Origin of the sequence: Microbacterium sp. CH1, from assembly GCF_001595495.1 — a bacterium.
GTDB lineage: Bacteria > Actinomycetota > Actinomycetes > Actinomycetales > Microbacteriaceae > Microbacterium.
In genome coordinates this window covers 336,809-383,646 of the sequence record NZ_LOSO01000018.1, presented here as the reverse complement: position 1 = coordinate 383,646, position 46,838 = coordinate 336,809, and the positions used below count along the sequence as shown (strand labels likewise).

Annotated in this window: 45 protein-coding genes and 1 riboswitch (1 of these 46 cut by a window edge); of the genes, 7 read left to right on the top strand and 38 right to left on the bottom strand. The window is 71.3% G+C overall.

Annotated elements, in window-relative coordinates:
- Positions 1 to 424: 424 nt before the first annotated feature.
- Positions 425 to 1,759, top strand: a complete 1,335-nt coding sequence (locus AUV07_RS12985) for a CoA transferase (protein ID WP_082802952.1) — start codon at positions 425 to 427, stop codon at positions 1,757 to 1,759.
- A 33-nt stretch (positions 1,760 to 1,792) separates the two neighbouring features.
- Here the strand turns inward: AUV07_RS12985 and AUV07_RS12980 are convergent, their stop codons facing one another.
- The 4 genes from AUV07_RS12980 to AUV07_RS12965 are packed head-to-tail and all read right to left on the bottom strand — an operon-like array spanning position 1,793 to position 5,395.
- Positions 1,793 to 2,605: a DUF4184 family protein gene (locus AUV07_RS12980; RefSeq protein WP_062636695.1), complete on the bottom strand. Its 813-nt coding sequence runs from the start codon at positions 2,603 to 2,605 to the stop codon at positions 1,793 to 1,795.
- A gap of 12 nt (positions 2,606 to 2,617) precedes the next feature.
- Positions 2,618 to 3,919, bottom strand: coding sequence for a tyrosine--tRNA ligase (gene tyrS / locus AUV07_RS12975; protein WP_157524065.1), 1,302 nt, complete (start codon positions 3,917 to 3,919; stop codon positions 2,618 to 2,620).
- A 52-nt stretch (positions 3,920 to 3,971) separates the two neighbouring features.
- On the bottom strand, positions 3,972 to 4,754 hold the full coding sequence (locus AUV07_RS12970; RefSeq protein WP_062636694.1) for a hypothetical protein: 783 nt from the start codon (positions 4,752 to 4,754) through the stop codon (positions 3,972 to 3,974).
- Positions 4,751 to 5,395 (bottom strand): SatD family protein, encoded by a 645-nt coding sequence (locus tag AUV07_RS12965; protein WP_062636692.1) that lies wholly within the window; start codon positions 5,393 to 5,395, stop codon positions 4,751 to 4,753. The genes AUV07_RS12970 and AUV07_RS12965 overlap by 4 nt, the downstream gene beginning before the upstream one ends.
- Before the next feature lie 59 nt (positions 5,396 to 5,454).
- Here AUV07_RS12965 and AUV07_RS12960 point away from each other — a divergent pair, with 59 nt between their 5' ends.
- A complete protein-coding gene (locus AUV07_RS12960; protein ID WP_062636690.1) occupies positions 5,455 to 6,039 on the top strand; it encodes a DUF1349 domain-containing protein in 585 nt (194 codons plus the stop codon).
- A 22-nt stretch (positions 6,040 to 6,061) separates the two neighbouring features.
- On the opposite strand, the gene argH is transcribed toward AUV07_RS12960, so the two are convergent.
- From argH to infC, 22 genes are all read right to left on the bottom strand, one after another.
- Entirely contained in the window at positions 6,062 to 7,489 is a 1,428-nt protein-coding gene (gene argH, locus AUV07_RS12955) for an argininosuccinate lyase (RefSeq protein WP_062636688.1), read from the bottom strand.
- The gene (gene argF, locus AUV07_RS12950; RefSeq protein ID WP_025105260.1) at positions 7,489 to 8,418 is read right to left on the bottom strand and encodes an ornithine carbamoyltransferase; all 930 of its coding nucleotides are present in this window, start codon (positions 8,416 to 8,418) and stop codon (positions 7,489 to 7,491) included. Before argF ends, argH begins: the two co-directional genes overlap by 1 nt.
- A complete protein-coding gene (locus AUV07_RS12945; RefSeq protein ID WP_062636686.1) occupies positions 8,415 to 9,620 on the bottom strand; it encodes an acetylornithine transaminase in 1,206 nt (401 codons plus the stop codon). The genes argF and AUV07_RS12945 overlap by 4 nt, the downstream gene beginning before the upstream one ends.
- Positions 9,617 to 10,534, bottom strand: coding sequence for an acetylglutamate kinase (gene argB / locus AUV07_RS12940; RefSeq protein WP_062636684.1), 918 nt, complete (start codon positions 10,532 to 10,534; stop codon positions 9,617 to 9,619). The genes AUV07_RS12945 and argB overlap by 4 nt, the downstream gene beginning before the upstream one ends.
- Positions 10,531 to 11,688, bottom strand: a complete 1,158-nt coding sequence (argJ, locus tag AUV07_RS12935; protein WP_062636682.1) for a bifunctional glutamate N-acetyltransferase/amino-acid acetyltransferase ArgJ — start codon at positions 11,686 to 11,688, stop codon at positions 10,531 to 10,533. Before argJ ends, argB begins: the two co-directional genes overlap by 4 nt.
- Complete coding sequence (gene argC / locus AUV07_RS12930) at positions 11,685 to 12,779, bottom strand: N-acetyl-gamma-glutamyl-phosphate reductase (RefSeq protein ID WP_062636680.1); 1,095 nt, start codon at positions 12,777 to 12,779, stop codon at positions 11,685 to 11,687. The genes argJ and argC overlap by 4 nt, the downstream gene beginning before the upstream one ends.
- A 239-nt stretch (positions 12,780 to 13,018) precedes the next feature.
- A complete protein-coding gene (locus AUV07_RS12925) occupies positions 13,019 to 15,166 on the bottom strand; it encodes a bifunctional hydroxymethylpyrimidine kinase/phosphomethylpyrimidine kinase (protein ID WP_062636678.1) in 2,148 nt (715 codons plus the stop codon).
- On the bottom strand, positions 15,163 to 16,011 hold the full coding sequence (gene thiM, locus AUV07_RS12920) for a hydroxyethylthiazole kinase (protein WP_082802951.1): 849 nt from the start codon (positions 16,009 to 16,011) through the stop codon (positions 15,163 to 15,165). The genes AUV07_RS12925 and thiM overlap by 4 nt, the downstream gene beginning before the upstream one ends.
- Positions 16,002 to 16,095: riboswitch (TPP riboswitch) on the bottom strand. Its footprint overlaps the gene before it by 10 nt.
- Before the next feature lie 7 nt (positions 16,096 to 16,102).
- A complete protein-coding gene (locus AUV07_RS12915) occupies positions 16,103 to 17,074 on the bottom strand; it encodes an NAD-dependent epimerase/dehydratase family protein (RefSeq protein WP_062636676.1) in 972 nt (323 codons plus the stop codon).
- 289 nt (positions 17,075 to 17,363) lie between these two features.
- A complete protein-coding gene (gene pheT / locus AUV07_RS12910) occupies positions 17,364 to 19,883 on the bottom strand; it encodes a phenylalanine--tRNA ligase subunit beta (protein ID WP_062636674.1) in 2,520 nt (839 codons plus the stop codon).
- Positions 19,883 to 20,923: a phenylalanine--tRNA ligase subunit alpha gene (pheS, locus tag AUV07_RS12905; RefSeq protein WP_025105270.1), complete on the bottom strand. Its 1,041-nt coding sequence runs from the start codon at positions 20,921 to 20,923 to the stop codon at positions 19,883 to 19,885. Before pheS ends, pheT begins: the two co-directional genes overlap by 1 nt.
- Before the next feature lie 49 nt (positions 20,924 to 20,972).
- Positions 20,973 to 21,899 (bottom strand): amino acid ABC transporter permease, encoded by a 927-nt coding sequence (locus AUV07_RS12900; RefSeq protein ID WP_062636672.1) that lies wholly within the window; start codon positions 21,897 to 21,899, stop codon positions 20,973 to 20,975.
- On the bottom strand, positions 21,896 to 22,543 hold the full coding sequence (locus tag AUV07_RS12895) for an amino acid ABC transporter permease (RefSeq protein WP_062636670.1): 648 nt from the start codon (positions 22,541 to 22,543) through the stop codon (positions 21,896 to 21,898). The genes AUV07_RS12900 and AUV07_RS12895 overlap by 4 nt, the downstream gene beginning before the upstream one ends.
- An 85-nt stretch (positions 22,544 to 22,628) precedes the next feature.
- A complete protein-coding gene (locus AUV07_RS12890) occupies positions 22,629 to 23,543 on the bottom strand; it encodes a glutamate ABC transporter substrate-binding protein (protein WP_062636668.1) in 915 nt (304 codons plus the stop codon).
- A gap of 46 nt (positions 23,544 to 23,589) precedes the next feature.
- On the bottom strand, positions 23,590 to 24,336 hold the full coding sequence (locus AUV07_RS12885) for an amino acid ABC transporter ATP-binding protein (protein WP_025105274.1): 747 nt from the start codon (positions 24,334 to 24,336) through the stop codon (positions 23,590 to 23,592).
- A 262-nt stretch (positions 24,337 to 24,598) separates the two neighbouring features.
- A complete protein-coding gene (locus AUV07_RS12880; protein ID WP_062636666.1) occupies positions 24,599 to 25,561 on the bottom strand; it encodes a TAXI family TRAP transporter solute-binding subunit in 963 nt (320 codons plus the stop codon).
- Positions 25,558 to 26,931, bottom strand: a complete 1,374-nt coding sequence (locus AUV07_RS12875) for an ATP-binding protein (RefSeq protein WP_062636664.1) — start codon at positions 26,929 to 26,931, stop codon at positions 25,558 to 25,560. Before AUV07_RS12875 ends, AUV07_RS12880 begins: the two co-directional genes overlap by 4 nt.
- A gap of 3 nt (positions 26,932 to 26,934) precedes the next feature.
- Positions 26,935 to 27,606, bottom strand: a complete 672-nt coding sequence (locus tag AUV07_RS12870) for a response regulator transcription factor (protein WP_062636662.1) — start codon at positions 27,604 to 27,606, stop codon at positions 26,935 to 26,937.
- Positions 27,607 to 27,630: 24 nt separating this feature from the next.
- Positions 27,631 to 28,443 carry a TrmH family RNA methyltransferase gene (locus tag AUV07_RS12865; RefSeq protein ID WP_062636660.1) on the bottom strand — a complete coding sequence of 271 codons (813 nt, stop codon included), beginning with the start codon at positions 28,441 to 28,443 and terminating at the stop codon, positions 27,631 to 27,633.
- Between the two features lie 88 nt (positions 28,444 to 28,531).
- Positions 28,532 to 28,918 (bottom strand): 50S ribosomal protein L20, encoded by a 387-nt coding sequence (gene rplT / locus AUV07_RS12860; protein WP_025105279.1) that lies wholly within the window; start codon positions 28,916 to 28,918, stop codon positions 28,532 to 28,534.
- Between the two features lie 32 nt (positions 28,919 to 28,950).
- Entirely contained in the window at positions 28,951 to 29,145 is a 195-nt protein-coding gene (gene rpmI, locus AUV07_RS12855; protein WP_025105280.1) for a 50S ribosomal protein L35, read from the bottom strand.
- 72 nt (positions 29,146 to 29,217) lie between these two features.
- The gene (infC, locus tag AUV07_RS12850) at positions 29,218 to 29,832 is read right to left on the bottom strand and encodes a translation initiation factor IF-3 (protein WP_157524063.1); all 615 of its coding nucleotides are present in this window, start codon (positions 29,830 to 29,832) and stop codon (positions 29,218 to 29,220) included.
- Between the two features lie 257 nt (positions 29,833 to 30,089).
- Here infC and AUV07_RS12845 point away from each other — a divergent pair, with 257 nt between their 5' ends.
- On the top strand, positions 30,090 to 30,488 hold the full coding sequence (locus AUV07_RS12845) for a DUF1844 domain-containing protein (RefSeq protein ID WP_025105282.1): 399 nt from the start codon (positions 30,090 to 30,092) through the stop codon (positions 30,486 to 30,488).
- Positions 30,489 to 30,506: 18 nt separating this feature from the next.
- Here the strand turns inward: AUV07_RS12845 and AUV07_RS12840 are convergent, their stop codons facing one another.
- The 6 genes from AUV07_RS12840 to AUV07_RS12815 form a co-directional block, all read right to left on the bottom strand.
- The gene (locus AUV07_RS12840; RefSeq protein ID WP_062636656.1) at positions 30,507 to 31,304 is read right to left on the bottom strand and encodes an SseB family protein; all 798 of its coding nucleotides are present in this window, start codon (positions 31,302 to 31,304) and stop codon (positions 30,507 to 30,509) included.
- Entirely contained in the window at positions 31,288 to 32,034 is a 747-nt protein-coding gene (gene priA, locus AUV07_RS12835) for a bifunctional 1-(5-phosphoribosyl)-5-((5-phosphoribosylamino)methylideneamino)imidazole-4-carboxamide isomerase/phosphoribosylanthranilate isomerase PriA (protein ID WP_025105284.1), read from the bottom strand. Before priA ends, AUV07_RS12840 begins: the two co-directional genes overlap by 17 nt.
- 112 nt (positions 32,035 to 32,146) lie before the next feature.
- Positions 32,147 to 32,782 carry an imidazole glycerol phosphate synthase subunit HisH gene (gene hisH / locus AUV07_RS12830; RefSeq protein ID WP_062636654.1) on the bottom strand — a complete coding sequence of 212 codons (636 nt, stop codon included), beginning with the start codon at positions 32,780 to 32,782 and terminating at the stop codon, positions 32,147 to 32,149.
- Positions 32,779 to 33,396 carry an imidazoleglycerol-phosphate dehydratase HisB gene (gene hisB / locus AUV07_RS12825; RefSeq protein WP_025105286.1) on the bottom strand — a complete coding sequence of 206 codons (618 nt, stop codon included), beginning with the start codon at positions 33,394 to 33,396 and terminating at the stop codon, positions 32,779 to 32,781. The genes hisH and hisB overlap by 4 nt, the downstream gene beginning before the upstream one ends.
- Positions 33,393 to 34,487, bottom strand: coding sequence for a histidinol-phosphate transaminase (locus AUV07_RS12820; RefSeq protein WP_172400031.1), 1,095 nt, complete (start codon positions 34,485 to 34,487; stop codon positions 33,393 to 33,395). Before AUV07_RS12820 ends, hisB begins: the two co-directional genes overlap by 4 nt.
- A gap of 59 nt (positions 34,488 to 34,546) precedes the next feature.
- Positions 34,547 to 34,915: a LysM peptidoglycan-binding domain-containing protein gene (locus tag AUV07_RS12815; protein ID WP_025105288.1), complete on the bottom strand. Its 369-nt coding sequence runs from the start codon at positions 34,913 to 34,915 to the stop codon at positions 34,547 to 34,549.
- A 283-nt stretch (positions 34,916 to 35,198) separates the two neighbouring features.
- On the opposite strand from AUV07_RS12815, the gene lexA reads away from it, so the two are divergent.
- Complete coding sequence (gene lexA / locus AUV07_RS12810) at positions 35,199 to 35,885, top strand: transcriptional repressor LexA (RefSeq protein WP_025105289.1); 687 nt, start codon at positions 35,199 to 35,201, stop codon at positions 35,883 to 35,885.
- 82 nt (positions 35,886 to 35,967) lie between these two features.
- On the opposite strand, the gene metE is transcribed toward lexA, so the two are convergent.
- Complete coding sequence (metE, locus tag AUV07_RS12805) at positions 35,968 to 38,277, bottom strand: 5-methyltetrahydropteroyltriglutamate--homocysteine S-methyltransferase (RefSeq protein ID WP_062636650.1); 2,310 nt, start codon at positions 38,275 to 38,277, stop codon at positions 35,968 to 35,970.
- A gap of 21 nt (positions 38,278 to 38,298) precedes the next feature.
- Entirely contained in the window at positions 38,299 to 39,246 is a 948-nt protein-coding gene (locus AUV07_RS12800) for a methylenetetrahydrofolate reductase (RefSeq protein WP_062636648.1), read from the bottom strand.
- A 184-nt stretch (positions 39,247 to 39,430) separates the two neighbouring features.
- Between AUV07_RS12800 and AUV07_RS12795 the strand changes: the two genes are divergently transcribed.
- The gene (locus AUV07_RS12795; RefSeq protein ID WP_062636646.1) at positions 39,431 to 41,293 is read left to right on the top strand and encodes a S9 family peptidase; all 1,863 of its coding nucleotides are present in this window, start codon (positions 39,431 to 39,433) and stop codon (positions 41,291 to 41,293) included.
- A 10-nt stretch (positions 41,294 to 41,303) separates the two neighbouring features.
- Here the strand turns inward: AUV07_RS12795 and smpB are convergent, their stop codons facing one another.
- The 3 genes from smpB to ftsE all read right to left on the bottom strand — a co-directional run bounded on the left by smpB (position 41,304) and on the right by ftsE (position 43,869).
- Positions 41,304 to 41,780: an SsrA-binding protein SmpB gene (smpB, locus tag AUV07_RS12790; RefSeq protein ID WP_062636644.1), complete on the bottom strand. Its 477-nt coding sequence runs from the start codon at positions 41,778 to 41,780 to the stop codon at positions 41,304 to 41,306.
- A gap of 68 nt (positions 41,781 to 41,848) precedes the next feature.
- The gene (ftsX, locus tag AUV07_RS12785) at positions 41,849 to 42,763 is read right to left on the bottom strand and encodes a permease-like cell division protein FtsX (protein WP_062636642.1); all 915 of its coding nucleotides are present in this window, start codon (positions 42,761 to 42,763) and stop codon (positions 41,849 to 41,851) included.
- On the bottom strand, positions 42,760 to 43,869 hold the full coding sequence (gene ftsE / locus AUV07_RS12780) for a cell division ATP-binding protein FtsE (protein WP_062636640.1): 1,110 nt from the start codon (positions 43,867 to 43,869) through the stop codon (positions 42,760 to 42,762). Before ftsE ends, ftsX begins: the two co-directional genes overlap by 4 nt.
- A gap of 173 nt (positions 43,870 to 44,042) precedes the next feature.
- Between ftsE and AUV07_RS18140 the strand changes: the two genes are divergently transcribed.
- The gene (locus AUV07_RS18140) at positions 44,043 to 45,407 is read left to right on the top strand and encodes a DUF2510 domain-containing protein (RefSeq protein ID WP_062636639.1); all 1,365 of its coding nucleotides are present in this window, start codon (positions 44,043 to 44,045) and stop codon (positions 45,405 to 45,407) included.
- A gap of 58 nt (positions 45,408 to 45,465) precedes the next feature.
- On the opposite strand, the gene prfB is transcribed toward AUV07_RS18140, so the two are convergent.
- Positions 45,466 to 46,575: a peptide chain release factor 2 gene (gene prfB / locus AUV07_RS12770; RefSeq protein WP_062636637.1), complete on the bottom strand. Its 1,110-nt coding sequence runs from the start codon at positions 46,573 to 46,575 to the stop codon at positions 45,466 to 45,468.
- Between the two features lie 122 nt (positions 46,576 to 46,697).
- On the opposite strand from prfB, the gene AUV07_RS12765 reads away from it, so the two are divergent.
- Positions 46,698 to 46,838 carry the 5' end (the start) of an MFS transporter gene (locus AUV07_RS12765; protein WP_062636909.1) on the top strand. The gene runs 1,101 nt beyond the window's last position, so the window shows 141 of its 1,242 coding nt (coding positions 1-141); it begins with the start codon at positions 46,698 to 46,700; the stop codon falls past the right edge of the window.

The window sequence follows — 46,838 nt, the reverse complement described above, 5'->3', positions numbered from 1 at the left end:
AAGTGCACGCTGTTGAGTTCTCAAGGATCGGATGCTCCCACGACCCAGCCATCACAACCAGGCCCGCAGGGCAACTTCTCTATCCTAGCCATCCCGACCCGCTTGTCAAATCGGCGCGCCGCGCGGATCTCGGATCCGCTGCGCAGCCGGTGACAGCCGCAGAAGGGGTGGATCTCCCATCCTAGGCGCAAGCGCTGGATCTCTCAAGTGAGAGTGGATCGGGAGTGGTTCTCCGCTTGAGGGGGGTGAAGCTCTGGGCTTCTCCGCTTCCCTGTGGGGCGAACAAGTAATAAGTTACGTGGATTCCGGGGGTCTGGCAAATCGGGCGCACCACCCCGGGCGTGTCGCGGGCGCCCCGCGCCGGGGTTCGGCCGGGTCAGCGGCTGTTTCCAGCGGTATCCGGGGGCGGAGTAGCATCACGCCCATGCCCCCTCCCTTCTCCGACACCACTGCCGATCTGCTCGCCCGTGTGTGGCGGGACACGGGCGACGCGCCCCTCCCCGCGGACTCCGTCGCGTCACTCCGCACTCTCGATCCGGTGCCTCTCGCCTCGCGCACGGCGACCGCAGAGTTGGCTCTCGCCAGTGTGGCCGCGGTCACCGTCGCCGCCGGACTCGACCCCGGGTCCATCGATCCCCGACGCGTGGCCGCCGCCTACCGGAGCGACCGCCACCTACTCGTCGACGGAACTCCCCCGCCGGTGTGGGCGCCGCTCTCCGGGTTCTGGGAGAGCGGCGACGGGTGGGTCCGCACACATGGCAACTACCCGCACCACGCTCGCGCGCTTCTCCGCGCGCTCGGTCTGTCCGGCTCGGCGGGTGCCGAGGCTGTGACCCGCAGGATGGCGACCCTCTCGACCGACGAGGCCGTGGGCCTCATCTCCGCGGCGGGCGGACTCGCGGTGGCCGTGCGTCACGAGGACCCCGAGGCCGACCGGGCGCAGCGAGCTGCTCCGCTCCTCGATGTCGCGGTCGCCGGCCCCGCGGGCGGACGAACGAAGGACCGACGGGCCTCGTCTCCCGCCGCCTCGGCGCGCCTGCCCCTCGCCGGCCTCCGTGTCCTGGACCTCACCCGAGTGATCGCGGGGCCGGTGTGCACACGGACGCTCGCTCTCCTCGGCGCCGACGTGCTGCGTCTCGACCCGCCGCAGCTCCCCGAGCTCCCGTGGCAGCACCTCGACACCGGCCATGGCAAGCGCACCGCACGCCTCGACGCCCGGTCCCCCGAGCTGCACGCCCTCCTGAAGTCGGCGGATGCGGTCGTGCTCGGATATCGGCCCGCCTCGCTGGACCGGCTCGGCCTCTCCCCCGACGCTCTGGTCGAGCAGCACCCGGGTCTCCTCGTCGCGCAGCTCAGCGCCTGGGGACCCGATCATCCCGAGCGCGCCGGTTTCGACAGTCTCGTCCAGGCGGAGAGCGGCATCGCGATGATCGAGGGCGACGACGGACGGCCGGGGGCCCTCCCCGCCCAGGCGCTGGATCACAGCAGCGGATATCTTCTCGCCGCCGCACTCACCCGCCTGCTCCGTTCCCGCGACGGGCGCTCGCGCATCGTGCGCACCTCCCTGCGCCGGGTCGCCGCCGAACTGCTGGGGATGCCGCGCACGACCGCTGCCGTGCGCGCGCCGGAGATCGACGCCTCGGCGCATCTCGCGCGATTGGACGTGGACGGGACGCCGATCGTGACGGCGGCCCCCGCGCTCCCCGGGCTCAGGTTCGAGGCCCCGCACGCCTGGGGTACGGACGCACCACGCTGGTGACTCGGCTTCCCGGCGTGCCGGGTCCGCTGCGGGTCAGACGGCGGACCGCGGCCGCCGCACGGCGAGGACCACGCAGAGGACCAGGGTGAGCAGGCCCCACACCGCACAGGCCGGCGGCAGCACCCGATACGCGAGATGCTGCACCGTGAACTCGGCGGAGAGCGGGCCGAACGCCAGCAGTCCGCCGACCCAGGCGAGCACGAGGATCACCGGCAGCGAGAGCCACCACGCGACCCGCACGACCGTCGGAAGGATCCGGGGCGCATGCGTTCGCGGGGTCGCACGACGCAGCCACAGTGCCGCCCAGATCGCCAGACCCAGCAGGCCGAGCGCGCTCGAGGCGTACTGGAGCCACTTGTAGCCGTCGAACGGACCCCACGAGTCCGCGAGCGCGGGCAGCAGATCGACGCCCCACCGCGATTCATGCGTGAACGCGTCCCAGAGGATGTGCGAGAGCACCCCCAGCATCGCGGAGAGCACGAGCAGGACCGGATACAGCGACCGCGCACCCCGATACCGGGGACGGTCGTCGCGGGTCAACGCCTCGACTCCGGCCCGGAGTCCGCTCGCGCCCCACCCGGCGGGCAGCCGCGTGCTCACCCAGTCCGGCAACAGCTCCAGGGTCGCGGGGCGCAGCAGCACACGCCACAGCAGGAAGAGCACGAGCGCGAGCAGAGCCGTCCACACGACGTTGACCGGATCGTGCAGGAACCCGTAGTTGAGCCCGACGTTCCGCAGGAACAGCGAGATGTCCGGCGTCATCGCTCCGATCGCGATCGCCGCGGGAACCAGGGGCGTGCGCACGAACGGCAACGCCACGATCGCGTGACTCGGGGTGAACGGCATGCCTGACCGGGATCAGCCGAGGAAGACGCCGGCGAGAGTCTTCTTCCCGCGACGCAGCACCGAGACACCCCCGGGAAGCGTGCCCTGGACGGTCGCGGAGTCGTCCTCCACCCGCTCGCCGTCGAGGGACACCCCGCCCTGCGCGATGGCGCGACGGGCCTCCGACAGACTCGACACCAGCCCCGTCGCGACGAGTGCGTCGACCACCGGAGTACCGGCGGCGACCGTCGCGTGCGGGAGCTCGTCCAAGGCCGTGCGCAGTGTCGCCGCGTCGAGAGTGGTCAGGTCGCCCTGCCCGAACAGCGCCTCGGACGCCGCGATCACGGCCGCCGTCGCCTCTACACCGTGCACCGTCGCGACGACCTCGAGCGCGAGGCGCTTCTGGGCGGCGCGGCGGAACGGCTCCGTCGCCACGAGCTCGGCGTACTCCTCGATCTCGGCCCTGGTCAGGAACGTGAAGACCTTGAGGCGTTCGATCACGTCGGCATCGGCCGTGCTGAGCCAGAACTGGTAGAACGCGTAGGGGCTCGTGAGCTCCGCGTCGATCCAGATCGCGTTTCCCTCGCTCTTGCCGAACTTCGTGCCGTCGCTGTTGGTGATCAGCGGCGTGCCGATCGCGTGGACCGAGGCCCCCTCGACCCGGTGGATGAGGTCGGTGCCGCTGGTGAGGTTGCCCCACTGATCCGAGCCGCCCGTCTGCAGCACGCAGTCGTACTGGCGGTAGAGCTCGAGGAAGTCGAGCCCCTGGAGGATCTGGTAGCTGAACTCGGTGTAGCTGATGCCGGCGTCGGAGTTCAGGCGCGCGGCCACCGCGTCCTTCTTCAGCATCGTGCCGACGCGGTAGTGCTTGCCGATCTCCCGCAGGAAGTCGATGGCGGAGAGCGGCGCCGTCCAGTCGAGGTTGTTCACCATGCGGGCGGCGTTGTCGCCCTCGAAGCTGAGGTACCGCTCGACCTGGCCGCGCAGGCGGTCGACCCATTCCGCCACCGTCTCGCGGGTGTTGAGCGTGCGCTCCGCAGTCGGCCGGGGATCGCCGATCAGGCCGGTGGAGCCGCCCACGAGACCGAGCGGCTTGTGCCCGGCGAGCTGGAGGCGGCGGAGCAGGAGCAGCTGGACCAGGTGCCCGAGATGCAGACTCGGTGCCGTCGGGTCAAAGCCGCAGTAATACGTGACGGGGTCTCCCGCGAGCAGGGCGCGCAGCGCCTCCTGGTCGGTGGACACGTGGACGAGGCCACGCCACACGATCTCGTCCCACACGTTCTCGAACGTAGGGTCGATCGCCTGCGGCGCGGTCGTCAGAGCGGGAGTTGACACGCGCTCCAGGCTAGCAGCGCGCGACCGTCCCGCTGCGTCGCGGGCGGGGGTGTCAGCTGTGCGCCGCCCACCAGACGAGGAACGCGGCACCGAGGCCGATCACCCAGCTCACGAGGCTGCCGACGAGGAAGTACTCGGCACGCGCGCCGGTCTCCCCGTCGCGGGAGATCTCCGGGAAGCGGACGATGCCCTTGGCGGCGAGCATGGCCGCGAGCACCGGGTACGCCGCGGCGAGCGTGAGGATCATCACGAGCACGCGTTCCAGCGGCCCGATGAGCCGCCCGCCCTTGAAGCCATGGCGGGGATCGGCGGGGATCACGGCGGACACCGCCGGGGCGTCGGCCTCCGAGCGGTCTGAGGGCACGGGCTCGGGCGCGACGGTCCCCGAGACCTCGGCCGGGCGCCAGGTGTGCTCGCCGTCGAGAGCCGCACGGACGACGAGGTTCGCGGATTCGAGGAGGAAGACGCCGGCACCGAGCGCGAGCACGGCGAGATCGAACGGCACCTCGCCGAAGGGCGAGCGGAGCGTCCAGAGCTCGCCGATGAGTCCAGACGTGCTCCTCGACCCGCCCCAGACCACGGCGGCGATGCTGAGGGCGGCCAGCGCGACCGCCGGCCAGAACCCCGCCCGGGACGGCCCCTCGTCCGGCATGCTCCACGCCCACAGCGCCCCGGCACCGAGCCCCAGGAGCGCGGGCAGCAGCGCGTCGCCGCCGATACCGAGGAGGACGACCACGGCCGCGGCCACGACGAAGCCGATCCACCGCCGCGGCACGAACTGCCGGACGAGGTCGGTCGCGCCGACGGCGAGGAGGACGAAGCCGGCGAGGATCATGCGGACTCCCCCCGGAGCGCGGCCACGCCTTCGATGAGAGCGGCGGCTCCCGCACTCCGCAGCGACTTGGAGACGCTCGGCTGCGAGATGCCCTCCTGGGCGGCGAGCTCCTGCTGGGACCGGCCGACCAGGCGTCCGTAGGTGAGGTGGCGCTCGCGCGTGCTCATCGCCCCCACCAGCTCGTCGCGCGCGAGGACGTAAGCGTTGGACGCGGCGATCACGGTCTCCATGACCTCATCCTGACCCGGGGCGCCGACAATCCAGGTGCGCGTGCGCGGCACGGCGCGCTGTTCGCGTGCGTGGACGGTCTCGATCGCGGCGCGTGCCGCGTACCACCCGGGTCCGTCGGCGAGCTCGCCGTGCACCGAGGTGACCGGCCGGACCTCGCCGACCCCGATGCCGAAGCGGAAGGCGAGACCCTCCGGGAGGCGGAGCTGGACCATGAGGAGGGAGAGGAGCGCGTCGGGCAGTGCGCGGTAGACGCCCTGCTGCTCGTCCCCTACCGTGGGCGTGAGCGGGTGGATGGCCAGCGGGCGATCCTGTTCCACCTGTGCGATGGTCTCGTCCAGCGCACGCTGCGCAGCACCGCGGTCCCGGAGCTCCCGGGACCCGACGATGTCGGCGATCACAGCGATGACCATGACATAACCGTAACACGAATATTCGCTGTTTATGCCCTTATCAGCTATAGATGGGAAATATGCCTGAATCGCGCATCATCAACTGGACCGATGGCACCTGGACCCACGCCCCCGCCTGGACGCACGTCGACGGTCACCTCGACGCCACCGCGGCCGAGGGCAGCGACGCCTGGCGCCACACCGCCTACGGTTTCGTGCACGACACGGAGCACGCGCTGCTCGCGCCGCTCGCCGTCGGCGAAGCGATCGAGGTCGCGTTCCGTGCGCCGTGGGAGGGGCAGTTCGACCAGGCGGGGCTCTTCGTGCGCGCCGATGAGGAGCACTGGATCAAAGCGGGCGTCGAGTTCGCCGATGGCCACCTCGGTCTCGGTGCCGTCGTGACCGCCGGCCGATCCGACTGGTCGGTCGGCTACGTCGACGACTGGCGCGAGAGCGAGATCACGGTCCGGGTCAGCCGCTGGGCGGACGCGATGATCGTGCGCGCCCGGGCGGACGACGGCCCCTGGCGCCTGGTCAGGGTGGCTCCCTTCGCCAGCGATGCGACCGTCTCCGCGGGACCGTTCCTCGCCGCGCCCACCCGCGCGGGCCTGACCGTCCGGTTCACCCGGTGGGAACGCTCGGCCGCCGACGGCGACCTGCACTGAGGCGAGGCCGCCGCCGGAGCGATTACAGGCCGAGCGCGTGCGCAGCGGCCTGCGCGCGGGCGACGAGCTCCGCGCGCTGCTCGGCCACCCGCTCCGGAGCGGTGCCGCCGACGCCCGTGCGCGACGCGACGGAGCCCTCGATCGTGAGCACCTCGCGGACCTCGGGGACGAGGTGCGGCGACACCGACAGCAGCAGCTCGTCGGAGGCGTCCTCCAGCCCGATCCCCTGCTCCTCGCAGGCACGCACGAGCGCGCCGGAGATCTCGTGGGCGTCGCGGAACGGCACGCGCCGCTTCACCAGCCACTCGGCGACATCCGTCGCCAGGGAGAACCCCTGCGGGGCGAGCGCGGCCATCCGCTCCGTGTGGAAACGCAGCGTCGCGATCATCCCGGCGAACGCCGGCAGCACGACCTCGAGCGTCTGCACCGAGTCGAACACCGGCTCCTTGTCCTCCTGCAGATCGCGGTTGTACGCGAGGGGCAGGCCCTTGAGCGTCGCCAGCAGGCCGGACAGGTTACCGATGAGACGCCCCGACTTGCCGCGCGCGAGCTCGGCGATGTCCGGGTTCTTCTTCTGCGGCATGATGCTGGATCCCGTGGAGTAGCCGTCGTCGAGGGTGACGAAGCCGAACTCCCGCGTGTTCCAGAGGATGATCTCCTCGGACAGGCGGGAGAGGTCGACCCCCGTCATCGCCGCGATGAACGCGAACTCCGCCACGACGTCCCGCGCAGCGGTGCCGTCGAGGGAGTTCTCCGCCGGCCGGTCGAGGCCGAGCTCCGTCGCGACGAGCGCGGGATCCAGGCCCAGGGTCGACCCCGCGAGCGCTCCCCCGCCGTACGGCGAGACACCGGCGCGACGGCGCCAGTCGACGAGGCGTTCGAGCTCGCGCACCAGCGGCCAGGCGTGGGCCTGGAGGTGATGGGCGAGCAGCACCGGCTGTGCGTGCTGCAGGTGCGTGCGGCCGGGCAGGATCGCGTCGGGATGCGCCTCCGCCTGCGCCACGAGCGCATCGATCACGCGCAGCAGGTCGCGCGCGATCACCCGGGCGTGGTCGATCAGGTACATCCGCACGAGCGTGGCGATCTGGTCGTTCCGGCTGCGGCCGGCGCGGAGGCGTCCGCCCAGCTCGGGACCCAGCTCGGCGATCAGCGCCTGCTCGAGCGCACCGTGCACGTCCTCGTCGGTGGGCAACGGCCGCAGGGTGCCGTCGGCGACCTTGCGCGCGACGGCGTCGAGGCCCTCGTGCATCCGGGCGGCCTCATCCGGCTCCAGGTACCCCGCGGCGGCCAGCGCCGTGGCATGCGCGTGGGATCCCGCGATGTCGTACGGCGCCAGGATCCAGTCGAAGTGCGTCGACCGGCTCAGCTCGACGAGCTCCGGCGACGGACCGGTGGCGAACCGCGCGCCCCAGAGCGCGCCCTCGTTGGTGCCTTCGTGCGAACCGGCCATCACGCGTCCTTCTTCCCGAGAAGCCAGACCAGCAGGGCCTTCTGGGCGTGCAGGCGGTTCTCCGCCTCGTCCCAGACCACGCTCTGCGGACCGTCGATGACCGCGGAGTCCACCTCGTAGCCGCGGTCGGCGGGCAGGCAGTGGATGAAGATCGCGTCGTCGTGCGCGAGCTCCATCGTCTCCGGCGTGACCTTGTAGCCGCCGAGGTCGCGGATCCGCGCGAGCTTCTCCTCCTCCTTGCCCATCGACACCCAGGTGTCGGTGACGACCACGTCGGCACCGGCGGCCGCCTCGACCGGGTCGGTGAAGAGCGTGATCGATCCGCCGGTCTCCCCGGCGCGGCGGTCGGCCGCTTCGATCACGTCGGCGCGCGGCGCGTAGTCCTCCGGCGAGGCGATGCGCACGTGCATGCCGGCCGTGACGCCCGCGAGCGCGTAGGAGTGCGCCATGTTGCTCTGGCCGTCGCCGAAGAACGTCAGCGTGAGGCCCTTCAGGTCGCCCTTGTGCTCACGGATCGTCAGCAGGTCGGCGAGGAGCTGGCAAGGGTGGAAGTCGTCCGACAACGCATTGATCACGGGGACCCGCGTACCGGCGGCCATCTCCTCCAGGCCCGACTGCGCGTACGTGCGCCAGACGATCGCGGCGACCTGGCGCTCGAGCACGCGCGCCGTGTCGGACGGCGTCTCCTTCCCGCCGAGCTGGCTGCTCGCCGTGGAGATGATGAGCGGCGTGCCGCCGAGGTCGGCGATACCGACGGCGAACGAGACGCGCGTCCGGGTGGACGACTTGTCGAAGATCACGGCGACGGTCTGCGGGCCGGCGAGGCTCTTGTCCGCCCAGCGATCCTTCTTGAGCTCGAGCGCGAGATCGAGGATCTCCGCCTGCTCGGCTGGCGTCAGATCGTCGTCGCGCAGCAGGTGGCGGGTCATGCGGGGACCTTTCCGGTGGCGGAGGTGTGGACGTCGGAGAGAGCGGCGGCGAACAGCTCGCGGAACTCCGCCAGCTCCGCGTCGCCGATGGTGAGCGCCGGCGCGACGCGCACGGTCTCGGGGTTGGCGGCGTTGACGATGAGACCGCGGTCCTGGGCGGCGGCGACCACCGCACCCGCCACGGGCTGCGTGAGCGCGACGCCCACGAGGAGTCCGCGGCCGCGGACGCCGCCGACCAGCGGGGAGTCGATGCCGAGGATGATGTCCCGCAGCTCGGCGCCACGGCGCGCGGCGTTGTCGACGAGGTCGGCGCGCTCGATCTCGGCCAGCACCGCGTCCGCCACGGCCGTCGCGAGCGGGTTGCCGCCGAACGTGGAGCCGTGCGAACCGGGGGTGAACAGGGCGCTCGCGGCCCCGTAGGTGACGAGGGCGCCGATCGGGAATCCGCCGCCGATGCCCTTCGCGAGCGTGATGGCGTCGGGCGTGATGCCCTCGTGGCTGAATCCGAACCAGGCGCCGGTCCGGCCCGCGCCCGTCTGGATCTCGTCGACGATGAGCAGGGCGCCGTGCGCGAGGGTCAGCGAGCGTGCCGCGGCGAGGTAGCCCTCGGGCAGCTCGACGACGCCGGCTTCACCCTGGATCGGCTCCACGATGACGGCGGCGACCCGGTCGTCCATCGCGGCCTCCAGCGCGTCGATCGTGGCCGGGATGTGCTCCACGCCTCCGGGCATCGGCGCGAACGGCGCACGCATCGACTCCTTGGCCGTGAGCGCCAGCGAGCCCATCGTCCGGCCGTGGAAGCCGTTCTCCAGTGCGAGGATGCGCGGACGCTCCGCACCGCCGTGCAGACGGGCGAGCTTGAACGCGGCCTCGTTGGCCTCGGCACCGGAGTTCGAGAAGAACACGCGACCGTCGATCCCCGCGCCGGCGAGGCGCTTGAGACGGGCGGCGAGCGCGAGCTGCGGCGGAGTCGCGAAGTAGTTGGAGACGTGCGCGAGGGTGGCGGCCTGCCGGGACACCGCATCGACGAACACCGGGTGCGCGTGTCCGAGGGAGGTCACCGCGATGCCGGCGAGGAAGTCGAGGTAGCGTCGGTCTTCGGCGTCCCACAGGTACGAGCCCTCACCGCGGGTCAGCAGCGCGAGGCGCTCCCCCGCGTTGAGCACGAGATCACGTGCCGCGTCGTCCTGCCAGACGGTCATGCCGTCGCCCCTTTCTCTCCCAGGACCACTTCGGTCCCGATTCCCTTGCTGGTGAACAGTTCGACGAGCACCGAGTGCGGCACCCGTCCGTCGATGATCGCCGCCGCGTCGACGCCGCCCTCGACCGCATCGAGGCACGCGCGCATCTTCGGGATCATCCCCGACTCGAGGCGCGGAAGCATCTCGACGAGCGCGTCCGACCTCAGGTGCGACACGAGCGAGTCCCGGTTGGGCCAGTCGGCGTACAGCCCCGGCACGTCGGTGAGGATGACGAGCTTGCGCGCACCGAGGGCCACGGCCAGCGCGGCAGCCGCGGCATCCGCGTTGACGTTGAGCGACTGCCCCGGGTGGTCGAGGTCGGGCGCGATGCTCGACACGACCGGGATCCGCCCTGCGGCGAGATGGTCGAGCACCGGCGTCGGGTCGACCTGGACCACGTCGCCCACGCGGCCGAGGTCCACCTCCTCCCCGTCGATCATGACACCGCGGCGGCGGCCGCCGAAGAGCCCGGCGTCCTCGCCGCTGAGCCCGGTGGCGATGGGCCCGTGCGAGTTGATCTTCGACACGAGCTGCGGGTTGACCTGCCCGGTGAGCACCATCCGCACGACGCCGATGGCTTCGGTGTTGGTGACGCGGTACCCGCCCTTGAACTCGCTGGGGATCTCCAGCCGCTGCAGCATGTCGGAGATCTGCGGCCCGCCGCCGTGCACGACCACGGGCTGCACACCGACGTAGCGGAGGTACGCGATGTCCTGGGCGAAGGCCTCCTGCAGCTCGTCCGAGACCATGGCGTTCCCGCCGTACTTGACGACGACGATCTGGTCGCGGAACTTCTTCAGCCACGGCAGCGACTCGATGAGGGTGGTCGCCTTCTGCGCCGCGATGTCCGGCGTGGTGTCCTGGATGTCGGTCATGAGGCGTAGGCGCTGTTCTCGTGCACGTAGTCGTGGGTGAGGTCGTTCGTCAGCACCGTGGCGGTGGCCTCTCCGACCTTGAGGTCGATCATCAGGTGCGTGGCCCGCGGCGTCAGGTCGACCTCCTCGCGGGGGCGGTCCGGCCCTCCGGCGGTGCAGACGCGGACGCCGTTCATCCACACGTCGACGTCGTAGGGGTCGAACTGCGCGGCCGTCGTGCCGATCGCCGCGAGGACGCGGCCCCAGTTCGGGTCGTTGCCGAAGATGGCCGCCTTGAACAGGTTGTTGCGGGCGACCGAGCGGCCGACCTCGACGGCGTCCTGCTCGGAGACGGCGTGCTGCACCTCGATCGTGATGTCGTGGCTCGCGCCCTCCGCGTCGCCCTGCAACTTGACCGCGAGCTCCTGGCAGAGCCCGGTGAGCGCCTCGGCGAAGTCGTCGAGGTCGGGGGCGACCTCGGAGGCGCCGTTGGCGAGCAGCGTCACCTGGTCGTTGGTCGACATGCAGCCGTCGGAGTCGAGGCGGTCGAACGTGCGTCCCGTCGCCCGACGCAGCGCCTCGTCGGCCTGGAGCGGTTCGAGCACGGCGTCGGTGGTGAGCACCACGAGCATCGTCGCCAGACCCGGGGCGAGCATGCCCGCGCCCTTCGCCATGCCGCCGATCGTCCAGCCGTCGCGGGTGACCACAGCGGTCTTCGCGACCGTGTCCGTGGTCATGATGGCGTGCGCGGCGCTCTCCCCGCCGTCCGCGCTCAGCTCGGTGATCGCCTGCGCGGTGCCCGCGAGGACCTTCTCGCGGAAGACCTCGTCCCCCGTCCCGATGAGCCCCGTGGAGCAGACGAGCACGTCGCCCGCGCTGATGCCGAGCAGCTCGGCCGCCTTCTCCGCGGTCTGGTGGGTCGTCTGGAACCCGAAGCTCCCGGTGAAGCAGTTCGCACCGCCGGAGTTGAGGACGACGGCCTCGACCACGCGGTCCGCGACGGCCTGCTGCGACCAGATGATGGGGTTGGCCTTGGCGCGGTTGCTCGTGAAGACGGCGGCGCCGACCTTGCGGGGGCCGCGGTTGACCACGACGGCGACATCGGGCTTGCCGGTGGACTTGAGTCCGGCGGCGACCCCGGCCGCCTCGAATCCTGCGGGGGCGGTGACGCTCACGGGGCGACTCCGTTCACTGAGAGGGCGCGGGTCTCGGGAAGCCCCAGCGCGATGTTCATGGACTGGACGGCAGCTCCGGCGGTGCCCTTGACGAGGTTGTCGACGGCGGTGACCACCGTGACGCGGTTCGCGGCGCGGTCGATCGCGAGGCCGAGGAGGGCTGTGTTCGCCCCGAGCACGTCGGCCGTGCGCGGGAAGCTCCCCTCCGGCAGCAGCTGGACGAAGGTCTCGTCGCCGTAGGCGCTCTCCCACGCCTGACGGATCTCGGCGTCGCTCACACCCTCGACGATCGGCGCCGTGGACGTGGCGAGGATGCCGCGCGACATCGGCACGAGGACCGGGGTGAAAGAGATCCGGATGTCCTGGGTCCCTGCTCCCTGGGTCCCTGAGCCTGTCGAAGCGCCTGAGCCCGTCGAAGGGCGGGCGGCGGCGAGCGCCTGACGGATCTCCGGGATGTGGCGGTGCGTGCCGCCGACGGCATAGGGGTTCGCGGAGCCGAGGATCTCGCTGGCGAGGAGGTTCGTCTTCAGGCTCTTGCCCGCCCCGGACGGGCCGACGGCCAGGACGGAGACGATGTCGCCCGGGTCGATCACGCCGGCCGCGACACCGGGGGCGAGGCTGAGGCTCACCGTGGAGGCGTTGCAGCCGGGTGCGGCGATCCGGGTCGCGCTGCGCAGCGTCTCCCGCTGCTTGCCCCCTCCGACGAGGAGCTCGGGCACGCCGTACGTCCACGGCTCATGGAAGGACCCGCCGTAGAACGCGTCCCACTCCGCCGACGAGGTGAGCCGGTGGTCCGCTCCGGCGTCGATCACCAGCGGGGTGTCGCCGAGGGCGTCCGTGTACTGCCCGGACTGGCCGTGTGGGAGGGCCAGGAACACGATGTCGTGTCCGGCGAGGACCTCTGGTGTGGTGTCCTGCAGCGTCAGGTGGGCGAGTGAACGGAGGTGCGGCTGATGGGCGACGAGGGGCTGTCCGGCGTTCGAGTGCGCCGTGACGGTGCGGATCTCGACGTCGGGGTGAGCGGCCAGGAGGCGCAGGATCTCGCCGCCTGCGTAGCCGGAGGCGCCGGAGACGGCGACGGAATACGTCATGCTTCTACCTTAACGGTCGGGTCCTCGACGATCTCGGGACCGGGGGCGGGGCCGGAGGCGGCGACACCGGCACTCGACCGCCGCGCGGACGCAGGCAGAAGGGCGGGGTCGCCTAGAATCGGCGGCCGCGACGTCGGCGCACGGCGATGACGCTCGGGACGAGCGTCGAAGGAGCGGTGGCGACCGAAGGCATGCGGCGACGATAGCGCGGGCGCGTTCGGCACCGCAAATCCGGGGCGTCACACGACAGCGCGCGCGACCGGTGCGGCGAAGAAGGCCCGTTCGTGCGCGCTCGATGCGAGGAAGGCTCGCCGCATCCGCTCTCGGCCGGTGTCGTCGGCCCTCGCGGCCGCGGCGGCGACATGCGCGACGGCCTGCCGGGTGGCCTCCGCGAAAGCCGGATCCGCGTAGGTCGCCAGCCACGATGCATAGGGATGCCGGGGGTCGCGGGGCGCCGCGCCGAACGCTCCGGTATGGAGCCGCTCCCCCAGGTCGGTGTAGAGCCAGAAGCACGGCAGCACGGCCGCGATCACCGTGGCGTAGTCCCCGCCGAAGGCGACGGCACGCAGGTGGTCGAGGTAGGCGACCGTGGCCGGGGCGGGCTCGGCGGCGAAGGTCGCGCCGCTCACCCCGGTCTCCGGGGTCAGCCACGACGCGTGCAGCTCCAGCTCGCCGCGGATCGCGCCGTGCGCGGCCTCGGCCCAGAACGCCTGCTCGTCGGGGGTCGGAGCGAGACGTGACGCCTCCGCGAGCACCCGGGCGTACTCGCGGAGGTAGAGGGCATCCTGCGCGAGGTAGAAGACGAAGGCGTCGCGCTCGAGAGTCCCCTCGGCGAGCGCGCGCACGAAGGGCAGCGCGTCGATGTCGCGGCGGATCGCGGCGGTCTCGTCCCACCAGGCCGCGGCCACCTCCTCCGGTGTCGGCTGGGTCTCGACCCCGCCGCGCGCCCAGAGTCCCGCGAGATGATGGATCGGGCCGTGTCCTCGCCCGACGTCCAGGTCGTCGGCCGCGCGGAGAGACTCCCGCAACCAGGCGCGCGCGGCGTGGACCGCGGTCGCGGGATCGTCGCCCCGCGCCAGTCGTGTGGCCAGAGCCGCGGACAGCGAGCAGCCGGTGCCGTGGGTGTTCTCCGTCCGGATACGCGCCCCCGGGAATTCCGCGCGCGTACCGGCTGCCGTGTCGATCAGGGCGTCCGGCGCCTCGTCCCCGGGCAGATGCCCGCCCTTCACCAGCACCGCGGTCCCCATAGCGGCCGACAGCTCTCGCGCCGCGGCGAGCGCGTCCGCCCAGTCCGTCACCTTGTGACCGACGAGCACCGCGAGCTCGGCGAGGTTCGGGGTGACCACGGTCGCCAGGGACAGCAGGCTCCGCAGCTCGCGCTCCGCGTCGGGGTGGAGCAGCCGATCCCCCGAGGTCGCGATCATGACCGGGTCGAGCACGACGATCGGGGGCTGTGTGTCCCGGAGCCACGCGGCGACCGTCCGGATCACCTCCACGTCCGCGAGCATGCCGATCTTCACGGCGTCGATGCGGATGTCGTCGGCGACGGCCTCGAGCTGCGCGCGCAGGAACTCCGCGGGAGGGACGTGCACGGCGCGGACGCCCTGCGTGTTCTGGGCGGTCAGGGCGGTCAGGGCCGCCATGCCGTAGCCCCCGTGCGCGGCGATCGCCTTGAGGTCGGCCTGGATGCCCGCGCCGCCGGACGGATCGCTGCCGGCGATGCTGAGCACATGCGGCACCGCCCGTCCGAGCCACCGCCGACGGAAGGCCGCGGCTGCAGCACGGGGGTCCACTGCCGCGCACAGCGCCGAGACCACCGCGATCCCGGCGGCACCGGCCGCGCGCAGCGCCGCCGTGTCGTCGAGGTCCACCCCGCCGATGGCGACGCACGGCAGCGCACTGCGCGCGGCGAACGCGGCGAAGCCGTCGATGCCGAGCGGGTCCGGATGGTCGGGCTTCGTGCGCGTGGGGCGGATCACGCCGACGCCGAGGTAGTCGACCGTCCCCGGCGGCAGCGCGGCGACCTCCTCGAGGTGCGCGGAGGTGTTCGCGGTCAGCCCGATCAGGGCCTCCGGGCCGAGGAGCTCGCGCGCGCGGAGCACCGAGGCGTCCGCCTGACCGAGGTGCACCCCGTCCACCCTGGCGCCGCGACGACGCGCCTCGACGGCCGCATCGAGGCGATCGTTCACGACGAGCAGCGCGCGGCCGTCGATGGCCGCAGACAGAGCGAGGAGCTGGTCGACAGTATCCTCGTCCGTCGCCTCCTTGTCGCGCAGCTGCACGATGCGGACTCCGCCGGCCACCGCCTCGCGGACGGTCGCGACCACCCCGCGTGCCCCGCACAGCGACCGATCGGTGACGAGGTACAGGGACAGGTCGACGGTCATCGGGTCTCCTCCTCGACGCGGGCGCGGGCCCGGAGATCCGCCGGGGTCACGGCGGACAGCGCATCGAGCAGTCCGACGGCGAAGCTGCCCGGTCCGCGGGAGGTCTCCGCCGCCTGCTCGGCCGCGACCGTGTAGACGAGGGTCGCCGCTGCCACCGCCGTCAGCGCATCGGTCCCGGTACCGCGGGACGCCCCGAGGAAGGCCGCCATCACGGCGCCCAGCGCGCAGCCGCCGCCCGTCACCCGCGTGAGCAGCTCGTGCCCGTTGGCGATGCGGATCACCCGTTCCCCGTCGGTGAGGAGGTCGACCGGGCCGGAGACGGCGACCACGGAGCCGTACCGGTCGGCGAGCTCGCGGGCCGCTGCGGCCGCCGCCTCGGTGCGGTCCGTCGCGTCGACGCCGCGGCCGCCGCTGCTGTGCCCGGCGAGCGCGAGGATCTCCGACGCGTTGCCGCGGATGGCGGTCGGGCGCCGCGCGGCCAGCTCGTGGGCCAGTGCCGTCCGCACCGGGAGCGTGCCGATCGCGACGGGATCGAGCACCCACGGCGTGGCGGCGGCGAGCGCTCCGGCCACGGCTTCCCGACTCGCCTCCCGCTGCTCCGGGGTCGGCGTCCCGAGGTTGACGAGGAGCCCCGAGGCGGCACCCGCGAACGGTCCGGCCTCGCCGACGATGTCGACCATCGCCGGCGCCGCGCCGAGCGCGAGCAGCACGTTGGCGGTGAACCCCGTCACGACGGCGTTCGTGAGGCAGTGCGTCAACGGCGGCGCAGCCCGGACCTCCTCCCGCAGCCTTCCCGCCGTGACGGCGAGGTCGAGGACGGATTCCGGACGCACAGGATCGCTCATTGCGACATCCCTTCGCTAGTACGAACTAGATCAGGTTCGACGGGTGTGATCTCAGCCGCGGATGCGGCACCCCGTGTCACTGCCTCGCAGTCTAGCGAGCGAAGGCGTCGAGCAGCGCCCGTTCCTCCGTCCGTGTCAGTCCGGCGCGGCGTTCCCGGTCCACGCCTCGTTCGCGCTCGTCCGCCACGACGCGTTCCACGGTCTCCTCGAGGGGGCGGAGCGTGCCTCCGCTGCGCCGGTACCGCGCGTTCGAGCGGGTCATGAATCCGCTCATCTCGGGCGGCAGCCATAGCGGGAGCGAGCGCGGCCCCGCCCAGTACGCGACACCCTCCGCGACGAGACGCTCCTCCGTCCCGACGACGACCGGACCGGTGTGCCCGGTGGAAGCGCGCACCGTACGCAGCACGTCCTCCAGGTCGCGCACGTCGCCGATCGCGTTCACGGCACCGGTGACGGTGGCCGACACGGCGAAGGCGGCGACGTCCTCGACGTCGATGACCTGCGCCGTGCGCCCGTCGAGCGGCGGGAGCAGCACCGGCGCGTCGAGGGCCCGGAGGAACACCGCCGCCCAGTAGCCGAAGCGATCGCTCGGGTCGCCGTCGCCGACGATGAGGCCGGGACGGACGAGGAGCGCGCGGTCGCCGAGGCTCTCCTGCACGGCGTCCTCCGCCGCGACCTTCTGCCGCGCGTAGTCGGCGTCCTCACCGGCCTGCGCCGCCGGGTGCCGCGGGGCCGACTCGTCCGTCCCGACCGTCTCGTCGTCGCGGTACACCGACATCGACGAGATGTATGTCCACCGGGCGGCACGGTCGCCGAGTGCGCGGACTACCCCGGAGACATGAGCGGCGTGGGAGGAGACGTCGACGACGTGGTCCCAGTCGGTGCGCGAGACGACGTCATAGGCGTCCTCGTCGTCGCGGTCGGCGAGCACGAGGGTCGCTCCCGGTGGCGCCGGGCGTCCGCCGCGGGCGAGGCAGGTCACCGACGCCCCCGCCCCCAACGCGTGCGCGGCGATGCGCCCCGACAGCCATCCGGTTCCCCCCAGGATCAGCACATCCGTCATGTGCCCATGTCATCAGGATCAACGACTCGGGGGAAGGGCCTCCGCTCAGAGCGGAGCGACACAAACCACCGCGCGCGCACAGGCCCTCACGCGAACACAGGCCCCCACGCGAACACAGGCCCTCACGCGAACACAGGCCCCCACGCGAACACAGGCCCCCACCCGAACACAGGCCCTCACGCGAGTACAGGCACTCGCGTGCGCACAGGCCAGGGGCGCTGCTGTCGCCTGATGCCGCGCGAACGCCTGATGCCGCGCGGCCTCAGAAGGAAGCCGCGCGGCATCGGGATCAGTCGCGGAGGGCGGCGCCGAAGCGCTCCGCGGCGACGGCGACGCCCGCCATCTTCGCCTCGGAGGCCTCCGCGGCGGTCAGCGTGCGGTCGCCTGCCCGGAAGCGCAGGGCGAACGTCAGCGACTTCGATCCCTCGGGCACGCCCTCGCCGCGGTAGTCGTCCACGAGCCGGACCGACTCCAGCAGCGCGCCGGCGCCCTCGACGAGAGCCGCGCGGATCTCGCCCGCCGGCACCTCGGCCGGCAGCGTGAGCGAGACGTCCTGCGTCGCGGCCGGGAACGTGGACAGCGATGCCGCCACGATGCGTCCTCCGGCGAGCGTGAGCAGCCGGTCGAGGTCGAGTTCCAGCACGGTGGCGCGGCCGGGCAGGTCGGCCTCCTCCGCGACGGCGGGATGCAGCTCGCCGACGTAGCCGACCTCCTCGCCGCCGGCGACCAGCGCACCGGTGCGTCCGGGGTGGAGGGCGGCGCGCTGCGTCTGTACGACGTCGATCTCGATGCCCGCGGCGGCCCCGATCACGCGGACCGCGTCGAGCGCCTCGACGAGTCCGGCGGCCTCGGCTGCACGCCCCGGCTGACGCGGCGACACATTGCCGGTCAGCAGCACCGCGACGTGGCGCTCCTGCGGGGGGATGGAGGCGTCGAGCTGGGCGAGCACCTCATCGGACGGCCGGACACCCAGCGGCGGGACCTCGGCGGTGCCGTACTCCACGCCGGGCTCCGGGACGAACACGGCCCCGGTCTCGAACAGCGCGAGATCCGTGAGCCCGCGCGAGATGTTGCGGTGCGCGGTCTGCAGCAGACCCGGGATGAGCGAGCGCCGCAGGAACGGCACCTGCCCGTCGAGCGGGTTCGCGAGGCGGATGCTGGGCAGGTGCTCACCGGACGCGGAGCCGTGCAGATCGTTCTGCGCCTCGGTCGTGAACGGGAACGCCGGGGTCTCGACGAAGCCTGCGGCGGCGAGTGCGTTCGCCACGCGGCGACGCCCCTGCTGGTGGGCTGTGAGGCCGCGACCGGACGGCGGCGTCGGCAGCACCGCGGGGATGCGGTCGAGCCCGTGGATGCGGGCGACCTCCTCGGCGAGCGTCCACTTGTCGGTGAGGTCGGGGCGCCAGGTCGGCGGGATGACCGTCCATCCGCCCTGGGTCCCTGAGCCTGTCGAAGGGCTGACCTCCGCCCCGATCGTCGTGAGCGCCCCGGTGATCTCGTCGTCGGTGTAGTCGACGCCGATCAGTCCCTGCACGAAGCCGCGCGGGAGCTCGATCTCGGCGACGAAGACCTCGGCGAAGAGCGCGCCACCCTCCTCCGTGAGCGTGCCACCGGCGAGCTCGACCATGAGGTCGGCCGCGCGTCGGGCCGCGACGAACGGGATCAGCGGGTCGACGCCGCGCTCGAAGCGCTTGGACGCCTCGCTCGGGAGCTTGTGCCGGCGGGCCGTGCGGGCGATGGTCGTCGCGTCGAAGGTCGCCGCCTCGATGAGCACGTTCCGCGTGGTGTCGCTCATCTCGGTGGTGCCACCGCCCATGACACCGGCGAGGCCGATGGGGCCGGAGTCGTCGGTGATGAGGAGGTCTTCGACGTGCAGCTTCCGCTCCACGCCGTCGAGCGTGGTCATCTTCTCCCCCGGCGTCGCGCGCCGGACGGTGATGCCGCCCGTGAGCTTGTCGAGGTCGTAGCCGTGCAGGGGCTGCCCGAGCTCGAGCATGACGTAGTTCGTGATGTCGATGAGCACGCCCAGCGACCGCATGCCGGCGAGACTCAGGCGCGCGATCATCCACGGCGGGGTGGGCCGCGACGGATCGACATCGCGCACGACCCGGGTGACGAACTCGCTCGCGCCGACCTTGCCGCGCACCGGCGCCTGGTCGTCCACGATGGCCGTGTGTCCGGAACCGGGCTGCAGCTCGGCGAAGTCGCGCTCGGCGGGGTCGCGGAAGGCCGCCCCCGTGGCGTGGGAGTACTCACGGGCGACGCCGCGCACCGAGAACGCGTAGCCACGGTCCGGCGTGACGTTGATCTCCACCGCGACGTCGTCGAGGCCCAGCAGCGCGATCGCGTCCGTGCCCACGGGCGCATCGATGCCGAGGTCGCTCAGCACGACGATGCCGTTGTGCTCGTCGCCGAGACCCAGCTCGCGCGCGGAGGCGATCATGCCGTCCGACACGTGACCGTAGGTCTTGCGGGCGGCGATGGGGAACGGACCGGGAAGGACGGCGCCGGGCAGGGTCACGACGACCTTGTCGCCGGCGACGAAGTTGTGCGCGCCGCAGACGATCCCCCGGACACCGCCGTGCTCGGGACCGACGTCGACCTGGCACCAGTTGATGGTCTTGCCGTTCGACTGGGGCTCCGGCTCGAGCGAGACGACCTGGCCGACCACCACGGGGCCCGTGATGTCGAAGCGGTGCACGTCCTCCTCTTCGAAGCCGACGGTCACCAGCGCCGCGAGGACGTCCTCCGGCGTGGCATCCGCTGCCAGATCGACGTACTCACGCAGCCACGAAAGCGGGACGCGCATCACACCACCATCCCGTACTGCTCGCTGAAACGGACATCGCCCTCGGCCATGTCGCGCATGTCCTGCACATCGCTGCGGAACATCAGGCCCCGCTCGATGCCCATGCCGAACGCGAAGCCGCTGTACACCTCGGGGTCGATCCCGGCCGCGCGCAGCACGTTCGGGTTGACCATGCCGCAGCCGCCCCACTCGATCCAGCGCGCGCCGCCCTTGAAGGTCGGGTGCCACAGGTCGAGCTCGGCGGAGGGCTCGGTGAAGGGGAAGTAGTTCGTGCGGAAGCGGGTCTTGGCCTCCGGACCGAAGAGCTGCTTCGCGAAGTGGTCGAGCGTGCCCTTGAGGTGCGCCATCGTGATGCCCTTGTCGACGACCAGTCCCTCGAACTGCGTGAAGACCGGGAGGTGCGTCGCGTCGAACTCGTCGGTGCGGTACACGCGGCCCGGGCACAGCACGTAGATGGGGACCTCGCGGTTCAGCATCGACCGCACCTGCACCGGGCTCGTGTGCGTGCGCATGACGAGGTGACGCGAGGTCGGGTCGACGTAGAAGGTGTCCTGCTCCTGGCGCGCGGGGTGGTCGACGTCGAAGTTCAGTGCGTCGAAGTTGAACCACTCGTGCTCGAGCTCCGGCCCCTCCGCGATCTCCCACCCCATGCCGACGAAGATGTCCTCGACGTGGTCCTGCAGGAGAGCGAGCGGGTGCCGGGCGCCCACACGCGTCCGCGACGGGACGGCGGTGATGTCGACGCGCTCGGCCTCCAGGCGCGCGGCGACCTCGGCGGCGGCCAGCTCGGCCTCCTTCGCCGCGAGCGCCTGGTTCACACGACCGCGGCCCTGACCGACGAGCTTGCCGAACGCGGCCTTGTTCTCGGGGGCGACCTGGCGCATCGAGGCGTTCAGGACCGCGAGCGGCGATCCCTCCGCGACGTGCGCCGCACGGGCGGCTTTCAGCGCGGCGGTGTCGGCGGCCGCGTCGATCGCCGCGAGGGCGTCGGCGACAGCGGCTTCGACCGCTTCGGGGGTGATTTCCGGAGACTCTGACACGGGAGTCGAGTCTACCGGCGCGGGACGGGCGTCCCGCGCCGGTGGCGGCTCAGAGGCCGGAAGCGCCGGAGCTGTTGGCGTCGAACTTGCCCAGCCCGCGCTGCGCCACGATGAGCGACGTGTTCGTCTCGCCGTCGTGCTGGCGAGGGTCCGCCTCGTCCGGTCCGGCCTTGGCCGAGCGCTTCGCCCGACGCTGCAGGCGGTAGGCGATGTACGACAGCACCAGACAGACCGCGACGTACATCGAGCCGCCGACGATCGCGGCGGGGATCAGTGGCGACCCGTAGGGCGCCTGATTGCCGATCTGGTTGATGACGTACAGCAGCTCCTGGTACGTGATGATGAAGCCGAGCGCGGTGTCCTTCAGCGCCACCACGAGCTGCGCGATGATCACGGGCATCATCGCCCGGACGGCCTGCGGGATGAGGATGAAGTACATGACCCCGGTCTTGCGCAGGCCGATCGCGTAGCCGGCTTCCTTCTGTCCGCGCGGCAGCGACTCGATCCCGGCGCGGAGCACCTCCGCGAGCACGGAGCCGTTGTAGACGATGAGCGCGATGACCACCGCGAAGTACGGGGGCATCCGGATGCCGATCACCGGAAGGCCGTAGTACAGCAGCATCATGAGGATCAGGACGGGGATCGCCCGCATGATCTCGATGATCCACCGCACCGGCTCCCGCACCCAGGCGTGCTCGGAGAGGCGGCCGATGCCGAGGACGAAGCCGAGGATCAGCGAGCCGACACCGGCGACGGCGAAGGCGGAGAGCGTGCTGAGCAGGCCCTCCCCGAAGCGCACCCAGACCGCCGAGTAGGTGAAGATGTTCCACTTCTCCGCGGAGAACTGGCCGGTGGCGTACAGGCGCCAGACCACCCAGCCGAGCACGGCGAGGACGACGAGGATCGTGACGGCACCGATGACCCGGTTGCGGGCGACCGCGCGGGGGCCCGGGACGTCGAACAGGACGGAACTCATCGCGCGATCCTCCACTTGTTCTCGAGCACACGCTGCACCCAGCTCAGGAGCAGCACGAGCACGACGAAGATGACCATGACCCAGAGCAGCACGACGAGGGCGTTCTCGCCCCGCTCGCTGAGAGCCGCCCGGATCGTGCCGAGGTTGACCACCGAGAAGCCGGCGGCCACCGTGGTGTTCTTCATGAGGGCGATCAGCACGCTCATGAGCGGCGGGACCACGGACCGCGTGGCCTGGGGCAGCACGACGAAGCGCATGACCTGGCCGAAGTTGAGGCCGATGGCGCGTGCCGCCTCCGCCTGTCCGACCGGCACCGTGTTGATGCCGGCGCGGATCGCCTCCGCGACGTACGTGGCGGTGTAGATGCCGAGGGCGATCGTGGCCAGCAGCAGGGAATTGACCCGCTCCCCCAGCAGGATCGGAAGACAGAACGCGAAGAAGAACATCACCAGCGTGAGCGGGGTGTTCCGGATCCAGTTCACGTACACGGCGCCGACGCCGCGCGCGATCGGGACAGGGGACACGCGGGCCGCTCCGACGATGAGTCCGAGCACCACGGCGATGAGGCCACCGCCGAGGAACAGCGCGATGGTTCCCCACAGCGCTTCACCCCAGAGGTCGAGGTGGTCCGAGATCACTCCCACTGCTGTGCCTTTCGGTTCGTTTCCGCGTCAGATCGACGCCGAGGAGGACGGGGGCGGCCGGTCGGACCGACCGCCCCCGGAGAGATCAGCCGACCGGGTCGACCTCGGGCTGCTCGGCCTTCACACCGGAGGCGCCGAGGTTGTTGTCGAAGATCTGCTGCCAGATGTCGCCACCGTCGGTGAGCTGCGTGTTGAAGTACTCGACGAGCGCGTCGTCGCCCTTCGCCACACCGATGCCGTAGCGCTCCTCGCTGAACGGCTCACCGACGACCTTGAGGTTGTCGGGGTCCTGCGCCGCGTAGCCGATGAGGATGGCCTCGTCGGTCGTGACCGCGTCGACCTGACCGTTCTTGAGGTCCTCGACGCACTTGGAGTACGTGTCGTACTCCTTCGTCTTCACCTCGGGGTAGTTCGTCTTGATGTTCTGGATCGGCGTCGAACCCGTCGCCGAGCAGACCGTCGTCGAGGAGTCGAGGTCGTCGACGCCCGCGATGTCGCTGTCGGCGGCGACGAGGAGACCCTGACCGGTGACGAAGTAGGGACCGGCGAAGGCGATCTGCTCCTTGCGCTTGTCCGTGATGGAGTAGGTGCCGACGTAGTAGTCGATGTCACCGTTGACGATGGCCTGCTCGCGGTTCGCCGAGGCGATCGCCTGGAACTCGATCTTCTCGGGGTCGACACCGAGGGACGCCGCCATCCAGCGGGCGATGTCGACGTCGAAGCCGGTGCGCTCGTTCGTCACGGGGTCGAGGTAGCCGAGACCGGGCTGATCCTCCTTGACGCCCACCTTGACGGTGCCCGACGAGGAGATGCGGTCGAACGTGGGGCTCCCCTCGATCGTGACGTCCTCCTCGACGGTCCAGGGCGTGCTGCTCGAGGCGTCGCCCTCATCGCTGCCCGACGTGCCGGTGCTCGACGGCGTGCCGCTGTTGCAGGCCGTGAGCGCGAGCAGCGCCACCGTGGCGATCCCGAATCCGGCCAGTGTCCGTGTGCGTCGCATGTGCGTCTCCTTCGTGTGCTGTGCTGTGGGTGCGGGGTCTGGAAAGTCAGTGCGTGAGGAGCTTCGAGAGGAAGTCCTTGGCGCGGTCGCTCTTCGGGTTCGTGAAGAACTCCTCGGGCTTGGCCTCCTCGACGATCCGGCCGTCCGCCATGAAGACGACGCGATCGGCCGCCTTGCGGGCGAAGCCCATCTCGTGGGTGACGACGATCATCGTCATGCCCTCCTGGGCGAGCTCGACCATGACGTCGAGGACCTCGTTGATCATCTCCGGGTCGAGCGCGCTGGTCGGCTCGTCGAAGAGCATGACCTTCGGCTGCATGGCGAGGGCCCGTGCGATCGCGACGCGCTGCTGCTGGCCGCCGGAGAGCTGCGCGGGGAGCTTGTTCGCCTGCTGCGCGACGCCGACGCGCTTGAGGAGCATCATGGCTTCCGCCTCGGCGTCGGACTTCTTCAGGCCGCGGACCTTGATCGGGCCGAGCGTCACGTTCTCGAGGATCGTGAGGTGCGCGAAGAGGTTGAAGGACTGGAAGACCATGCCGACGTCGGCGCGCAGGTGCGCGAGCGCCTTGCCCTCCGCGGGCAGTTCCTTGCCGTCGATGCGGATCGAGCCGCTGGTGATCGTCTCCAGACGGTTGATCGTGCGGCAGAGCGTCGACTTGCCCGAGCCGGAGGGGCCGATCACGACGACGACCTCCCCCGCGTTGACGGTGAGGTCGATGTCGCTGAGCGCCTGGAACTCGCCGTAGTGCTTCTGGACGTTCTCGACGACGACGAGCGGGGTTTCAGAGGTCATCATTTCTCCAAACTAGCCACGCGATGCGCGCGGTTCCAGGCACCACGGTGAGGTTTACACGTTCGTAATCACCTGATCGCGGCACCAATGCATCCTCGCAGGGGCACCCCACGGCCCGCCCCCTCGGGCCGCGGGATCGCCCTGCTGCCACGCTCCCAGCGACAGCAGGCAGCAGGTGTCCGATCGTGTGCGATCGACCTCACCCTGGCAGAGCCCCCGCAGGGCTGTCAGGGATCTTGAGGATTTCTTGAGGGGGCGCCGGTCACCGGCGCAGATCGCGGTAGTACTGCTCCGCGCCGGGGTGCAGGGGCACCGGTCCGGTGAAGATCGCCGACCGGCGGTCCAGCAGCGCCGCCGCCGGCACGTCGGCCGCGAGCGCGGTACGCGCCGCGAACAGGCCCGCGACGAGATCGTGGACGACGCCGGGTGGGGTGCTCCCGGCGGTGACGAGGTAGTTCGGCACCGCCATCGTCGTCACGGAGACGTCGAGTCCGTAGGTGCCCGCAGGCACGTCGGCGGGCCGATACGCGTGGGAGTAGCGCTCGTTGACCGCGTTCACCCAATCCTGCTCGACCGGCAGCAGGCGCACGTCCACGGTCTCCGCGAGGTCCGCGATTCCGGGCGTCGGCAGCCCGCCCACCCAGAAGAACCCGTCGATCTCGCCGCGCTCCATGGCGGCGATGGACCCGCCGAGGTCGAGCTGCGGATCGTCGATCGCGTCGGCGGCGACGCCAGCCGCGTGGAGCACCCGGGTGGCGATGACGTTCACCCCCGAGTTCTCGGCTCCGAGGGAGATCCTCCGCCCGGAGAGGTCGGCCAGGTCGTCCAGGGCCGAGTCGTCGCGCACGACGATCTGCAGGTACTCGTCGTAGAGACGGGCGATCGCCTGTACGTCCACGGCCTCGGTGAAGGCGCCCGTCCCCGCCACCGCGTCCGCCGCCGCATCACCCTGCGCGAAGCCGAGGAGGGCCTCCCCCGCGCTCACGCGCAACAGGTTGTCCACCGATCCCGCCGTCACCTCCGCCGTGAGGTCGACGTCGAGCTCACGCGACAGCTCGGCCGCGAGGTGGCTGCCGTAGTCGTGGTAGACACCGGTGGGACTGCCCGCGGCGAGCACGGCGACGGTCTCCGTCCAGTCCGCGGAGCGCGGGCTGCACGCGCTCAGCCCGACTGCGGTGACGAGCGCGAGCATGCCGGCGACGACACGCCGCCCCCACGCGCTCATGCCGCCGCCTCCGCGGGGACGACGAGGGCCACGAGGAGCCCGCCGCCGTCGGCCCCCTGCACCCGCAGCTCGCCCCCGACCGTCGCGAGGAGGTCGGTCGCGATCGCCAGCCCGAGCCCGGTCCCCGGCATGTCGCCGTTGTCCGCGCTCCGCCAGAAGCGATCGGCCGCCGCCGACGCATCCTCCGGCGACAGTCCGGGGCCGTGGTCGCGCACGGTGAGACGGCATTCGTCACCCGCGCGCTGCGCGCCGACCTCGATCGACGAGCCCTCCGGCGAGTACTTCACCGCGTTGTCGATCGCGGCGTCGAGCGCGCTCTCCACGATGGTGCGGTCGGTGATCGTCATGACCGACGACTCCCCCGTCCGGCGCAGCACGATGGCCCGCTGCGCCGCCACCTCCTGCCAGGCCTCGACCCGGCGGCCGGCGACGGCGGCGAGATCGACCGCCGACATGGTGGAGTCGGTGCGACCGCCGCGGGCGAGCCCGAGGAGGGTCTCCAGGATGCGGGTCATCCGCCGGCCCTCCTCCCTGGTCTCCTCCACGTCGTGGTCCCACTCGCGTCCCAGACCCGTCGCGAGGTGCTCGACGCGCAGCAGCAGCGCGTTGAGCGGATTCCGCAACTCGTGCGAGGCGTTCAGCGCGAACTCCTGCTGGCGGGTCATGACGCGCTCGATCTCGTCGGCCATGCCGTTGAACACCCGCGTCATGCGCCGCAGCTCGGGCGGTCCGGTGCCCTCGGCCACCCGCGCGTCCATCTCCCCCCGCTCGATCGCCGCCATCGTCTCGTCGAGGCGGCGCACCGGGGAGAGCACCCAACGGGCCAGCCCGGCGACCAGGAGGATGCCGAGCGCGCACAGCAGCACGACGATGAGGCCGAGCACGAGCGTCTGCCGGAGGATGACGGTCTGCGGCGTCTGGGTGCCTCCGGTCACGAGCACGGCGCCGATCACGTCGCCGTCGTCGAACACCGGCTCCACGAGCGCCGCATCGGACACGATCCACGCGGAAGAGGTCGGCTGCTCGGCGCGGCGTCCGGAGAGCGCCAGCCGCACCCGCTGCGCATCCCCCTCCGACAGGACCGTGTCGCCGTGATCCCCCGCCGCCCACGGGCTGCCGGTGAGATCGAACACGGTCACCTCGATCCCGTAGACCTCCTGGAAGCGGCGGACCTCGGCGTCCATCACCGCCGGACTCCCGGAGCGCAGCGCCTGTCGGGCGCTCGTCGCGAAGTACCCCAGGTCGCCGAGCTGCTCGGCGTAGAACGACTGCTGGACGCTGCGAACCGCGCTCCACCCGGTCACGCCGCCGAGAGCGACGAGCACCACGATCAGCGGCACGAGGAAGACGACGGTCAGGCGGCGGCGCACGCGTCAGGACCCCGCGAGCCGGTAGCCGACGCCGCGCACGGTCTCGATGAACGCGCGGTCGCGGCTCTTCTTCCGGATGGCCGCCACATGCACTTCCAGCGAGTGGCCGAAGCCGCGCCAGTCGGTGTTCCAGACCTCGCGGATGAGGCGCTCCTTCGGCACCGCGACACCCGGATACCGCGCGAGCACGCCCACGATGTCGAACTCCTTGCGGGTGAGCGCCAGCGGCACCCCGCCGACCTGCACCTCCCGCGCGACGAGGTCGATCTGCACCGCGCCGCCATGCAGCAGCACGCGGGTGTCCGGCTCCGTCCGCAGCGGCCGCGACCGCCGGGTGACCGCCTCGATCCGTGCCAGGAGCTCGTGCACGTCGTAGGGCTTCACCACGAAGTCGTCGGCACCGGCGCGCAGTCCCTTGATGCGCTCGGCGACCTGGTTGCGCGCGGTGACGATGACGATCGGCACGTCGGAGCGCCCGCGGATGCGGCGGCAGAGGTCGATGCCGTCGACATCCGGCAGCCCGAGGTCGAGCAGCACGACCTCGGTGTCGGCATCGAGGTGTTCCAGCGCCGCGGTCCCGTCGGCCGCGTGCACGGTGGCATAGCCCGAGCGCGCGAGGAAGGCCTGCAAGGCCCCCGCCACCCGCTCGTCGTCCTCGACGATCAGAATCCTCATCTCCCCGCGCCCCGCCTCACCCGCTCAGCCGGCCGGAGCCGCGCGTTGGGCGAACGCACTCTCGTACAGGCACACGCTCGCCGCGGTGGCCAGGTTCAGCGACTCCGCCCGCCCGAAGATCGGCAGCCGGAGCACCCGGTCGGCCCTGGTCAGAGCCTCGTCCTCGAGCCCGCGCGCCTCGTTGCCGAACAGCCACGCGGTCGGCTCGCCGAGGACGCCGTCGGCGCGTGCGGCGAGGAGGTCGTCCCCCTTCACGTCCGCCGCGAGGATCTGCATTCCCGCGTCGTGTGCACGCCGGACGACCTCGTCGAGCTCGCCGCCCACCGAGACCGGGAGGTGGAAGAGCGAGCCGGTCGTCGCCCGAACCACCTTGGGGTTGTACGGGTCGACGGTGCGGCCGGTCAGCACCACCGCGTCGGCGCCCGCCGCATCCGCCGCGCGGATGATCGTGCCCAGGTTGCCGGGGTCGCGCACCTCCTCGCAGATCGCGATGAGGCGCGGCGTGCCGTCGAAGATCTCGCGGACCGAGGTCGGCGTCTGGCGGACCACCGCGACGAGTCCCTGGGGCGTCACCGTGTCGGCCATCGCGTTGAGCACGTCCTCGCTCACGTACTCGACCTCGACGTCGGCGTCCGCCGCCTTCGCGCGGATGTCCGCGTGCTTCTCCCAGCCGTGCGGGGTCGCGAAGAGCTCGACGATCGCGTCCGGGCGGTACGTCAGCGCCTCGCGGACGGACTGCGGACCTTCCAGCAGGAAAAGACCGGTCTCGGTGCGCGCGCTGCGCTTGGTCAGCTTGGCGACGGCACGGACTCGGGGGGAACGGGGGTTCTCCAGCACGAACTCAGTCTACGGTCAGCCCGACACCGCCCGGATACGCGGAACGGGCGCCTTCCCGGAGGAAGACGCCCGTTCGGAAGCGAGATGCTTACGCTGCGGACTTCGGCGCGTTGACGTCGGAGGGCAGAGCCTTCTTCGCCGTCTCGACCAGCGTCGCGAACGTCGCGGCGTCGTTCACCGCGAGGTCGGCGAGCATGCGACGGTCGACCGTGACACCCGCGAGGCCCAGGCCCTGGATGAAGCGGTTGTACGTCATGCCGTTCTGGCGGGCCGCAGCGTTGATGCGCTGGATCCACAGACGACGGAAGTCGCCCTTGCGCTTGCGGCGGTCCCGGTACGAGTAGACCAGGGAGTGGATGACCTGCTCCTTGGCCTTCCGGTAGAGGCGCGAACGCTGACCGCGGTAGCCGGAGGCGCGCTCGAGGATGACCCGACGCTTCTTGTGGGCGTTGACCGCCCGCTTGACTCTTGCCATTTTCCTGTGTTCCTATCCTGCGATCGGGCGCGTCAGCGACCGAGAAGCTTCTTCGCGACCTTGAAGTCCGCCTTCGCGAGCACCTGGTCCTGGTTCAGACGACGGGTGCGACGGCTCGACTTGTGCTCGAGGTTGTGGCGCATCCCGGCCTGCTGCTTCTTCAGCTTGCCGCTGCCGGTGATCTTGAAGCGCTTCTTAGCACCCGAGTGGGTCTTCTGCTTCGGCATCTTCTCTTCCTTCGTATGGCGCCTTCTCAGGCGACGGTGTCAACCCGCGGTGCGGGAGTTCTGGGGGCGGACCTACTCCGCCTTGGCGTCCGCGGAGGCGTCCGAGTCGTTCTTCGCGTCGCGCGCGGCCTGCTTGTTCGCGGCGCGCACGGCGTTCTGCTCCTGCTTCGCCTCGGACTTGCTCTTGTGCGGCGCGACGACCATCACCATGTTGCGGCCGTCGATGGTCGGGTTCGACTCGACAGTGCCGAACTCGGCGACGTCCTCGGCGAACTTGCGCAGCAGACGGACACCCTGCTCCGGGCGCGACTGCTCGCGACCGCGGAAGAGGATCATGGCCTTGACCTTGTCGCCGGCCTTGAGGAAGCCCTCGGCGCGCTTGAGCTTCGTCGTGTAGTCGTGCGCCTCGATCTTCAGACGGAAGCGGACTTCCTTGAGGATCGTGTTCGCCTGGTTGCGACGCGCTTCCTTTTCCTTCTGCGCGGCCTCGTACTTGAACTTGCCGTAGTCCATGATCTTGACGACGGGCGGCTTCGAGTTCGGGGCGACCTCGACGAGGTCGAGATCGGCTTCCTGGGCGAGACGCAGCGCTGCCTCGATGCGGACAACGCCGATCTGCTCACCCGCGGGGCCGACGAGGCGGACCTCGGGGACGCGGATGCGCTCATTGGTACGGGGATCGCTGATGCGGAGCTCCTTAGACGATGTGATTCGGCCACCGCGATGCTGTCTGCATCCCGGGCGAAATCGGAGTCGTCCCCCACCCGCCGGCTCTCAGACGCCGGCTCCGCACCCTGTCTACCGGTCCCCTCGTGACGAGCGGAGCCGGCGGAGCGCAAGACCCGGTAGCCTGGAACGGCAAGCGCGGGTGGGAAGTGAATCCTCTTTCGTTCCGGAGCACGACGCTCCGGAGCCCGCCAAAGTCTAACAGAAAGCAAGGCGAAGTGACGAACCAGGCATCGGACGAGGCGGCCCGCGAGCGCGAGGAGCGATGGGCTCGGCAGGAAGAGGCAGCCTCCTCGGCCGTCCGTGACATCGCCGACGTCCCGGCCGTCGAGGTGATCACGACCGCCGCCGTGCACCTCATGAGCGCGGCAGCCGTGAAGCTCGGTCTCGCGGACGACCCGGACGCCGCGGCCCAGCTCGACCTGGACGAGGCGCGCAAGCTCATCAACGCCCTCGCGGGGCTCATCACCGCCGGAGCGCCGGAGATCAGCGACATGCACGCCCGGTCACTGCGCGACGGCCTCCGGTCGCTGCAGCTCGCCTTCCGCGAGGCCTCGACCATCCCCGACCCGATCGGCAAGGGCCCGGGCGAGAAGTGGACCGGCCCCGTCACCTGATCCGGCCGACGTTCCGCCTCAGATGCTGCGGCGGAGCTTGACCGTCAGCGAGTCGGCGAGGACGGCGATCCGGTCGTCCGCCGCCCAGCGCTGAGCGAGCCGCGCGAGCACGGCATCCAGGACTTCTCGCTCCAGGCCGTCGACGAGTTCCAGGACCACGATGAGCTCCGGTCCGCGGAGGCGCGCGTCCGGGTCACCCGGCGCGACGGAGACGTCGATCACGGCGAGTTCGTGGGCGATGCTCTCCCGGAGGGCGGTGACGACCTCGGGAGAGAGGAAGCTCGGCTCCCATGCGTGCCCCTGCGCCACGGCCCAGACGGCGGGGCGGCGGATCACGAACTCGGTGTCGGACGTGGGGTCCAGCACGATGAGATCGGTGTCCTCCGACGACGCGGCCAGGGCCGCGCGGACGGCCTCGACCGGGATGGGACGCGCCGACGGGTCCCAGCGCTGCATCGTCTCGACCGACGAGAACACCGGCTGAACGCGGCGTCCGTCCGGTGCGGCCACGGTGACGATCGAGAGCTCCTGCGTCTTGTCCACCGCGAGACCGCTGGGCGCCACGCCCTCCTCGCCCTTCTCCGCGATCAGGGGCACGAGCACCCGGGCGGAGCGGAACGCGTCGATGACCTCGGCCTGACTCCCCTCGCCCGCACGGAAGCGATGCAGCGCGGCGAGCAGAGCGGGGTCCGCCGAGCCGTCGTCGGCCGCGTGCGGATTCGACTCGAAGCTGCGCCCCTCCCAGGGGACGCCGGCGGAATCGGCCCGGTTGTGCGACTCCGGACCGCAGGCGTGCGGATCAGTCTCCGGCGACATCCAGGGCCTCCGCGAGCGTGAAGGCGCCCGCGTACAGAGCCTTCCCGACGATGGCGCCCTCGACGCCCAGGGGCACGAGGTCGCGCAGCGCGGCAATGTCGTCGAGGTTCGAGATGCCGCCGGACGCGACGACCGGCTTCGGCGTGCGCGAGGTCACTTCGCGCAGGAGTTCCAGGTTCGGGCCGCGCAGCGTGCCGTCCTTGGTCACGTCGGTGACGACGTAGCGGCTGCAGCCGGCGTCTTCGAGGCGCTCGAGCACCTCCCAGAGGTCGCCGCCCTCCTTCGTCCAGCCGCGCGCCGCGAGGGTCGTGCCGCGGACGTCGAGGCCGACGGCGATCGCCTCACCGAAGCGGCTGATCACGTCGGCCGCCCACTCGGGGTTCTCCAGAGCGGCGGTGCCGAGGTTGATGCGGGCGGCGCCACTCTCCAGAGCGGCCTCCAGGCTCGCGTCGTCCCGGATGCCGCCGGAGAGCTCGACGTTGACGTTCTTGAACTGCTTGATGACCTTGCGCAGGATCGGCGCGTTGCTGCCACGTCCGAACGCCGCGTCGAGGTCGACGAGGTGGATCCAGGACGCCCCCTGCGACACCCACTCCCCTGCCGCGTCGAGCGGGTCGCCGTAGCTCGTCTCGGTCCCGGCCTCCCCCTGCGTGAGACGGACCGCCTTGCCGCCGGCGACATCGACCGCGGGAAGGAGCGTGAGCGAGGGGGACTGCGCGAAGTCGTTCATGGGGTCCTTGGTTCGGGTGGGTCTGCGGCCCGAGCGGGCACGAGAGACGAGGGTAGTCCGCCGCGGGGCGCGGGACAAACCGCGTGACGCCGGGCGCCGACGCAGCGGGGCGTCAGAGGCTCTTTACCCAGTTCCGAAGCAGCTGGATGCCGGCGTCCCCGGACTTCTCCGGGTGGAACTGCGTCGCCGAGAGCGGGCCGTTCTCGACGGCCGCGAGGAAGGGGCCGCCGTAGGTCGCCCACGTGAGCACGGGCTGCGGGAACGGCGGGATCACGTCGAGCTCCCAGGACTGCGCGGCATAGGAGTGCACGAAGTAGAAGCGCTCCTGCTCGATGCCGCGGAACAGGACGGTGTCCTCCCCCGGCTCGACCGTGTTCCAGCCCATGTGCGGCAGGACCGGGGTGTCGAGCTCCGTCACAGCACCCGGCCACTCGCCGAGGCCCGCGGTGTCGTGCCCCCGCTCGACGCCGTGCTCGAACAGCACCTGCATGCCGACGCAGATGCCGAGCACCGGTCGGCCCCCCGCGAGACGACGGCCGATGATCTCGTCGCCGCCGTGGGCGTGCAGCGCATCCCGCACGGCCTGGAAGGCGCCCACACCGGGCACGACGAACCCGTCGGCCTCCAGCGCCTCGGCGCGGTCGCGGGTCAGCACGGCATCGGCTCCCGCGGCGACGAGCGCCTTCACCGCGGAGTGGACGTTGCCGGACTCGTAGTCGAAGACGGCGACCCGCGGCGCGGCGCTCACAGCGCCCCCTTGGTCGACGGGATGCCGTCGACGAGAGGATCCAGGGCCTTCGCCTGCCGGAACGCCCGCGCGAACGCCTTGAACTCGGCCTCGGCGATGTGGTGCGGGTCGCGCCCGCTCAGCACCCGCACGTGCACGGTCAGCGCGGCGTTGAAGGTGATGGCCTCGAAGACGTGCCGCACGAGGGACCCTGTGAAGTGCCCGCCGATCAGGTGGTGCTCGAAGCCCGCGGGCTCCCCCTCGTGCACGAGGTACGGACGGCCGGAGATGTCGACGACCGCCTGCGCGAGCGCCTCGTCCAGGGGGACGAGGGCGTCGCCGTACCGGGAGATGCCAGACTTGTCTCCGAGGGCGGCCAGGATCGCCTGGCCGAGCACGATCGAGACGTCCTCCACGGTGTGGTGCGCGTCGATGTGGGTGTCCCCGGAGGCCCGCACGGTGAGATCCGTCAGCGAGTGCTTCGCGAACGCCGTGAGCATGTGGTCGAAGAACGGCACCGAGGTGTCGATGCGGCTCGCACCGGTGCCGTCGAGGTTCAGCTCGACCTCGACGGTGGACTCCGACGTGCTGCGCACGCGGCTCGCGGTGCGTGCGGTGGGCGCGGGGATGGTCATGATGCCGATCCTATCGAGGCCAGGGCGTCCAGGAACGCCGTCGTCTCCGCCTCCGTGCCGGCGCTGACGCGCAGGTGGCCGGGGATGCCGACGTCGCGCACGAGCACGCCGCGGTCGTACAGCTGCTGCCACGTCGCCTGCGGATCCGCGACGCCGCCGAACAGCACGAAGTTGGACCACGAGAGGTGCGGGGTGTACCCGAGAGCTTCGAGCGTCGCCGTGATGCGGTCCCGCTGCTCCACGATCTCCTGCACCATGCCGAGCATGACGTCGGCGTTGCGGAGGGCGGCGACCGCGGCGGCCTGCGTCAGAGCGCTCAGGTGGTACGGCAGTCGCACGAGCCGGAGCGCGTCGATGAACGCCGGGTCGGCCGCGAGGTAGCCGACGCGGGCGCCGGCGAAGGCGAAGGCCTTGCTCATCGTTCGGGAGACGGCGAGCCGCGGCCGTCCTTCCAGCAGGGTGAGGGCCGACGCCGCATCCCGCGGCGCGAACTCCTGGTAGGCCTCGTCGACGATCACGACGCCGCGGGCCGCCTCGTAGACGGCCTCCACCACGTCGAGCCCCAGCGGGGTGCCGGTCGGGTTGTTCGGCGAGCAGAGGATCACGATGTCGGGGTCGGCCGCGCGCACCTGCTGCGCCGCCTCCTCCGGGGTGACCGTGTAGTCGGGCTGACGGGTGCCCGCGATCCAGGACGCTCCCGTCCCCTTCGCGATGAGCGGGTACATGGAGTACGTGGGAGCGAATCCGAAGGCCGTGCGTCCCGGCCCGCCGAACGCCTGGAAGATGTGCTGCAGCACCTCGTTGGACCCGTTGCCCGCCCAGATCTGCTCCGGCGTGAGGCCGTGACCCAGGTAGTCGGCGAACGCCTCCCGCAGTGTCGTGAACTCGCGGTCCGGGTACCGGTTCACGTCTCGGATCGCCACGGCGATGTCATCGAGGATGTCGCTCGCGACCTCGTCGGGAACCGGATGCGTGTTCTCGTTGACGTTCAGCGCCACCGGCAGCGGGGCCTGCGGCGCTCCGTACGGGGTGAGTCCGCGCAGATCGTCGCGGAGCGGGAGATCGTTGAGGGAGAAGGTCACCCTTCCCATCTTAAGAGGAGCAGGGAGAGCCGAGGCCATCGTGACGATTCGGCCGGGAGGACTCGGCGTCAGTCGGTGTACCGCGCCGGCAGTGCGAGCTCCTGGCCGACCTGGAGCTCCCCGCCGCGCAGCAGATTCATGCGGGTGATCTCACCGATGACATCCCGCGGGTCGGCCTCGGGAGCGATGCTGCTCGCGATCGACCAGAGGGTGTCGCCGGGCATGACCGTGACGGTCTCGACGGAGACGGCCGGCGCATCCGCGCCGGAGGCGGTCGCGCTGCCTCCGCTGAGGGCGGCGAAGGCGATGCCCGCCGCGAGCGGGACGGACGCGAGCGCGAGCAGAGTGCGACGGCCGCGTGCCGTGATCCGCAGCCGGGTGGCCGGACGGGCCGATGCCGGGAGGGCGGTCGCGGTGCTGAGGCTGATGCTGCTCATGTCTGCTCCTTACTGTCCCGGTGCCGGAGCCCGGGGAGGTTGGCGTAGCTTTCGCATCCGCGCCTCGGCCGGGAGCCGTGGATGCGAAGCTACGTTCCGAAGATATCTTCGAGTTCGAACATCTGTCAAGCTGTCTTCGAAACCACGCCCCGCGAATCGGCCGACACGCTCGAACAGATCTTCCAGATCGGCGCTTTTCTCGGATACGGTTTCGATAAGGACACCCCACCACGGGCCACCGACATTCGAAGCGGCACGTCGGATCACGCAGTGAAGGAGCACCATGAGCGACACCTCAGCCCTCGAGTCCGAGGCGCCGCGCACCCGCCGTCGCAAGAGCCTCAGCCCGAAGCAGATGGCAATCCTCGAGGTGATCCAGGCCTCGATCGCGCAGAACGGCTATCCGCCGAGCATGCGCGAGATCGGCGACGCCGTCGGACTCAAGTCGCTGTCCAGCGTCACCCACCAGCTCGGTCAGCTCGAGCTCAGCGGCTACCTGCGTCGCGACCCGGGCAAGACGCGCGCCATGGAGGTCCTCATCGATCTGCCCGGCACCGGCGCGGAGAACCCGGCGGACGTGGCGACCCCCGTGGGCGACGCCGCCCTGGTCCCGCTGGTGGGGCGGATCGCCGCGGGCGTGCCGATCACGGCCGACCAGCAGGTCGAGGAGATCTTCCCGCTCCCCCGGCAGCTCGTCGGCAAGGGCGACCTGTTCATGCTCAAGGTCTCCGGGGAGTCGATGATCGACGCCGCCATCTGCGACGGCGACTGGGTCGTCGTGCGCTCGCAGAACACGGCGGAGAACGGCGAGATCGTGGCTGCCATGCTCGACGGCGAGGCCACCGTCAAGGTGCTCCGTCGTCGCGACGGCCACACGTGGCTGCTTCCCCGCAACTCTGCCTTCGAGCCGATCCTGGGCGACGAGGCGGTCGTGCTCGGCAAGGTCGTCGCGGTCATGCGCGCCGTCTGAGTCACCGCATCGTCGGTGAGACGAGGACGAAGGCCCTCCCGGGCGCACCGGGAGGGCCTTCGTGTGTCCGGGGGCGACCGCGTCAGGCGGTGACCACCACGTCCTCGCGCACGCGCCGCGTGGCCTCGACGATGTTCCGCAGCGACGCCGTGGTCTCGGCGTATGCACGGGTCTTCAGACCGCAGTCCGGGTTTACCCAGAGCTGCCGGAGCGGGATCTCCTCCACCGCGCGCCGCAGCAGGGACTCGACCTCCTCCACGGTGGGCACGCGCGGCGAGTGGATGTCGTACACGCCGGGGCCGATGCCGTGGTCGAAGCCCACCTCGGCGATGTCCGCGACGACCTCCATGCGGCTCCGGGCCGCCTCGATGGACGTGACGTCCGCGTCGAGCGCACGGATCGCGTCGATCACGACGCCGAACTCCGAGTAACAGAGGTGGGTGTGCACCTGGGTCGCCGCCGCAGCGCCGCCCGTGGCCAGACGGAATGAGGCGACGGACCAGTCGAGGTACGCCGGCTGGTCGGCCTGCTTCAGCGGGAGCAGCTCCCGGAGCGCCGGCTCGTCGACCTGGATCACCTGGATGCCCGCGGCCTCCAGGTCGGCGATCTCGTCGCGGAGCGCGAGCGCCACCTGGTTCGCCGTCTCCCCCAGCGGCTGGTCGTCGCGGACGAAGGACCACGCGAGGATCGTGACGGGGCCCGTGAGCATCCCCTTCATGTGCTTCGCCGTGAGCGACTGCGCGTACGCCGACCAGGCGACCGTGATGGGCGCGGGACGCGAGACGTCTCCCCAGAGGATCGACGGGCGCGTGGCTCGCGAGCCGTACGACTGCACCCAGCCGTGCTGCGTGACCGCGAAGCCGTCGAGGTTCTCCGCGAAGTACTGCACCATGTCGTTGCGCTCCGGCTCACCGTGCACGAGGACGTCGAGACCGAGGTCCTCCTGCAGGGAGACGACCGCCGCGACCTCACGGCGCAGGAACTCCTCGTAGTCGTCCTCGGGGATCTCGCCGCGGAGGAACTGGGCGCGGGCGCGGCGGATGTCGCCGGTCTGCGGGAAGGAGCCGATCGTCGTCAGGGGCAGCGCCGGCAGGCCGAGGGCGTTCTGCGCCTCCTCCCGCTCCTGGTACGGGGCACGGGCGAAGTCGGCGTCGCTCAGCGCGCGGGAACGCACCGCACCGTCGCGCACGCCGGGAGCGGTCAGGCGGTCCTGCAGCGCAGCGGTCGCGGCGTCCAGCTCGGCCGCGATCGCCGTGCGCCCTTCGGACAGGCCGCGGGCGAGGGTCACGACCTGCTGCACCTTCTGATCCGCGAAGGCGAGCCAGGAGACGAGCCGCTCGTCGAGCGCGGTCTCGTCCTCCACGTCGTGCGGCACGTGCAGCAGCGAGGTCGAGGTCGATGCCGCCACCGGGGCTCCGAGCGCGCGGAGCGCCTCCAGAGAGTCGAACGCCGCGGAGAGGTCGCCACGCCAGATGTTGTGACCGTCGATCACACCGCCGACGAGGGTCTTGCCCTCGAGGCCCGGCACCGCGTCGGGCACCGTGCCGCGCACGAGATCCACGGCGATGGCCTCGACAGGGGCGGCGGCCACGGTCGCGAAGGTCTCGCCGAGGCTCGCGTACGGGGCCGCGACGAGGATCGAGGGACGCTCTTCGGCGTTCCCGAGCACCCCGAGCGCGCGCTCCGCGGCGGAGGCGAGCTGTGCGGTGGTCGCCGGCAGGGACTCGCTCACGAGGGCGGGCTCGTCGAGCTGCACCCATTCGGCGCCCGCGGCGCGCAGACGGGCGAGCAGATCGACGTAGACCGGCAGGACGTCCTCCAGCCGCGAGAGCGGCTCGAAGCCCTCCGGCGCGTCGTCCGACGCCTTCGCGAGCGCCAGCAGCGTGACCGGTCCGACGACCACGGGACGCGTGACGAAGCCGGCGGCGACGGCCTCGGCGACCTCGCGCACCAGGCGGTCGCTGGCGAGGGAGAACACCGTCTCCGGACCGATCTCCGGCACGAGGTAGTGGTAGTTCGAGTCGAACCACTTCGTCATCTCCAGCGGCGCCCGCTCGCCCTCACCGCGGGCGACGGTGAACAGGGCGGAGAGGCCGATCGACCCGTCCGCCTCGCGGAGGTCGTCGAAGCGGGCAGGGATCGCGCCGACGGTGACGGCGGCGTCGAGGACCTGGTCGTAGAAGGAGAAGGACTCGGGGATGGCCGAGTCCGTGCGACCGAGACCGAGCGAGGCCAGGCGCTCGCGGGTCGCCGCGCGCAGTTCCGCGGCCGTCCGCTCCAGCTCCTGCTCGTCGATGCGGCCGGCCCAGAACGCCTCGACGGCCTTCTTGAGCTCGCGGCGACGGCCGATGCGGGGGTAGCCGAGGATGGTGCCCTCGGGGAATGCGGTCATGGTATTTCCTTTCGGCGGGGACTAGTGCCGGAGCGCCGGGACGATGCCGGCTTCGGCGAGGACGGTCAGGACGGTCTCGTGCTGGTTGAAGGCGTACAGATGCACGCCGGGGGCCCCGCCGGCGACGACGTCGGCGGCGAGGCGCGCGGCCCAGGAGATCCCGATCTCCCGGCGCCCTTCGGCGGTCGGCTCGACATCGAGGGCGATCGCGAGCTCGCTGGGCAGGTCCTCCCCGGTCAGCTCCAGCACCCGGGCGAGCCGGGCCGGCGACGTGATCGGCATGATGCCGGGGAGGATCGGGATGGTGACGCCTCCGGCGCGGGCGCGCTCCACGAAGGCGAGGTAGTCATCGGGGTGGAAGAAGAGCTGCGTGATGGCGAAGGTCGCCCCCGCGGCCTGCTTGGCGAGCAGCGCCTCGACATCCTGCGTGCGGTGCGTGGCCCGGGGGTGCCCCTTCGGAAAGGCGGCGACCGCGATGTCGACCTTCTGCCGCGGGGCCACGAGCGCGGCTCCGGGGAGACCGGGGACCGGAGACTCCTGGTACGGCGCGCGCTCGGCCTGGACGCGATCGATGAGCTGCACGAGCTGGGCGGCGCTCTCCAGGTCGCCCAGGAAGGGCTCGTTCTGTCCCGCGGGCGGGTCTCCGCGCAGAGCGAGGAAGCGGAGGATCCCGGCGTCGAGGAACTCCCGGATGAGCGCGGTGGCGCCGGCGTAGGTGTTGCCGACGCAGGTGAGATGAGCGAGGGGTTCGACGTCGGTGTGCTCCCGGATGAAGCGCAGCACATCGAGCGAGCGGCCGCCGGTCGAGCCGCCGGCACCGTAGGTCACCGACAGGAACTCCGGGCCGGCCGCGGCGAGACGACGGACGGTCTCATGCAGGGCCTCCTGGCTCGACTCCGAGCGCGGCGGGTAGAGCTCGAAGGAGAACGGCACGCGGGAGGCGTGGGAGGCGTCGAACGTGGAAGACATCTTCTCTCCAGGGGACAGGGGCCGGGGTCCGCGCACGACGAAGAGCACGTCGTTCGCGGGCGGGTGCCGGGCTCGGCTGTCGCTCCACGCCCGGGATGAACCGGGCGTTTCCAGAAACCTAGAACACGCCCTCGGCCCGCCGCACGAGTGTGACGTCGTGTGTCACCGCCCCTAGGCTCGAGGCATGTCCTCACCGTTCGGCTCCTGGTCCTCCCCCTTCACCGCGAAAGCCGTCGCAGGAGCGGCGCCGCGCATCGACGGGGCCCGCTTCGTGGGTGACGAGGTGTGGTGGGCCGAGTCCGTGCCGGCCGAGGGCGGACGCGTCACGGTGCGCAGCTCGACGGGCGCGGAGATCCTCCCGGCACCCTGGAACGCCCGCTCCCGCGTGCACGAGTACGGGGGCGGCGCCTGGACCGTCGACGGCGACACCCTGTACTTCGTCTCCGGCGCCGACCAGCGCGTGCACCGCATGGACCGCGGCACGGAACCGCGCCCCCTCACCACCGCCGGCCCCGCGTACGGCGGGCTGCGCGTGCAGAGCGGCCGACTGCTGGCCGTGCGGGAAGACCTCTCGACCGACCCGCACCGTCGCGCGATCGTGGAGATCCCCGTGGACGGCTCGGCCGCCGAGGCCGCCTCCGCGATCCGGGTGATCGTCGAGGGTCCCGGCTTCTTCGCCCATCCCGCGCTCTCGCCCGACGGCAGCCGCGTCGCCTGGGTCGAATGGCAGGCGGACAGCATGCCCTGGGAGAGCGCTGCGCTCGCGATCGGATCCGCGGCCGGCGGGACGAGCACCCGGATCCCCGCCTCCGCCGCCCTGCAGCCGGAATGGATCGGCGACGACGCGCTCGTGTTCGCCGACGACGGCTCGGGACGCTGGCAGCTCCAGCACCTCGCGCTCGACGGCCTCCAGCCCGGCGCCTCGCGCCCGCTCACCTCATCCGACGCCGACACCGGCTACGGCCTGTGGGTGCTCGGCAACCGCTGGTTCCAGCCGCTGGCGGACGGCCGCCTCGTGGCCGTCCGCACCGACGGACGCGACGAGGTGCAGCTCGTGTCCCCGGACGGCGAGACGCGCGCGATCGCGGTCCCGGCCGACGGGCATCTCAGTGTGGACGACGTCTCCGGCTCCCGCGTCCTGCTCAGCGGAGACGGCTCGCGCGTGACCTCCGGCGTCTGGTGCGTCGACGTGGACAGCGGGGCCGTCGAGACCGTCACCGGCGGCGCTCCGGTCGACGAGGACTGGATGCCGGCGGCCCAGCAGCTCGTCGTGGAGGGGGCGCACGGCCCGGTGCACGCCTTCGCCTATCCGCCCGCCGCGCCCGGAGAGCCCCGCGGCGCCGCCGGCGAGCTCCCGCCCTACATCGTGCTCGTGCACGGCGGGCCCACCGCCCACGTCACGGGAGCGGCCTCCGCCTCGATCGCCTTCTTCACGAGCCGGGGAATCGGGGTCCTCGACGTGAACTACGGCGGGTCCACCGGTTACGGCCGGGCGTACCGCGACCGCCTGCAGGGACAGTGGGGCGTCGTGGACGTCGACGACGTGATCGCGGCCGCCCGCGGGCTCGCCGACGCCGGGCTCGCCGATCCCGCGCGCATCGCCATCCGCGGCGGCTCGGCGGGCGGCTGGACGGTGCTCTCGGCGCTCGTGCGGGGTGGCACGTTCGCCGCGGGCATCAGCCGCTACGGCGTCGCGGATCTGCGGATGCTCGCCGCCGAGACCCACGACTTCGAGGCGTCGTACCTCGACGGCCTCGTCGGTCCGCTCCCCGCCGCCGAGGACGTGTACATCGAGCGCTCGCCTCTGACCCACGCCGACCGCATCGACGTGCCGGTGCTGCTGCTGCAGGGCGGGGAGGACCGCGTCGTGCCGCCGTCCCAGTCCGAGGCCATCCGCGACGCGCTGGCGGCGAACGGCATCGACCACGAGTACGTGCTCTACCCGGGAGAGGGCCACGGGTTCCGCAGCGCGGAGACCATCGTCGACGCGCTGGAACGCGAGCTCGCGTTCCTCGGCCGGGTGTTCGGCTTCACGCCGAGCCTCTGAGCGCGGGCGGCTACTCGCCCACCCGGTTGCGCAGCCGCATCGCCCGCTCGGCCTCACGGGTGTCCTGGCGTTCGCGGAGGGTCTGACGCTTGTCGTACTCGCGCTTGCCCTTCGCGAGGGCGATCTCGACCTTGGCGCGACCGTCCGAGAAGTACAGCTTGAGCGGGATGAGGGTGTATCCGCCCGCGGAGACGGCGTGAGCGAGCTTCGCGATCTCCTCCCGGTGGAGCAGGAGCTTGCGGATGCGCTTGGCCGAGTGGTTCGTCCAGTGCCCCTGCGAGTACTCCGGGATATGCACGGCGTCGAGGAAGACCTCGTTGCCCTTCACGAACGCGTACCCGTCGCTGAGGTTCGCGCGCCCCTGACGGAGCGACTTCACCTCGGTGCCGGTGAGCACCATCCCCGCCTCGTACGACTTCTCGATGGTGTAGTCGTGACGCGCGCGACGATTGGTCGCGATGACCTTCTCCCCGCGTTCCCTGGGCATGATGATCTCCTGTGCTGTGGTGCTGTGGACGGCTCGGCAGCGGATCGGCCGAGCAGCCTTTCAGGGTATCAGGTGCGCAGCCACCGTCGGATCGCGAAGCCCGCCGACAGGGCCGCGAGGACCACGCCGATCCCGACGAGGACTGGGACGACGAGGGCAGCATCCTGCATGGTCACCCAGGTGGTGATGAAGGGCACGCGGCCGCGCAGGTAGCCGTTCACGCCGAAGTGCATGCCCGCGACGACGGCGGCACTGGCCAGGGCGGAGCCCAGCAGCGCGGCGAACACGCCCTCCAGCACGAACGGCGTCTGGATGAAGCGGTTCGACGCGCCCACGAGGCGCATGATGCCGATCTCCTTGCGCCGCGCGTAGGCCGACAACCGGATCGTCGTGCCGATCAGCAGCGTCGCGGCGATGAGCATGAGCACGGCGATGCCGACGGCGATGTAGGTGGCCACCGTGAGCGCGGAGAACAGCGGTTCGAGGTATTGGAGCTGGTCCTGGACCTGCTCCACTCCTGCTTGGCCGCTGAACGCCTCGGCGAGCACCTGCGACTGCCCGGGGTCCTTCATGGTGACGAAGAAGACCTCGAACGCCTGGTCGGGCGAGAGCACGCTGGCCTGCTCCTCCCCCACCTGCTCGACGAGCTTGGCGTACGTCTCCTCCTTCGTGTCGAAGGTCATGGAGCTGATGAGCGGCGACAGCGCGTCGCCCTCCAGCTGGGCGCGCACGGCGGCGACCTGCTCCTCGCTCGCCGCGCCGTCCACGCAGGTGTCCGACTCCGACACCGCGGAGCACATGTATACCGCCACCTGGGCGCGCTCGGCCCAGTAGCCGCGCATCACGCCGATCTGCGACTGCATGAGGATCGCGGCGCCGACGAACGTCAGCGACACGAACGTGACGAGCACGACGGAGATCACCATCGAGATGTTGCGCCGCAGGCCGACGAGGGCCTCGGTCAGGATCAGGCCGATTCTCATGAGGTCGGACCCACTTCCTCGTCATCCTGGTCCGACAGGCCGAGGCGGTCCGCGACGCCGAGTTCGGCGACGTCCACCTCGGGGATCACGATCGGATGAGTGCGCGGCCCCCCGGGTGCGGGGCGCGCGGCAGCGGGCGGCGACGATGCAGCCGGAGGGTGCACGACATCCGGCGGTTCGACCACGCCCGGATCCCGCGCGGGCTCCGGCGGCTCGACCACCTGCGGCATCGGGTCAGGGGCGGGCGCGGTGACCGCGGGAGACGCCGCGGCGGCCCGACGCTGAGCGTCCAGCTCCTCGGCCAGTGCGGCGCGGACCACCGAGAGGTCGGCGGTCTGGCGCTGCACCTCCTGCACGGCCGTGAGAGCGGCGGCAGCCGCGGCGCCGCGGACCTCCTCCGGCACCAGGCGGGGGATGTTCGAGGTGTCGCCGTATCCGCCGTGAACCTCGTCTCGGACCATCTCGCCGTCACGGAGTTCGATCACGCGGCGGCGCATCTGGTCGACGAATCCGGCCTCGTGCGTGGCCATGAGCACCGTGGTGCCGCCGGCGTTGATCCGGGCGAGCAGCTGCATGATGTCGACCGAGGTCGCGGGGTCGAGGTTGCCGGTGGGCTCGTCAGCCAGCAGCACCTGAGGGCGGTTGACGAGCGCCCTGGCGATCGCGACGCGCTGCTGCTCACCGCCGGAGAGCTCGTGCGGCATGCGCTTCTCCTTGCCGTCGAGCCCGACGAGGGCGAGCGCCTCGGGGACCGCCTGCTGGATGAAGCCGCGGGACGAGCCGGTGACCTGCAGCGTGAAGGCGACGTTCTGATGCACGGTCTTGGACGGCAGCAGCCGGAAGTCCTGGAACACCGAGCCGATGTGCCGACGGAAGTAGGGCACCTTCCGGTTCGCGAGCGCCCGCAGGTCGCGTCCGAGAACGGCCACCCGACCGCTCGTCGGCACATCCTCGCGGAGGATCAGGCGCAGACAGGAGGACTTGCCGGACCCGGAGGCGCCGACGAGGAAGACGAACTCCCCGCGCTGCACCTCGAAGTCGACACCGGACAGGGCGGGCTTCGACGTCCCGCGGTAGCGTTTCGTGACGTTCTCGAACCGAATCATGGCGATTCGAGCCTAAGCGCGCCACCGCCTGCGGCTCGGCACGACACCCCGCCGCGCCGCGCGCCGCCCCGTGATTCCTCCGTGTTCTCCGGCCCCGCGGCGTCGTCGCCCGCTGCTATACATGGAGTGTCGATTCGCGTGCCCACGCGAGCGCACACACGGAGGGGATCCCCATGACGACACCGGCTGGTTGGTACGACGACGGCTCCGGGCGCCTGCGCTGGTGGGACGGCCAGCAGTGGACCGAGCACTTCGCGCCGGAGACGACCGCGGCGACCGCGGCGACCGACGACACCACCGCGACGACGGCCGAAGACGCGGCCGCGGAGAGCACCCCGGCGGAGGACCCCGCCGCGGCCGACGACGGCGCTCCCCTCGGAGAGGAGCCGACGGCGTCGGCGGAGACCGTCGCTCCCGAGCCCGTCGCCGCTGAGCGCGAGATCGCTCCGGACGAGCCGGCGACCGAGTTCATCGTCGCGCCGGAGCCGGCCCAGGACTGGACCGCACCGGCCAGCGGCGCGCACGACCTCCCGGGCGCGGCGCCGATCGTCCCGCCGGCCGGAGCCGAGGGCGCAGCGCCGTATCCCCCGGCGGCGCCTGCCGGTCTCGGGAAGAACGCGTACCAGGGCCAGGGCGGATACCCGGCACCGGGCGCGTACCCGGGCGCGCAGAGCGCCGGCGGATACCCGAGCCAGGCGCCGGGTGGTCAGGGCACGTATCCGGGACAGGGGACGTATCCCGGCCAGGGCGTGTACCCCGGCCAGGGCTCGTATCCCGGTCAGGCGCCGGCTCCCGCGGCGCCGAAGAAGGTCTCGGTGCTGGGGCTCGTCGGCCTCGGACTCGCCGCACTCGGCCTCCTCCTCGCGTTCATCCCTGTGACGCTGCCGTTCGCCTGGTTCCTCCTGGCGGCCGGATTCATCGTCTCGCTCATCTCCCTGTTCCTGAAGGGCACCAAGTGGCCGGGGATCACCGGGCTCGGGGTGTCGGTGCTCGGCGGCATCGTCGCGATCGTCGTGAGCATCTTCTTCGTGCTGGCCGTCGCGAACACCGTGCGCCCGGTCACCCTTCCGGACTACGACGAGGGCACGAGCCAGAGCCCGGCGCCGGAGACCGACGACACCGGCGACGCGGGGACCGGGGAGATCGCCGAGGGCAGACTCGGCGAGCCGGTCGCCGTGCCGCAGCTGTCGGGCACGGCCGAGGTCACGATCCGCTCGGCCACGTACGGTCCCACCAACGGCACGGACTTCGAGGCCGCGAACGGTGGGTACCTGGTGATCGACGTCGCCTGGGAGACCCTCGATGGGATGACCTACGTCAACCCGGTGTACTTCTCCGTCGAGACCGCAGACGGCACCGAGGGCGACTACGACATCTTCGGCGAGGCGACGCTGGAGTCCAGCGAGCAGGACGCCGGTTCCACGGCGGAGGGCACCGTCTCGTTCGACGTCGCGGAGAGCCCGTCCTACGTGATCGTCATCACGAACGAGATGCTGCAGGAGGTCGCGCGCGTGACCGTCGAGGCGTCGGCACGCTGACCCGTTCGCACGGCACGACGAAGGCCCCGGGAGCTCCCGGGGCCTTCGTGGTCAGGGGTCAGTCCTCGTCTTTGCGCTTGCGCCAGCGGATGCCCGCCGAGATGAAGTCGTCGAGGTCGCCGTCGAACACGGCGGCCGGGTTCCCGGACTCCTGGCCCGTACGGAGGTCCTTCACGAGCTGCTGACCGTAGAGGAAATAGGAGCGCATCTGATCGCCCCAGCTCGCGGTGATGTTGCCCGCGAGCTCCTTCTTCTTGGCCGCTTCCTGCTCCTTCTGCAGCAGGAGGAGACGGTTCTGCAGCACGCGCATGGCCGCGGCGCGGTTCTGGATCTGCGACTTCTCGTTCTGCATCGACACGACGATGCCGGTCGGGAGGTGCGTGATGCGCACGGCGGAGTCGGTCGTGTTGACGGACTGGCCGCCGGGGCCCGAAGAGCGGAAGACGTCGACCCGGATGTCGCTCTCGGGGATGTCGACCTCGGTCGCCTCCTCCATGAGGGGGATGACCTCGACGGCGGCGAACGACGTCTGGCGCTTGTCCGCCGAGCCGAACGGGCTGATGCGGGCGAGGCGGTGTGTGCCCGCCTCGACCGAGATCGTGCCGAAGGCGTAGGGCGCGTCGATCTCGAAGGTCGCCGACTTGATGCCCGCGCCCTCCGCGTACGAAGTGTCCATGACCTTCACGGGGTACTTGTGACGCTCCGCCCAACGCAGGTACATGCGCATGAGCATCTCGGCGAAGTCGGTGGCGTCATCGCCGCCGGCGCCGGAGCGGATGGTGACGATGGCGCTGCGCTCGTCGTACTCGCCGTCGAGCAGCGTCTGCACCTCAAGCTGGTTGATGAGGTCGGTGAGGGTCTGGAGCTCCTTGCGGGCCTCGACCGCCGACTCCTCGTCGCCCATCTCGTTCGCCAGATCGACGAGCACCTCGAGGTCGTCGAGGCGCTGGGCGATGCCGGTGATGCGGGCGAGCTCCGACTGACGATGGCTCAGGGCGCTGGTGACCTTCTGGGCGTTCTCGGTGTCGTCCCAGAGGTCGGGCGCGCCGGCCTCCTCGCTGAGACGCGCGATGTCCTCGCGGAGACGGTTGACATCGACGACCTCGCTGATGTCGCCGAAGGTGTGCCTGAGCGCCTGGATTTCGGCGGAGAGATCTAGTTCGAGCATGACACCTCAGCCTAACGTGCCGCCCGCGCGCGCGGGGACGGTGGTGTCCGGTCGTCCGCGCCGACCGGAGTAGCGTGAAGGGCGTGAGCAGTGCATCCACGGTCCTCCGCCAGTTCGGACCGATGGTGTACCTGCCGACCGTCCTCTTCTCCCTCGGCGAAGGTGCGGTCATCCCGCTCATCCCAGTCATCGCCGCGTCCATGGGGGCCGACGTCGCCTTCGCCGCCCTCGTCGCCTCGGCGCTCGTGGTCGGTCAGCTGTGC

What these genes read in the sequence shown, in the direction of transcription:
- AUV07_RS12985 (WP_082802952.1), top strand. Translation starts at nt 425, where the DNA reads ATGCCCCCTCCCTTCTCCGACACCACTGCCGATCTGCTCGCCCGTGTG.
- AUV07_RS12980 (WP_062636695.1), bottom strand. Translation starts at nt 2,605, where the DNA reads ATGCCGTTCACCCCGAGTCACGCGATCGTGGCGTTGCCGTTCGTGCGC.
- AUV07_RS12970 (WP_062636694.1), bottom strand. Translation starts at nt 4,754, where the DNA reads ATGATCCTCGCCGGCTTCGTCCTCCTCGCCGTCGGCGCGACCGACCTC.
- AUV07_RS12965 (WP_062636692.1), bottom strand. Translation starts at nt 5,395, where the DNA reads ATGGTCATCGCTGTGATCGCCGACATCGTCGGGTCCCGGGAGCTCCGG.
- AUV07_RS12960 (WP_062636690.1), top strand. Translation starts at nt 5,455, where the DNA reads ATGCCTGAATCGCGCATCATCAACTGGACCGATGGCACCTGGACCCAC.
- argH (WP_062636688.1), bottom strand. Translation starts at nt 7,489, where the DNA reads ATGGCCGGTTCGCACGAAGGCACCAACGAGGGCGCGCTCTGGGGCGCG.
- argF (WP_025105260.1), bottom strand. Translation starts at nt 8,418, where the DNA reads ATGACCCGCCACCTGCTGCGCGACGACGATCTGACGCCAGCCGAGCAG.
- AUV07_RS12945 (WP_062636686.1), bottom strand. Translation starts at nt 9,620, where the DNA reads ATGACCGTCTGGCAGGACGACGCGGCACGTGATCTCGTGCTCAACGCG.
- argB (WP_062636684.1), bottom strand. Translation starts at nt 10,534, where the DNA reads ATGACCGACATCCAGGACACCACGCCGGACATCGCGGCGCAGAAGGCG.
- argC (WP_062636680.1), bottom strand. Translation starts at nt 12,779, where the DNA reads ATGACGTATTCCGTCGCCGTCTCCGGCGCCTCCGGCTACGCAGGCGGC.
- AUV07_RS12925 (WP_062636678.1), bottom strand. Translation starts at nt 15,166, where the DNA reads ATGACCGTCGACCTGTCCCTGTACCTCGTCACCGATCGGTCGCTGTGC.
- thiM (WP_082802951.1), bottom strand. Translation starts at nt 16,011, where the DNA reads ATGAGCGATCCTGTGCGTCCGGAATCCGTCCTCGACCTCGCCGTCACG.
- AUV07_RS12915 (WP_062636676.1), bottom strand. Translation starts at nt 17,074, where the DNA reads ATGACGGATGTGCTGATCCTGGGGGGAACCGGATGGCTGTCGGGGCGC.
- pheT (WP_062636674.1), bottom strand. Translation starts at nt 19,883, where the DNA reads ATGCGCGTCCCGCTTTCGTGGCTGCGTGAGTACGTCGATCTGGCAGCG.
- AUV07_RS12900 (WP_062636672.1), bottom strand. Translation starts at nt 21,899, where the DNA reads ATGAGTTCCGTCCTGTTCGACGTCCCGGGCCCCCGCGCGGTCGCCCGC.
- AUV07_RS12890 (WP_062636668.1), bottom strand. Translation starts at nt 23,543, where the DNA reads ATGCGACGCACACGGACACTGGCCGGATTCGGGATCGCCACGGTGGCG.
- AUV07_RS12885 (WP_025105274.1), bottom strand. Translation starts at nt 24,336, where the DNA reads ATGACCTCTGAAACCCCGCTCGTCGTCGTCGAGAACGTCCAGAAGCAC.
- AUV07_RS12880 (WP_062636666.1), bottom strand. Translation starts at nt 25,561, where the DNA reads ATGAGCGCGTGGGGGCGGCGTGTCGTCGCCGGCATGCTCGCGCTCGTC.
- AUV07_RS12870 (WP_062636662.1), bottom strand. Translation starts at nt 27,606, where the DNA reads ATGAGGATTCTGATCGTCGAGGACGACGAGCGGGTGGCGGGGGCCTTG.
- rplT (WP_025105279.1), bottom strand. Translation starts at nt 28,918, where the DNA reads ATGGCAAGAGTCAAGCGGGCGGTCAACGCCCACAAGAAGCGTCGGGTC.
- rpmI (WP_025105280.1), bottom strand. Translation starts at nt 29,145, where the DNA reads ATGCCGAAGCAGAAGACCCACTCGGGTGCTAAGAAGCGCTTCAAGATC.
- AUV07_RS12840 (WP_062636656.1), bottom strand. Translation starts at nt 31,304, where the DNA reads ATGTCGCCGGAGACTGATCCGCACGCCTGCGGTCCGGAGTCGCACAAC.
- priA (WP_025105284.1), bottom strand. Translation starts at nt 32,034, where the DNA reads ATGAACGACTTCGCGCAGTCCCCCTCGCTCACGCTCCTTCCCGCGGTC.
- hisB (WP_025105286.1), bottom strand. Translation starts at nt 33,396, where the DNA reads ATGACCATCCCCGCGCCCACCGCACGCACCGCGAGCCGCGTGCGCAGC.
- AUV07_RS12820 (WP_172400031.1), bottom strand. Translation starts at nt 34,487, where the DNA reads ATGGGAAGGGTGACCTTCTCCCTCAACGATCTCCCGCTCCGCGACGAT.
- AUV07_RS12815 (WP_025105288.1), bottom strand. Translation starts at nt 34,915, where the DNA reads ATGAGCAGCATCAGCCTCAGCACCGCGACCGCCCTCCCGGCATCGGCC.
- lexA (WP_025105289.1), top strand. Translation starts at nt 35,199, where the DNA reads ATGAGCGACACCTCAGCCCTCGAGTCCGAGGCGCCGCGCACCCGCCGT.
- metE (WP_062636650.1), bottom strand. Translation starts at nt 38,277, where the DNA reads ATGACCGCATTCCCCGAGGGCACCATCCTCGGCTACCCCCGCATCGGC.
- AUV07_RS12800 (WP_062636648.1), bottom strand. Translation starts at nt 39,246, where the DNA reads ATGTCTTCCACGTTCGACGCCTCCCACGCCTCCCGCGTGCCGTTCTCC.
- AUV07_RS12795 (WP_062636646.1), top strand. Translation starts at nt 39,431, where the DNA reads ATGTCCTCACCGTTCGGCTCCTGGTCCTCCCCCTTCACCGCGAAAGCC.
- smpB (WP_062636644.1), bottom strand. Translation starts at nt 41,780, where the DNA reads ATGCCCAGGGAACGCGGGGAGAAGGTCATCGCGACCAATCGTCGCGCG.
- ftsX (WP_062636642.1), bottom strand. Translation starts at nt 42,763, where the DNA reads ATGAGAATCGGCCTGATCCTGACCGAGGCCCTCGTCGGCCTGCGGCGC.
- ftsE (WP_062636640.1), bottom strand. Translation starts at nt 43,869, where the DNA reads ATGATTCGGTTCGAGAACGTCACGAAACGCTACCGCGGGACGTCGAAG.
- AUV07_RS18140 (WP_062636639.1), top strand. Translation starts at nt 44,043, where the DNA reads ATGACGACACCGGCTGGTTGGTACGACGACGGCTCCGGGCGCCTGCGC.
- prfB (WP_062636637.1), bottom strand. Translation starts at nt 46,575, where the DNA reads ATGCTCGAACTAGATCTCTCCGCCGAAATCCAGGCGCTCAGGCACACC.